Genomic DNA, 53,023 nt, shown 5'->3' on the forward strand with positions numbered 1-53,023 from the left:
GACTGAGCCCGCGCGGCGCCGCGGGCCGTCAGGCGGCGGCCGCCGCGGCGGCGCGCCGCTCGCTCAGCCGCTTGGCCAGGCGCGGCAGGATCATCACGGCCAGCACGATGATCACCAGCACGATCGACATCGGGCGCTGGAAGAACACCGCCGCGCTGCCTTCGCCGATCGACATCGCGTTGCGCAGCTGGGCCTCGGCCAGCGGCCCGAGGATCATGCCGACCACCACCGGTGCGGTCGGGAAGTCGAAGCGCCGCATGACGACGCCCAGCAAGCCGATGGCATAGAGCAGCACCAGGTCGAAGGCGCTCTGGCGCATGCCGTAGGCACCGACCGTGGCGAAGATCAGGATGCCCGCATAGAGCTGCGGCTTCGGGATCTTGAGCAGTTTGACCCACAAGCCGACCATCGGCAGGTTCAGCACCAGCAGCATCACGTTGCCGATGTAGAGCGAGGCGATCAGCGCCCAGACCAGCGCGGCCGAGGTCGTGAACAATTGCGGGCCCGGCTGGATGCCGTAGTTCTGGAACGCACCGAGCAGGATCGCCGTGGTGTTCGAGGTCGGGATGCCCAGCGTCAGCAGCGGAATCAGCGCGGCGGTCACGGTGGCATTGTTGGCGGCTTCGGGTCCGGCCACGCCTTCGATGGCGCCCGTGGTGCCGAACTCGGCCTTGGCGTCCGCATCCTTGGCCAGCTTCTTCTCGGTCGCATAGCTCAGGAAGGTCGGGATCTCGGTGCCGCCGGCCGGGATGCAGCCGAAGGGCGTCCCGATGGCGGTGCCGCGCAGCCAGGCGGGGATCGAACGCTTCCAGTCGCGCGGCGTCATGTGCACGCGGCTCAGCTTGTTCTGGGCTTCGACCACCTTGCCCTCGTAGAGCACGGCATACAGCACCTCGGCCACCGCGAACAAGCCGACCGCCACCAGCACGATCTCGATGCCGTCGAGCAGTTCGGGAATGCCGCCGGTGTAGCGGCCCTGGCCCGAGATCTGGTCGAGCCCGATGCAGCCGGCCGCGAGCCCGATGAACAGCGCCGTCATGCCGCGCAGCGTGCTCTTGCCGAGCACCGCGCTGACCGTGGTGAAGGCCAGCAGCATCAGCAGGAAGTACTCGGGCGGGCCGAGCTTGACCGCGAAGTCGGCGACGAAGGGCGCGAACAGCGTGACGATGACGGTCGCGATCGTGCCGGCCACGAAGGAGCCGATCGCGGCGGTCGCGAGCGCGGCGCCCGCGCGCCCGCTCTTGGCCATCTTGTTGCCCTCCATCGCGGTCACCATGCTGGCCGTCTCGCCCGGCGTATTCAGCAGGATCGAGGTGGTCGAGCCGCCGTACATGGCGCCGTAGTAGATCCCCGAGAAGAAGATCATCGAGGCCGTGATGTCGACCTTGCCGGTGATCGGCAGCAGCATCGCCACCGCCACCGCCGGCCCGATCCCGGGCAGCACGCCGACCGCCGTGCCCAGGGCGCAGCCGATCAGGCACCAGAGAAGGTTCGCGGGCGTGATCGCCAGCGCGAAACCATGCATCAATGCGTTGAAGATTTCCATGTCAGGCCTCCCGCCGGGCCGCCCCAAGGGAGGCCTGTGCCCCCTCGGGGGGCAGCGAATACACGAAGTGATGAGCGTGGGGGTTTCTCATGTTCAGATCCAGCCCGTGGCCGTCAGGCCCGGCAGGTTGATCGCCAGGAACTTGGTGAACATCCAGAACACCGGCGCCGCGATCAGCAGGCCGGTCACGAAGTCGGTGAGCCAGGTGCGCGGCGAGTTCACGCCGCCCTGCCCGCTGGCGCGCCGCAGGCCCTGCACCGCGAGCAGGTAGCACAGCGTGCAGCTCAGGATGAATCCGATGCTGGTGATCAGCGCCGCGTTCAGCAGGAGCCCGGCCGACACCCAGACGAAGCCGGCCCAGTACGGCTGGCTGGCGCCCGAGGGTTCTTCCATGTCGCGAAAGCCGCCGGTGCGCGATTCCCAGAGGATCCAGGCCCCGCAGACGGTGAGCGCGACCGACACCAGCCAGGGCAGGAAGTTGGGCCCGACGCCGCCGTAGCCGGCCTCGGAGGAGATGTCGATGGCGCCGAAGGCCAACGCCAGCCCGGTGATGAGCACGCCGAGGCCGACCAGGGTCTGGGGCCAGATCGGGGGCGGAAGGAATGAAAGTGAGTCGTTGTTGGACATTGTTCTTGACCTCGGCGAGGGAGGAAGGATTTCGCTTCCGGCACATCAGGCCGGCGCCGGGCCGCCCCAAGGCGGCCGCGGCCCCCTCGGGGGGCAGCGAGTACACGAAGTGACGGAGCGTGGGGGCAAGCCCGTCACACCATCCCGGACTTCACCATGGTCGCGCGCAGGCTCGCGAACTCGTCGTCGACGAACTTGGCGAAGGCCTCGCCGGACAGCACCGCGGGCGTCCAGTCGTTCTTCTTCAAGGCTTCGCCCCACGAGGGCGCCTTGAGCGCCGCCAGCACCATGTCGGTCAGCGCCTTGCGCTGCTCGGGCGTGATGCCGGGCGCACCGTAGACGCCGCGCCAGTTGCCGATCTCGACATCGATGCCCTGCTCCTTGAGCGTTGGCACGTTGACGCCCGGCAGCCGCTGCGCCGAGGTGACGGCAATGGCCTTCATCTTGCCGGCGTTGATGTACTCGGCGAATTCGCTGAAGCCGCTGCCGCCCACCGTGACGTTGCCGCCCAGGATGGCCGCCGTGGCCTCGCCGCCGCCCCGGAAGGCGACGTAGTTGATCTTCGACGGATCGACGCCGACCTTCTGCGCGATCATGGCCGCCGCGATGTGCTCGGTGGAACCGCGCGAGCCGCCGCCCCACTTGACGCTGCCCGGGTCCTTCTTGAGCTGTTCGACCACGTCCTTCATGGACTTCAGCGGCGAACTGGCCGGCAGCACGAAGACGTTGTATTCGCTCGTGATGCGCGCGATCGGCGTGGCCTGCGACAGGCTCACCGGCGGCTTGCCGGTGATGATGCCGCCGAGCATCACGGCGCCCATGATCATCATGGCGTTCGGGTCACCCTTGGAGCCGTTGACGAACTGCGCCAGGCCCAGCGCACCGGCTGCGCCGCCCTTGTTGTCGAAGGTCACGGTGTCGGCCAGCTTGGCATCGGTCAGCGCCTTGCCCAGCGCCCGTCCGGTGGTGTCCCAGCCGCCGCCCGGATTGGCCGGGATCATCATCTTGACATTGGGGGCGGCCCAGGCCGACAACGGCAGGGCTCCGGTGGCGGCCAGGGCGGCCAGTGATTTCAAAAAGGTATCGCGACGCATGCATGTCTCCTTGGATTTGGGCAAGCTGAGTGGAAGCTGACGCCGCTATGATGCGCCGCCCCGCTGTCAGTTGGCTGTCCGCTGCACTGGGGTATACACCGAAAATCGCGCCATGAAGCTGCTGCTAGTCGAAGACGATCCCTCGATGCAAACCACCTTGCAGCGCACGCTCGGGCGGCGCCAGATCGATGTCCGCATCTGCGGCGACGGCGCCCAGGCGCTGGCGCAGTGGCAGGCGCTGGAGCCCGACGTGGTCGCGCTCGACCTCAGCCTCCCCGGGCTCGACGGCCTGCAGGTGCTGGCCCAGGCCCGCGCGGCCGGGCTGCGCACGCCGGTGCTGCTGCTGACCGCCCGCGGCACCGTCGGCGACCGCATCGTCGGCCTGAACGCCGGCGCCGACGACTACCTGCCCAAGCCCTTCGACCTGGACGAACTCGAGGCCCGCATCCGGGCACTCAAGCGGCGCCACCAGGGCGCCGGCGCCGATGTCCTGGCACGGCTGCCGGAGGTCGGCGGCCTGCGCTACGACCCCGACAGCGGCGCCATCTACCACCGCGCCGAGGTGCTCGAACTGACGCCGCGCGAACTGGCCCTGCTGAAGGCGCTGATGGTCAAGCCCGGCCACGCGGTCAGCAAGGAGCGCCTGTTCGAGCTGGTGTTCCCGGGCGAGGCCGACGTGCAGTACGAGGCCATCGAGGTGGTCGTCTACCGGCTGCGCAAGAAGCTCGCCGCCACCGGCGTCACGCTGATGACGCTGCGCGGCCTCGGCTACCTGCTGCGCGAAGAGGCGTGATGCGGGCGGCCTCGCTGCGCGCCCGGCTGCTGCTCGGCATCCTCGGGCCGATCGCGCTGTTCGTCGTCATCAACAGCGTCAGCCTCTACCGCCAGAGCCTGGCCGCCGCCACCACCGCCTACGACCGCACCCTGCTGGCCTCGGCCAAGACCATCGGCGAGCAGCTCGACGTCGAGGGCTACGACGACGCGGCCTCGCTGCGCGCCATCGTCCCCTACTCCGCGCTCGAGGCCTTCGAGGCCGACAACCAGAGCCGGATGTACTACCGGGTCTCGGCGCTCGACGGCCAGATGGTGTCGGGCTTCGAGGAACTTCCCTTCTGGCGCGGCAAGCTGCCGAACCGTCCGCCCTATGCGGCGTTGGTCGACTTCTACGACGCCGAGTTCCGGGAGATGCCGGTGCGCGTCGCGGTGCTGCTGCAGCCGGTCGCCAGCGCCAACGGCCGCGGCATGGCCGTGGTGCAGGTGGCCGAGACGCTCGAGCTGCGCGAGACGCTGGCGCGCAAGCTGCTCGTCGACACGCTGTGGCGCCAGTTGGTGCTGATGGGCGTGATCGCCGCGGTCACCGTGGTCGTGGTGCAGCGCGCCACCCGCCCGGTGCGCGCCCTCGGCGAGGCGATCCAGGCCCGCGCCGCCGACGACCTGTCGCCGATCGACGCGCCCCATGCGCCGCGCGAGCTGCGCCCCCTGATCGACGCCACGACCCAGGTGATGGGCCGCCTGCGGCGCCTGCTGGACCACCAGAAGCGCTTCGTGCGCGACAGCGCCCACCAGCTGCGCACGCCGCTCGCGGTGCTCAAGGCGCAGGTGCAGTCGGCGCGCCGCGGCGACGTGCCGCCCGACCAGGCGCTGGGCGAGATCAGCGAGACCGTCGAACGGGCCACCGCGCTCGCCAACCAGATGCTGTCGCTGGCCAAGGTCGAGCAGCTGCGCCAGCAGCCGGAGTCGATCACCCTGGACCTGGCCGAGGCGGTGCGCGCCGTGGCGCTCGACCTGTCGCCGCTGGTCGCCGACAAGGCACTCGATTTCGAGCTCTCCACCGGCCCGGCGCCGGTCCCGGTGCGCGCCCATCTCTGGATGCTGCAGGAGCTCGCGCGCAACCTGCTGCACAACGCGATCAAGCACAGTCCGCGCGAGGCGATGCTCACGGTCCAGGTGCGAGCCGAGGGCGGCGAGGCGCTGCTGCGGATCAGCGACCAGGGCCGCGGCATCTCCGACGAACTGCGGCAACGGCTGTTCGCGCCCTTCGCGGCCGGCGACGTCGCCAGCGGCTCCGGCCTGGGGCTGGCGATCTGCCATGAGATCGTGCTGGCGCTGGGCGGCAGCATCGCGCTTCGGAACCGGGAAGCCGGCGGACAGACCGTCGGCCTCGATGCTGTCGTGCGAATTCCGCTGGCGCGCGACAATGGCTGAACTCATGGACCGTCTCCGCATCGACAAATGGCTCTGGGCCGCGCGCTTCTTCAAGACGCGGTCGCTGGCCGCCGACGAGATCGGCAAGAACCGCGTGCAGGTCAACGGCGATGTCGCCAAGGCTTCGCGCGAGGTCAAGGTGGGCGACACCGTGACGATGCGGCTCGGCAGCGTGTCGCGCGTGGTGCGGGTGCGCGGCATCAGCGGCCAGCGCGGCCCGGCCCCGGTGGCGCAGCAGCTCTACGAAGAAACGCCCGAGAGCCTGGCGGCCCTGGCCGCGGCCCGCGAACAGCGCCGGCTCGGCAGCGAGCCGGCACTGAGCATCGCGCAGGGCCGCCCGACCAAGCGCGACCGGCGCGAGCTCGACGGCGCCCGGCGCGCCGACTGGGACAGCCGCTGGAGCGCCTCCATCGCACCCGACGACGACGAATAAGAGAACCCTCGCCCATGGCCAGCTTCAGAACATACCGTGTCGGCAGCAAGTTCAGGCTGGCCGCCATCGATCCCGCCGCCACGCCCTTTCTCGACGGCAACGAGGCCGCCCAGCGCGAGCAGCTCGACACGCTGGCGATCGAGCTCGACCGGCTGCAGAACCTGCTGCACGCCGAAGGCCGGCGCAAGCTGCTGCTGGTGCTGCAGGGCCTGGACACCAGCGGCAAGGACGGCACCATCCGGTGGGTGTTCGCGCGCACCTCGCCCCTGGGCGTCAAGGTGACCGCCTTCAAGGCCCCGACAGAGAACGAAAGCGCACACGACTTCCTCTGGCGCTGCCATGCGGTGGTGCCGCGCGCCGGCGAGATCACCGTCTGGAACCGCAGCCACTACGAGGACGTGCTGGTGCCGGTGGTCGGCGGCAGCATCGACCGCGACGAGACCCGGCGGCGCTATGCGCGGATCAATGATTTCGAACGGCTCCTCACGGAAACCGGCACCGTGGTCGTGAAGTGCATGCTGCACATCAGCAAGGACGAGCAGCGCTTGCGCCTGCAGGCCCGGGTCGACGACCTCGACAAGCAATGGAAGTTCTCGCTCGGCGATCTCGAGGTCCGCAAGCAGTGGGATGCCTACCAGGCCGCCTACGAGAAAGCGCTGGTCGCCACGTCGACCGACGACGCGCCCTGGCATGTCATCCCGGCCGACAACAAGCATCACCGCAACCTGATGATCGCCAAGCTGCTGGTCAAGACGCTCAAGGGCATGAAGCTGCGGGTGCCGGCCGCCGATCCGGCCCTGAAGGGGCTGGTCGTCGAATAGCGGGCTGGGTGAGTCGGGGCGCGGGCCACCCGGTGTCCTCGGCACGCGTCCCGCGCGCGATCTGAGCCAGGCCTTGATTCAGAACTTCGGCACGATGCCGTAGGCGATGATCGCCAGGAAGCCGACGATGCCGACCATCATCAGCACCGGGCCCCATTTGCGCTCCCGCCAGGCAAAGCCGACGGTCATGATGGCGGCGAAGGTGACGGCGACGACGGAAGCGAGTTCCAGGGTGAGTTCGGGCATGGCGGAATGTTACCCGGGCGTCTCGCCGCCGACCGCGCCGAATGGCGCAGAGACGGGGCAGTACGTCGCCGCGCTTGATCTGGATCATGTTCCCCGCCCCGCCGAGCCCGGGACGCCTGATGAACGAGAAAAAAAGCCCGGCAGATCAATGATCTATCGGGCTTTTTTGGAGGCTCCAGAAGAATCTGGAGCCTGTATTGGCGGAACCGGAGTCCTCCAGATAGCGAGCATTGACGGGCGTTTCCGGGCGATCGTCAGCTTCTATGGGCCATCCCATAGGCCAACGACCCCTCCTCCCGCACCAGGCTTAGCTCGCCGGGCCGTGGGTCTTGCCATGAATCGGCTGCAGCCACTCGACCGCTGCCTGCGCCGGCGGCAAGCCTCGAAGGCGGTCGTCCTTCCACAGATCGGCCGCGACCTCCTCGAGCTGCTCGGGGTCCACCGTCCGCCACTGGCGCTGCAGCTGGTGGGCACAGGCTGCAATCCAGGTTTGTGCGCTGATTGGGTCCATGCCAATACTGTACGCCCATCCAGTATTTTTTGCAGATGTTTGCAATCGTCTACCGATGTCGACGCGAGGGCCACTTGCTCGATGCGGAGGCGGCCAAGGCTCAGCCGGCCCGAGGCGAACTGCGCGTCGAACGCAAGGGCATGCGGCGCGTCGCCGTGCTGCTCGCTGCGGATCGCGAGAGCTACGTCATTCCGCTCCTCGACAAAGCGCGGCTCCTGAGGATCACTGAGCGCGGCCTGCTGCTCACCGGCGTCGAGATCCTGCCGCCCAGTGGCAACGAGGGCACTGGCCCTGCGTACGCCCAGACCTGGTGGTGCTTGCAGCGCGAGCTGGTGACTCGCACCGAGATCTCTCCAGCCGAGGCGCGCGCGCTCGAGCGGCGGTGCCAGGCCGAACAGATCGGCAAATCGATGGTCAGCCACTACAGCCGGCGCGGCAAGTTCAGCCCCTGAAGTCGCGCTGGATCTGGCCAATCAGGCCGCCTTTGCCGCGGACCTGAATCCTTGGTTGCAGGAACTTCGAGAGGAGCCGAACCGCCTCTTTTTGGCCCCGCCCAGAATTCCAGGGAGGGTTCGGGAGAAACCTAATTTTCCTGATCAGGATGGCGAACCGCCCGCAAAGCCTTTATCCATGCGGGTTTCGGCCAAACTGGCAACCCTGATTTTTTCCTAATCTGAACCTAACCAGATCAGGGTCGTTGAGGCTGATCCCGAGAAAAATGAGACCCTATATAAATCAACAACTTAGCTTTCGATTAGGTTTCAGGTTAGGTCTGATCAGGGTTGAACCCTAACCACCCATCGCTAGGCGCCATGCGGGTTTGCGGGCGATTTTGGGTGTCGATTAGGAAGATTAGGTTTCTCCCGAACCCTTGCTGGATTTCGTCCCGAGGTGCCCTCGTGTGGCACTGCCCGTCGAGCCATCGTTCCCAGGATCAGGGTTCGTCGAAACACGTCGCTGAGGGACGGGCGATCGGACGACTCCAAGGCACGATTGGCGTGGCGCGAGCGCCTTCCGACACCGCCGTCGAAAGCGCCCTATTTAGATCGGGGGCGGGGCGGGGTCTCGAGCGCGCGCTCCAAGCGTCGCGCACTGCGGTGATGGGGTGCCTGCTCAACCACGGCGCAACGAGCTCGCCGCGCGTGATCTCTGTGAAACGCTACTTTCTCCCACTGGCCTTCGCTTCGGCCGTCTCAAGCACGGTCTGCAACTGCTCGCGCGGCAAGTTGACGACCCGCCTCCTCCGCGAAAGGGATTGCGTAACCAAGTCAATGATGTTTAATGCTTCCACAATTCTCATCCGCGTTACGGGGGACACGCAACGTGACATCCCTGCAGGAGGGCCCATGAAGCTCGGCAGTCTCTGTATTGCGATCCACGGCACGGATAAGGGAATCTGGACAGCCGTGCGCGCCGCAGCCGTCGCGACGGCGTCTTGGGCGTTTGCATCGTATGGAATCGCGGCGGACTTGGCGGGCACGTCCCGGGATCCGAGCGGTCATATTCGAGCAGGCGTACCCGTCCAGCTCTCGGATGCCCAGGATCGCGTGCTGCGCACTACTACGACGACGGGCGCAGGAGAGTTTGCGTTCGTCGGAATTGAGCCCGGTCAGTACAAGCTGAAATGTCGCGATAGCGACAACACCGAAAACAAGGTCCCAGTTGATGTGGCTCCTGGAATGAACCGCGCCGATTGCCGGAGGCGGCCATGAACAAGCCCAAGTTGGGGCCATTGGAAAGAAAGGTTCTGTGGGAAATCCTCGAAAAGGAAGTGGACGTCCTCTACAAGATCCTGATCTTGATCATTGGTGGCATTGTTGCAGGAGGATTCCTGGTATTGCAGAACAAGCAAAACGAGAGTCACTATTACGCCGACCTGATGGCTCAACGGGAGAAATCCGATTCCGATCTTCGATCTGCGATGTTCAAGGTTCTTTTCGATGCATATTTCGGAAACAAGATTCGGATTGAAGATAAGAATCCGAACCCCTCGCATCCATCGAGATCTAGCGGCGACCCGGTTCAGGCAGCTTCGAAGGTGATTGCCGACTCGGATAAGGACGCAGTACTTGATGGGTTGCGTCAGGAGAGAATGCTCGCGGATCTACTTGCACGAAACTTCGACAGCATTGATATACGCCCTCTTTTGGAAGACCTTGAAGCCCGGCTCGCCCGCTATATCGACGATCCGAACGAGCATAAAGCCTCCGACAAGCGCCGACATCAGGCATTCGAGGAACGGGAGCAATTGCGACGCGTGGCCGTTGGCGCAATCGGGCGGCAAGTGGCTGCGCTCGAGGGACTCGGGAGCGGCCAAGTTCGCGTCAGCCATCACGGCATCAACACATGCAGGTCGAGCGATGAGCATCAGGGCGACGCAAAGGTAGAAAGCCTCAACGACCGAGTCAGCCCGCCACTCCCACCCGACGTGGCGACCGGGGTAGGGGCGATTGAATTCATTCGCTTGAGGGACGGCGCAATCGACCTGCGTATCAGCAAGCTTCCCAATAAGGACGCGGGACCCGAGAAAGCAGATCTTGGAGCAGGCGAGCTGAACCTGACCATAACGTTTTTCGACATGCCCACTCTCGAGAACATTCGCCTAAAAGATGGAGAGCGCGTTTCTTTCTCCATGTCCAAGTACCTTTCGAAGACGAGATGTAGCCGCTTCAAGGCAGACCTAGATGAGAGCCTACGTATCGACTGCGCCTACTTGGAGAGTAGAAAAGAGAACTGCGAGATCGCTAATTTCAGAGTTGTCATTTTGCCGAAAAACTACCTTGGAGTTCGAGATCGTCCTTATGTCAACGACCTGGCGTCCGGACGCTATAGCACGGCGTGGTGGCGATTCTGGTAGAAGTCGATGTGTATTAAAAGGCTGATGGGCGCCTGCTTTGCAACTCTGTTCGACAACTGCACGTAGCAAAAGCCAATGACGATGGATGGTTGGAGGCGCTGGGAAGGTCTCCGCCCCATCCCGTGCCGTGCATCGACGTTCGCGACAGCGATTCATCGAGGGCGAAGCCTGGCGTCAATTCACGCTGCTGCCCGAGTGCCTAGTGCCCGAGCCGACCTTCGACCCGAATTGCTTCCTTGAGCATCAGCCTTGATGGCCGTCGTCGGCATCCGGCGCACGGACCTCATACGCCTCGAATTGCACGACCTCCTGTCCCACCCATGCATTGATCTCCCTGAATCGCTCCTGCAGCGGCCGGATCTCGTTGCGCGCGAACACTTGGGCGGCCGGCAGCACGGCGCCAAAGCCGCCCGTATTGCCCGGCACGATGCCCAACAGCTGCGGCGGAATGCGATGCGCAGCGAGCACGTCATCGCGGCTCACGTTCTTGATGTTGAAGAACTCGTCCCGGGCTGCGACCTCGCTCACCGGAATAAGCTGGACCCCATCCTTCTTTCCATTCGGCGAATAGAGGAACAGGTTGCGGAAGTTCCCCGGCCCCTTGCTCTCCTTCAACGCGGTCCGCATCGCGTCGATGTCCTCCTGTTGCTGCGCCGGATCGCTGACGTAGAGGATGAAGCCGGCGTGGCTGCCGTTGTTGTAGTAGCGGCGGCGGAACAGCGTGGCGCTCTCGTTGAGCCAGGCCGACTGCAGCGCACTCAGGTACTCGGGCAGGCCGTACACCTCCTGGTTGATGTCGGCCTCGCGCATGTGGTGAACAGTGCCCGGCTGAAACTCGTGCTCGTCCTTCCACCCTCGCACGAAGAAATAGCTCTCCAGGTCGGCACCGCGGCGCATGTACTTCGACAGCGCATGCTTCAACGCCACCGGCCGCTTCGTCCGCGAGCGCCGGGTCTCCAGGTAGGCATTGCCGAAGATGAGGAAATCCAGCACCCAGGCGCCGAAGGTCGCGCGATCGAGCATCGGGTGCGGGATGAAGGTGCTCAGCAGGATGTTGCGCTTGAAATAGATCGAGCTGCTGTGGTGCGTGCTCGCGCGAAAGGACTTGGCCAGGCCGTCCCACGACACCGGCGGCTCGAACCACCGCCCGTTCGACCAGCATTCGATGTAGTCCAGCAGGTCGCGCCGATCCATCACCGGCGTCGGATCGCCAAAGGTGAAAGCCTCCATGCGTGCCGCCCGATCGGCATGCGCTTGTGTGTTCATCAGGAAATCTCCATGAAGCCGCTGTTCGCGGCGGTGTGGCCCTCGAGGGGCTCGTTGTCGAGGGCGTGCATGCAGGCCCAAGCCAGGTCGGCATGGCCGGTCTCCTCGTTGCGGCCGGCTTCGAAGGTGACGTTGCGGCCGCTGGCCGTGAGCGTCTTGCGAATGGCGAGAAAGGCATGCGCCAGGTCGACCCAGCCGGCGTCGAACTCGAGCCGACCGCGGCTGATCACGTTCTTGGCCTTCAGCACCAGCCGCGTCTTCACCTCGACCGAGTAGTTGATGGCCTTGGCCGCCGGGAAGAACTTGGCGACGAGCTGATAGACGCCCTGCCCCAGCCCCGTCGTGTCGATGCCGATGAACGTGACGTTGTAGCGCAGCGTGATCTGGCGGATCGCCTCGGCCTGGGCCTCGAAGTCCAGGCCGCGCCACTGGTGGCGCTCGAGCACGCGGAACTTTCCGCCGGGCTTGCCGGGCGGCGCCAGGACGACGCAGCCGGCCGTGTCGCCGGTGTGCGAGGGGTCGTAGCCCACCCACACCGGCCGGTGCCCGTAAGGCCGCAGCGTGAAGGGCTTGTAGAACTCGGCCCACTCCACCCACGAGTCGACCATGCAGCCCTGCAGCTCCGACATCGGGAACACCGACTGCGTGTCGTCGATGAACTCGCACATCAGCAGGTTGGCGAACTCCTCGGCGTTGTACTCGAGGCGCAGCTCGTCGATGTCGAACAGGTCGCAGCCGCCGGCCTCGGCGTCGAGGATGGTGACGATGTGGCGCCAGACCTTGTCCTCGCCCGTGAAGCCGTCAGCCAGGCGCGCATGCGAAAGGTCGAGCGAGATCCGCTGGTCCTTCGGCCGGCGCTTGTTGAAGCGGTCGCCGCTCCAGTAGGCGAAGGCCTCGTGCTGGATCGAGCTCGGCGTGCTGAAGTAGGTCTTGCGCCACTGCTTGTGCATCGCCATGCCGCTGGCGACCTTGTTGAGCTCCTCGAAGCGATGGGTCCAGAAGAACTCGTCGAAGTAGAAGTTGCCGTGGTAGCCCTGCGCGGTGCGCGCGTTGGTGCCGAGGAAGTAGATGTGCGCGCCGTTGGCCAGGATGATCGGATCGCCGGCCAGGTCGACGCCGCAGGCCTCCTGCGCGAACTGCACGATGTACTGCTTGAAGATGTGCGCCTGCGACTTGCTCGCGCTCAGGAAGATCTGGTTGCGCCCGGTCTGGATCGCATCGGCCAGCGCCTCCCGCGCGAAGTACCAGGTCGCGCCGACCTGGCGGCTCTTGAGCACCATGCGCGTGCGCTCGTGGCCGTTGCGCATCCAGATCTTCTGGTGGCCGAAGAGCGACTCGCGAAAGGCCTCGAGCAGCTGGTCGCCCTGCTCCTCGCTGAAGCTGTTGCGCACCGTCTTCTTCCTCGGCGCATCATTGCGGCGCTCGATGTTTGGGTTGAGGTCGACCTCCTTGCCTGTCTTCTCGTACTTGCGCACCCGCGCCAGGCGCTCGACCTGGCGGCCCAGCAGATCGATCTCCTTGAAGTCGCCGCCGGTCTTCGGGTCCTTGGCGATCAGCTGCACCAGACGCGTCTCGAGCGCACCCTCGACACGCTCGATGGGTTGCGCCGCGTCCCATTGCTCGGCATCCTTCCAGCCGTGCACCGTCGTCCGCGGTTCTCCGAGGAACTCCGCGATCGACGAAATGCGCCATCCCTGCCAATAGAGATGGCGCGCGGTCCGGCGCCGCTCGGCGACCGGCACCTCGGGCGTTTGCGCCACTTCACTGTTTGAAGACATGGCGCAAGGCTATGGCTGCGGCACGACGACCGCATCGCTGCCACGCCGCTTTTGCTTCTGGATCCACGATCTAGAAGGCGAAGGCGTTGAGCCGCGCGAAGCCTGGGCCGACCATCGGTCCACCGCTTCACGAAGCACGACTCAACCTCCCCGCACAGCACCACCATGGCCCAGAAATCCAAGATGTTCCGCGTCGCCACCGAAGGCGCCACCACCGACGGCCGCCGCATCGAGCGCACATGGATCGAACAGATGGCGAAGAACTTCGACCCGAAGAAGTACGGCGCCCGTGTCTGGCTCGAGCACATGCGCGGCATGTACCCCGACAGCTCGTTCCGCGCCTACGGCGACGTGGTCGCGGTCGAGGCGCGTGAAGTCGAAGGCGGCAAGCTGGCCCTCTTCACCGAGATCGCGCCCCTGCCCGACCTGGTCGCGATGACCACCCGGGACAAGCAGAAGATCTACACCTCGATCGAGGTCAACCCCAAGTTCGCCGACACCAACGAGGCCTACCTGGTCGGCCTGGCCGTGACCGACAGCCCTGCGAGCCTCGGCACCGAGGTGCTGAGCTTCGCGGCGCAGAACCCGAAGGCCAATCCCTTCGCCGGCCGCAAGACCTCGCCGGACTGCCTGTTCTCCGAGGCGGTCGAGGCCACGCTCGAATTCGAGGAGGAACCCGACGACACCACGATGCGCGACCAGATCCGGGAGATCGGCGTGGCCCTCAAGAAGAAGTTCGCCAGCTTCACGCGCAAAAGCAACGACACCGTGAGCGACCTGCTCGGCGTGGTCGAGCAAATGGGCTCCGTGCTGGCCGACGTGGCCGAGCAGCAGGACGCCGGCGCCGGCGCGCTGGTCGAGCTGCAACAACGCTTCGCCACGCTGCAGACCGAGCACCAGGCGCTGCAGGCCAAGTTCGAAACCATCGACACCACCGACGCCGGCAGGCACGCCCAGCGCCCTGCTGCCACCGGCGGCAACCCCAGGCTGCAGGCCACCGACTGCTGAGCCCGGCCGGCACGCACCAGAACACGAATCACCCGGAGCCCCTCATGCAAAACGCCACCCGCATCGTCTACAACCAGCTGCTGGACCGCCTCAGCGACATCAACCACGTGCCCAGCGCGCGCGAGCAGTTCGCGGTCGAGCCCAGCGTGCAGCAGACGCTCGAGACCAAGATCCAGGAATCGAGCGAGTTCCTCGGCAAGGTCAACATCATCGGCGTCACCGAGTTGAAGGGCGACAAGCTCGGCCTCGGCATCAGTGGCCCGATCGCCAGCCGCACCAACACCGACGCCGCCGACCGCCAGCCGCGTTCCGTCGAGACGCTGGACGAGCGCGGCTACGAGTGCCGCAAGACCAACTACGACACCTTCATCAAGTACGCCACGCTCGACGCCTGGGCCAAGTTCGCGGACTTCCAGACCCGGGTGCGCGACCTCATCGTGAAGCGCCAGGCGCTCGACCGGATGATGATCGGCTTCAACGGCCTGCGCGCCGCCGCCAACACCGACCTGGCCGCCAACCCGCTGCTGCAGGACGTGAACATCGGCTGGCTCGAGCACATCCGCAGCGAGGCGCCGGCGCGCGTGCTCGATTCGGGCGCCGCGGGCGACCGCGTCGTGATCGGCGCCACGGGCGACTACAAGAACCTCGACGCCCTGGTCTACGACGCCTACCAGACGCTGCTCGATCCGTGGTTCCGCAACGATGGCGCCCTGGTGGCCGTCGTCGGCCGCAACCTGCTGCACGACAAGCTCTTCCCGCTGGTCAACGACCCGACCGCGCCCACCGAAGTGCTCGCCGCCGACATCGTGCGCAGCCAGCGCCGCCTGGGCGGCCTGCCGGCCGTCACCGTGCCCTACTTCCCCGAGAACAAGGTGCTCATCACCCGGCTCGACAACCTCTCGATCTACTGGCAACTCTCCGCCCGCCGCCGCAGCCTGGTCGACAACGCCAAGCGCGACCGCATCGAGAACTACGAGTCGAGCAACGACGCCTATGTGGTCGAGGACTACGGCCTGGCCGCGCTGGTCGAGAACATCGAGATCGCCGCCTGACCGCCATGCGCCAGACCCCCGCCCAGCGCCACCTGCAGCGCAAGCTCGCCGTCATCGCGGTCGCCGCGGCGCCGGCGGGCGGCGAGCTGCAGGGCAGCGCCTATGAACTCATGCTCGTGCAGCTCGCCGAGCACCGGCGCCGCCTCAAAGACATCCAGTCGGTCGAGCGCAAGATCGAAGCCAAGCGACAGTTCCTGCCCGACTACGACGCCTGGGTGGACAGCGCTCTCTCGGCCGGCCAGGGCGCGCGCGACCTGATCCTGACCACCGTGCTGGTGTGGCACATCGACGCCGGCAACTACAGGCGCGCGCTGCAGATCGCGCCCTACGCCGTGCAGCACGAGCTGCCGCTGCCCGACCAGTACGAGCGCAACCTCGGCACCGTGCTCATCGACGAGTTCGGCGCCGCCGCGCTCGCCGGCAAGATGACCAACGCCGAGGCGCGCGAGCACCTGCCGCAGGTGCTCGCGCTGACCGAGGAGCTGGACGCGCCCGACCAGGCGCGCGCCAAGCTGCACAAGGCGATGGGCTTCGCGCTGATCGGCAAGACCGGTCCGGCCGACGTGGACTTCGACGCCGTGCCCGTGAAGGACGCGCGCCCTGCGCTCGACCACCTGCAGCGCGCCCTTGCGCTGTTCGACCAGGTCGGCGTGAAGAAAGACATCGAGCGCCTGGAGCGCCGGCTGAAGAGGCCCGACGCCCTGCCCTCGTAACGATTCCGGACCCCGGAACCCCGGCGGCTCGGGCTGATTCCTGAAGGCCACAAGCCCCACGGATGACGCCCGACCACCGCCGACCTGTTCAACCCTCGCCCGCAAAACGCTGCATGAGCTTCCTCGCCAACCCTCCCGCACCGGCACCGGCCGCCGAGAAGCCGCTGGCGAACGACGGCTGGTTCCCGAACATCGACCTGGTCGAACTACGCGCCACGGCGCGGCTCGACGGCACCGTCACGGCCGATCGCCTGCGCTACAGCGCACTCGCGGCGATCACGAGCATCAACGGCGAGCTGGCCGGCTACAAGGCTGCGCAGCTCACCCTCGGCCACGCCAGGCTGGAGGACGTGCCATGCACCCGCATCGCGGATCTGCCGATCCAGGTCGTGCGCTACCTGCGTGCCGTCTACAGCTATGTGCAGGCCGACCTGGTCGAGCGCTACCGCGACTTCGACACCACCGGCGCCGGCGACAAGGCCGCCGACAAGCTCGAGGCCCGCGCCAACGACCTGCGCCGCGACGTGCGCTGGGCGATCTCCGACCTGCTCGGCATCCGCCGCACCACCGTGGAGCTGATCTGATGCAGGCCCGCGCGATGCAAGGCGACACGCTCGATCTGCTGTGCTGGCGCACGCTCGCCCGCACCGACATCGTCGAAGCCACCCTCGCCCTGAACCCCGGCCTGGCCGACCACGGCACGGTGCTGCCCACCGGCCTGCTGGTGGAACTGGCCCCACCCGCCACCACCCACACCCGATCCACCGTGAGCCTCTGGGACTGATGACATGCAAGACTGGGTCAAGAAACTCTTCGCCGAGCCTTCGACGCTCGGAATCATCGTGTCGAGCGCCGCGGTCGGCGTGGTCGCCGGCATTGCGCAGGGCGTGGTCGAGAAGCGGCACGGCGGCTGGGGCGGCTTCGCCCGCGCCGTGCTGACCGGCACCGCGGTCGCGGTCATCGTCGGCCTGGGCATCGAAGACTTCATCGCCTCCGAGACCGCCCGCCTCGCGATCGTCGGCGCCTGCGCCGTGATCAGCGAAGACATCTGGGCCGGCCTGAAGGCGCTGGGCAGCGCGATGCGCCGTGATCCGCTGGGCTTCGTGGCACGGGTGATCGATGCGGTGCGCGGGCGCGCCCAGGCGGCGCGCAAGCCTGGCGACGCCGAGCCACCGGCCAACGACGATCGAGGCCGGCCGTGATGAAGACGCTGGTCGAGCTCGACTTCCAGAACGCGGCGCGCGCGCTGCGTTGCGCCGTCGCCGCGGTCAAGGCGGTGTGCGAGGTTGAGGCGCCCGAGGGCGGATTCGACGCCGACGGGCGCCCGCGCATCCTCTTCGAGGGCCACAAGTTCAGCGCCGCCACGGGCGGCCGCTACGACCGCTCGCATCCCACGCTGAGCTACCCAACCTGGACCCGGGCGCACTACGCTCGCGGCCCCACCGCGGATGCCCGCAACGCCGGCGAGCACCAGCGCCTGCAGGCCGCCGCCCTCCTCGACCGCCCCGCGGCCCTGGCCTCGGCGAGCTGGGGCAAGTTCCAGATCCTCGGCGCCAACTTCAAGGCCTGCGGCTTCGCGACACTGCAGGCATTCATCAACGCGATGTATGCCAGCGAAAGTACGCAGCTCGACGCCTTCATTCGCTTCGTGAAGCACGAGCAGCTCGACGACGAAATGCGCGAGCTGCGCTGGGCGGACTTCGCGCGCCGCTACAACGGGCCGCGCTATGCCGAGAACAACTACCACGGCAAGCTCGCGGCGGCCTACCGGAGGCATGCGTGAGCTGGGCCGCCATCGGCAAGCGCAGCTTGCCCGCGCTGCTCTGGGTTGCGCTCGCCATCGGCTGGACCGCGGCCACGTACCGCTTCGGCAGCCAGGCCGGCCGCGCCGAGGTGCGGGCCGCCTGGCAGACCGAGCGCACCGACAACGCCCGCGCGCTCGCCAATGCGATCGAACGCCAGCTCGACGCCGAGCACGCACTGGACGATGCGCTCGGCACCCGGGATCTTCAGCACCGAAAGGAACTCGCCGATGTGCAAAGGAAGCACGATGATTTTGTGGATGGCGTGCGCCGTGGCGCTGTCCGGGTGTCAATCCCTGCCCGCGCCCCCGCCTGCCGCTCCGCGGGCGATGCAGCTGCCGCCGCTGCCGGCCCAGTTGCACAAGCGCGAGCCGAACTTGAGCCAGCGGCTGCAGCAGCTCTTGCAGCCATCGCCCGCGACGGAGACGGCGCCATCATCGACCTCAACGCCTGCATCGACCGCTACAACCAGGTACGCGGCGCCGCCCGCGCCCTGAGCGATGCGCAAACCCCTTAGCCTGCGCGCGCACCTGACAGCCGCCTCGCCCGAGCTGCAGCGCGACCCCGACACGCTCGCCATCTATGTGCGCGAGGGCCGCCTGGTCGCCGCCGGCGCCGCGACGCTTTCCTTCGAGTACCGCTACACGCTCACCGCCGTGCTGCTGGACTACGCGGGCCCGGCCGACGCGATCATGGTGCCGCTGCTCGCCTGGTTGCGCGCCAACCAGGTCGAGATCCTGGAGAACCCGGCGCTGCGCGACAAGAGCGTGCGCTTCGAGGTCGAGTACCTGAACAAGGAGACCGTCGATATCCAGATCGAGATCGACCTGACGGAAGCGGTCACCGTGGCGCCAGGCGCCGAACCGACCGCGCCCAGCGCTGCGCGCCGCTACGACGTCGCCTACCCCGACGAGCCCGCGCGCGAAGGCGCCCTCCAGGCGGCGGAACGCTGGGAAGCGTGGAGCGACGGCAAGCTGCTCGCCGCATGGCAGTTCGAGGCCACCGAGCCATGAGCGCCAGCGATCCGCTGATCACGCTCGAGGACTGGGTCGCGCCCTTGATCGCCCGGCTCGCGCCGGCCGAGCGCCGCGCGCTCGCCCGCAAGGTCGGGCAGGACCTCCGACGCAGCCAGGCCGCGCGCATCGCCAGCCAGCGGAACCCGGACGGGAGCACCTACGCGCCGCGCAAGGCCGGCAAGGCGCGGCAGCAGCAGGGGCGCATTCGGCGTGGGATGTTCGCCAGGATGAGGACCGCGAAGCATCTGCGGCTGCAGGCGGATGAGCAGGCCGCGAGTGTCGGATTTATTGGCCGCACGGCGCGCATTGCGCGGGTGCACCAGGAAGGCCTGCGCGACCAGGTCCAGGCCGGCGGGGCGACCTACGAGTACCCGGTCCGCGCGCTGCTAGGCCTCTCGGAGGGAGATCGGGAGCGGATCAAGGATCTGTTGCTGGACCACCTGGCGGACCGGCGATAGGGTCGGTCGGCCAAGCGCCGTTGCGACGGTCACCAATAGACCACGCCGTCCTCTCGGGGCCTTGTCCGCGGGCTGGCGTCCGCGCACACTTGCGGCAGACCTCAGGCTTGGAGGATTTGCAAGATGAAGCAGCACCCAGTCACGGATGGAGCGGTGAGCCATCCCTCCCCGGCGAAGATCAGACCCCGCATCAAGCTGTCGCGCAATGGGCCCTATCTGGTCACCGTCGATGACCTGACAAACTCGAAAGGGGAGCGGCTCGATGGGTCTCACGGCATCGCGTTGTGTCGTTGCGGCGCGTCGAAGCGGAAGCCGTTTTGTGACAGCTCTCATATCCGCATCGGGTTTTCGGACGAGCGGCGCCCGGACCACACGCCTGATGGCGTCGTGGACTACCCAGGCGCCGCCATCGTCGTGCGTTTCAACCGTCTTCAGTGCTCGGCGTCGGAGCGGTGTGCGAAAGCCCTGCCGCTGGTCTTCCGCGAAGGCCAAACGCCCTGGATCCAACCGGATCAGGGGGACGCGGACACCATCGTCGAGGTCGTTCGACGCTGCCCATCGGGCGCGCTTCGATACACACGGCATGGCCAACCCGGACCCAGTGACGTGAATGCCCCGAGCATTCGTATCGCACGAAACGGCCCCTATGAAGTGCAGGGCTTTGATCTTGACACCGAGGCTTGGAGCGAAGGCGCCTCGCGTGAGCGCTACACCTTGTGTCGCTGCGGCGGATCGAAGAACAAGCCATTTTGCGACGGTACGCACCGGAGCATCAGATTTCAGGACGACAACAACTGAATGATGGACGGCTTGCCATCGTCTGCTGGCGTGCCCGAAGCCGAAGTTCCCGCGACGACGCCCGCTGCTGGTCTGCCACTGCAGGCCCCATCGTTTGTAGATCGCCGATCTAGAAGCCGAATCGCGTGCATCACGCGACCCCGCCCGGCACCATCCCTGCATGGTCGAACAAGGCGCAAGCAACGCAGAACTCATCCGCTGCATCGAGAACATCGTACGTGCAGGCACGGTCGCGCAGGTTGACCACGGCACCGCGCGCTGCCGCGTCCAGTCCGGTGGCGTCACCACCAACTGGCTCCCCTGGATCACGCTTCGCGCCGGTGATATCCGCCGCTGGTCGCCGCCCTCGGTCGGCGAGCAGTGCATCGTCCTCTCGCCCGGCGGCAACATGGCCTCGGCCTTCGTCCTGGTCGGCGTCTTCAGCGATGCGGTGCCCGCCAACGGTGCCGCCGGCGACGTAGAGCGCATCACCTACCCCGACGGCGCCGTCGTCGAGTACGACCACGCCAGGCACGCCCTGCTGGCCACCCTGCCCGCCGGCGGCACCGCCGACATCACGGTGCCCGACTCCGTCACGGTCCGCTGCAAGAGCGCCGAGGTGACCGCCAGCGACAGCGCCACGGTGCATTCGCAGCAGATCACACTCGACGCCCCCAAGACCGTCGCCACCGGCGAGCTGCTCGTGCAAGGCCTGCTGACCTACGCCGCCGGCATGGTCGGCGGCGGCGCTGGCCCTGGCGGCGCGGTCGCCGTCATCAACGGCCCGGTCGAAGTCCGCAACGGCGACATCACGCTGCCCGGCAACGACGTGGTCGCCCAGGGCATCAGCCTGGCCGGCCACGCGCACGAGAAGGTCGTCAAGGGCGGCGACCTCAGCGGAGGCCCGGTATGAGCGGCATGGACCGCCTCACCGGCCGCGCCCTCGACGGCGTCGAGCACCTGCGCCAGAGCATTGCCGACATCCTCGGCACGCCCATCGGCAGCCGCATCATGCGGCGCAGCTACGGCAGCCAGCTGCCCGAGCTGGTCGATCAGCCCGACAACGGCACGACCCGCGTGCGCGCCTATTCCGCCGTCGCCGGTGCGCTGATGAAGTGGGAGCCGCGCCTGCGCCTCTCGCGCGTGCAGCTCTTCAGCGGCACCCGGCCCGGCCAGGTGGTGATCGAGATCGACGGCATCTACGCGCCGCCCGGCATCGCGGCCAGCGTGCTGGCCCTGCGCGTGCCCATGCAGATGAGGGCCGCGGCATGAGCATGGACCTCACGCTGCTGCCCGCGCCCCAGGTCATCGAGCCGCTGGACTACGAGGCCATCCTGCAGAAGCTGCTCGCGCGCTTCCGCCAGCTGCACCCCGAGTTCACGCTGCTGCTCGAGTCCGACCCCGCCATGAAGCTGCTCGAGGTCATGGCCTGGCAGGAGCTGCTGATGCGCCAGCGCATCAACGACGCCGCGCGCGCCAGCATGCTGGCCTATGCCGTGGGCAGCGACCTCGACCAGCTCGCGGCCAACCTCGGCGTGCAGCGCCTGGTCGTCACGCCGGCCAACCCGAACGCCGTGCCGCCGGTCGCGGCCGTTCTCGAGGCCGACGACCGCCTGCGCGAGCGCACGCAGGCCGCGCTCGAGGGCATCACCACCGCCGGCTCGCGCGAGAGCTACCGCTTCCACGCGATGACGGCCGACGCCCACGTGGCCGATGCTGGCGTCGACAGCCCGGAGGCGGGCACCGGCAAGGTTCGCGTCACCATCCTCGCGGCCACCGCCAGCGGCATCGCCGACGAGGGCCTGCTCGACACCGTGCGCAACGCCCTGAGCGCCGAGCACATCCGCCCGCTGTGCGACCTGGTCACCGTCCAGCCCGCCGAACTGATCGACGCCGAGATCGTCGCGGTGCTGCACCGCAAGACCGGCCCGGCCGGCGAAGTCGCCGCGGCGACCGCCCGCGCCGCGCTCGACGCCTGGTTGCCGAAGGTGCGCCGCCTCGCTGCGGGCCTGCCGCGCTCGGGCATCGACGCCGCGCTGCACCAGCCCGGCATCGATCGAGTCGAACTGCTCTCGCCGGCTGCCGACATCCTGTGCGATACGACGCAGTGCGTGCGCGTCGTCCGCATCGCGATCACCGAGGTGGTGACCAATGACTGACGCGCGCCTTCTGCCGCCAAACCGGACCGCGCTGGAGTCGGCCATCGCCGCAGTCTCCAGGCTCGCGCTGGACACCTCCGGCCTGCGCCACCTGTGGAGCGCCCGACACTGCCCGCCCGAGGCGCTGCCATGGCTCTCGTGGACGCTCACGGTCGAAGGCTGGAGCGATGCCCGCAGCGACGATGCGCGCCGCGCCGTCATCCTCGACAGCATCAACATCCACCGCCGCAAGGGCACGCCCTGGGCGATCCGTGCGCTGCTGCGCGCGCTCGGCTTCGGCGAGGTCACCCTCATCGAGCGGGTCGGCGGCAACAAGCACGACGGCGCGATCTCGCGCAACGGCGAATACGCCCGCGCCCCGCTCTCGTCCACCTGGGCCACCTACCGCGTCGTGCTCGAGCGGCCCATCACCAACGCGCAGGCCGCGCGCATCCGCGCCCTGCTCCCTTCCGTCGCGCCGGCGCGCTGTCTCTGCGTGGGCCTGCGCTACGCGGCCGTCGCCGGCAGCCACAACGGCGCCATGCGCCGCGACGGCTCGTTCAACCGCGGAAGCGCATAGACCTCATGGCAAACCTCATCGAAACCGACGCCTGGGAAGACGGCATCTACCAGTGGGAAGAAGACGACCCCGTGCTCGGCGGCCCGAGCGGCATCGACAACGTGCCGCCGCGCCAGCTGGCCAACCGCACGCGCTATCTGCGCGTGCGCAACATCACGGCCTGGGTGCCGGGCTTCGACTATCCGGCCGAGGCCTATGTCGCGCATGCGGGCACGACCTGGAAGAGCCTTGTGCAAAGCCGTGGCATCGAGCCCGGCAGCGACTCCACGAGGTGGACGCGCTGGGCCCACACCGCGAAGGAGATCGCGGCCCTGCTGAGCGACTCCACCGCCGCGCACGAGGCCAAGGCCGACCCGCACCCGGTCTACGCATTTCGCGACGGATTCGATGCGGTCCCTGTGAAATTCGCCGGCCAGGTCATCACGATCGTCGCGCCGCATCTGCGGCAAATGGTCTGGAACGGCGCGCGCTATACCCGCGCGCCATGGCACCAGCCCGGCATGGTGCAGTACAGCTACGACAACCCGGCAAGCATCCCCGGCTACCTGCCGATCCGCGGCGACGTGAGCTACAACCAGGCCAACTATCCCGACCTGGTCGCACGGCTCGGCCTGTCCGGCACCGGCACCTTCTCGCTGATCGAACTGCGCGGCGAGTTCATCCGCTGCCTGGACAACGGCCGCGGGGTCGAGGCTGGCCGTGCGCTGCGCTCCTGGCAGGACGGTGACAACCGGAGCCACGGCCACGCCTTGTCGGACCCCACCCACGGGCATTACGTCAACGATCCAAGCCACGCACACCCGGCTTGGACCGACGCCCAAGGGCACCACGCCCACCTGAACGGCATCCACGCGAGTTGGAGCGAGAAGGCCGGCGGCATTCCGCCGCTGGTTCCCAACGGCGAGTTCAACAACCGCATCGCAATCGAGGGCTTCGATGAGCGCTGGGGCACGGATGCGAGGGGCTCACACGCCCACAACGTCGGCATCGGCGCGGCTGTCACTGGCATCTGGTTGAGTGCGAGCGCCACCGGTATCGGCATCCACGACAGCGGCTCCGAAGCGCGCCCGCGCAACGTCGCCTTGCCGGCCTGGATCAGCTATTGACGTCCCATGACCAAGACCATCTATCTCATCGACCCCGAGACCCATGTGTTGATCGGCAGCTCGCCGCACCCACTCGACCCGGTCGAGACCGAGCGCACCGGCAAGCCCGTTTATGCATTGCTCAACTCTGCTGTCGCGACCGAAGCCGTGCCGCCACGCGTGCCGGTCGGCATGCGCGCCGTGTTGGTGGACCGCGACTGGGTGCTCGAGCCGATCCCTGCGCCAGCGCCGCCGCCCGCGCCCGCAGCGGCGCCAAAGCCCGCGCCAACACCCGAACCCGTCGAACCCAGCTTCGATGAACGCCTCGCGGCACTGCGCGCCCACGTGCAGGACTACATGGATGCCATCGCCCGTTCCTACGGCTACGACGACATACGAACCGCCGTCACCTATGCCGAGGAGCCGTCGGTGCCCAAGTTCCAGGCCGAAGGCCGCGCACTGCGCGCGTGGCGGTCCGCCGTCTGGCAGGCCTGCTACGAGCTGCTGGAGCGCGTTCAGGCCGGCGCGGCCCCGGAGCCCGGGCTAGAGCACCTCGCCGACCTGTTGCCGCGCTTCGCCATGCCCGAGCCCGTCCCCGCCCCCGTGCTTGAGCCAGAGCCCAAGTCCGAGCCGATAGCCGAGCCCAGCTGAGCACCGCGACATCCACAGAACCCCAGGAGAACCCATGTCCCTCACCGACTACCACCACGGCGTCCGCGTCCTCGAGCTCACCGAGGGCACGCGCCCCATCCGCACCATCCAGACTTCGGTCATCGGCCTGGTCGCGACCGCGCCCGATGCCGACGCATCGGTGTTCCCGCTCAACACCCCGGTGCTCATCACCAACGTCTACGCCGCCCTCGCCAAGGCCGGCACCGGCGGCACGCTGGCGCGCACGCTGCAGGCCATCGCCGACCAGGCGCGGCCCATCACCGTCGTCGTGCGCGTCGAGCCGGGCTCGGACGAAGCCGCGACCACCTCCAACGTCATCGGCAGCGTCACGCCGCAGGGCAAGTACACCGGCATGAAGGCGCTGCTCGCCGCGCAGGCCATGCTCGGCATCAAGCCCCGCATCCTCGGCGCGCCGGGCCTCGACACGCAACCGGTCGCGGCCGGCCTGGCCAGCATCGCCCAGCAGCTGCGCGCCTTCGCCTACGTGGGCGCCTGGGGCTGCGAGACCGTGCCCGACGCCACCGCCTACCGCAAGGAATTCGGCTCGCGCGAGCTGATGGTCATCTACCCCGACTTCCAGAACTGGGACACCGTCGCGAATGCCCGCGCCAACGCCCCGGCCGCCGCCTACGCGCTCGGCCTGCGCGCGAAGATCGACAACGACACCGGCTGGCACAAGACGCTCTCCAACGTCGCGGTCAATGGCGTGCTCGGCATCTCCAAGGACATCTACTGGGACCTGCAGAACCCCGCCACCGACGCCGGCGTGCTCAACGCCGCCGACGTCACAACCCTCATCAACAGCAGCGGCTACCGCTTCTGGGGCTCGCGCACCTGCAGCGACGAGCCGCTGTTCGCCTTCGAGTCGGCCACGCGCACCGCCCAGGTGCTGGCCGACAGCATCGCCGAGGCGCACCTGTGGGCCGTCGACAAGCCCATGCACCCGAGCATCGTCAAGGACATCATCGAAGGCGTGAACGCCAAGTTCCGCGAGCTCAAGGCCGGCGGCTACATCCTCGACGGCTCGGCCTGGTACGACGAAGAGATCAACCAGAAAGAGACGCTCAAGAGCGGCAAGCTGGTGATCGACTACGACTACACGCCGATCCCGCCGATCGAGGACCTGAGCTTCCGCCAGCGCATCACCGACCGCTACTTCGCCGACTTCGCCGCGCGCGTCGCCGCCGCGTGATCGCCGCCATCCCCTGAATCCACGAGGAAGACACCATGTCCCTACCCCGCAAGCTCAAGAACTTCACCTTGTTCAACGACGGCCGCGCCTACCTGGGCGAAGTGCCCGAAGTCACGCTGCCCAAGCTGACCCGCAAGACCGAGGACTACCGCGCCGGCGGCATGAACGGCCCCATCAAGGAAGATCTCGGCATGGAGGGCCTCGAGCTGCAATGGACCGCGGCCGGCTACCTGCGCGAGCTGTTCGCGCAATGGGGCGCTGCCAAGCACGACGCCAATCTGCTGCGCTTCGCGGGCGCCCTGCAGGACGCCAGCACCGGCAACGTCGGCGCGCTCGAGATCGTCGTGCGCGGCCGCCACACCGAGATCGACCCCGGCACCAGCAAGGCCGGCGACCTCACCGAGATCAAGGTGACCACCGCGCTCAGCTACTACAAGCTCAGCATCGACGGCACCACCGTGATCGAGATCGACCTGGTCAACATGGTCGAGTACGTCAACGGCAACGACCTGATGGCCGAGATCCGTGCGGCCATCGGCCTGTGAACCCCAACCACCTCAGCGAGACACCCATGGACGAACGGAACGACACCACCACCAACACCAACACCATCACCCTCGACACGCCGATCCGCCGCGGCGACACCACCATCGAGCGCATCACCCTGCGCAAGCCGAAGTCCGGCGAGCTGCGCGGCATCTCGCTCACCGACCTGCTGCAGATGGACGTGAACGCCCTGTGCACCGTGCTGCCGCGCATCAGCACGCCCATGATCCTCAAGCAGGAGGTTGGCGACATGGACCCGGCCGACCTGGTGCAGATCGGCACGATGGTGTCGGGTTTTTTGCTGCCGAGGGCGGCGCTGGCGGCCGTCTCCCCGAGCGCGTAGAGGACGCGATGGCTGATCTGGCGGTGATTTTTCATTGGGCGCCATCGGAAATGTCCGAGTTTTCGGTTGAAGAGCTGATGGCCTGGCGAGAGCGCGCCCGGGAGCGCCACGAACCGCAGGACTGACCCTACGATGGCCCCCCATGCTCTTCAACATCCTCCTCGTCATCGTGGCCGCCATTGGCATCCTGGCGATGCTGGGCGCGGCGCTGTTCCCTTTTGCCATGCTGACGGGCGTCTGGGCCCACTACAGCGCCAAGGAAGACCGCGCCCGGGCCGCCGAGATCGAAGCGCTGCTCGCCGAAGACTGACCCGCAGCGGAGGCACCCTTGGCCTCCAATGACCTGCGGCTGCAGGTCATCCTGCAAGCCATCGACAAGGCGACCGCGCCGCTGCGTCGGATCAAGGGCGCGAGCGGCGACACGGCACGTGCCCTGAAAGAGTCGCGCGACAAGCTCAAGGAGCTTGACCGGGCGCAGTCTGAAATGCGTGGCTTCCGCGTCGCAGCCGTCGAACTCAAGCGAAATGAACGGTCGCTGCGAGATCTGAAGACGAAGGCCGCTGACTACAGAGCCGAGCTGGAGCGGCATCGCCAGACGCACGGCGCTGTCATGGCCAAGGTCAAAGTCGCCGTCTCGGAGCACGGAAAATTGGCTCGAGCCCTTCTTGCAGGCAAGACGAGCGGCGAACAATTCAACCAGGCATTCAACGCCAGCCGCATCCGGCTGGAAGCTGCGCAGCGCGCGGCCGGCCGCTCATCCAGCAGTCTCAAGTTCCTGAGCGATCGGGCGCGCAACGCCGAAACATCCATTGCTGCGTTGAGCGCGCGACAAGCAGCCGCCCAGCAGCGGTTGAGCGGCTACAAGGAACGGCTCGACGCCGCAGGCATCGGCACCGACAACCTCAACCGCAAGACGCGGAATCTTCGCACCAGCCAGGAGCAGTTGAAGTCGGCGCTCGAAGCGCAACGCGCGCAACTCTCAGCATTGCACGCCAGCGAAAAGCGCCTCGCCGATCTGCGCCAACGTCACGGCAAGGCCATGCTCCACACCGGCATGGCCGCCGGCGCCGGCTACGGCGCCTACGCGGCCGGCTCGCGCGGCGTGCAGGCGGTGCTGGGCCCGGTGCAAAGCTTCGCCGCGCATGAGGACGCCATGCTCGGCATCGCCCGCCAGGTGCCCGGCGCACGCGACGAGCTGGGCCAACTCACGCCGGTGTACCGCGCCATCGAGGAACAGGTGCGCGCGCTGAGCCACGAGTTCCCGATCGCCACCACCCAGATCGCCGAGATGGTGACCGCGGCCGCGCGCATGGAGGTGCCGACCGACGAGCTGCAGAGCTTCACCCGCACCGCCGCGATGATGGCGACCGCCTTCGACGCCGTGCCCGGCGAGATCACCGAGGCCATGGGCAAGGTGGCGAAGAACTTCAAGATCCAGCTCACCGAGATTGAGGGCCTGGCCGACTCGATCAACTTCCTGGACGACAACGCCATCAGCAAGGGCGCAGACATCATCGGCTTCCTGAACAGGACGTCGGGCGTGATCTCGACCGTGGCGATGTCCCCGCGCGACGCCGCGGCGCTCGGCTCCACGCTGCTGACGCTCGGCGAGCGCGAGGAAACGGCCGGCACCGCGGCCAACGCGATGGTGCAGAAGTTCGCCGCGGCCACCAAGGGCACGAAGAAGTTCCAGTCCGCCATGGCGGAGATCGGGCTGAAGTCGGCCGACGTGCAAACCGGCATGTCCAAGGACGCGACCGCCACCCTGCTCGAGGTGATCGGCGCCATCCGCGCGCTGCCGCGGGAGAAGCAGATCGGCGTGATGGTCGAGCTGGTGGGCGTGGAGCATTCCGACACGCTGGCCAAGCTGGTCGACAAGCCCGAGGAGCTGCAGCGGCAACTGGAGCTTGCCCGGGGCCCGCAGGCGCAGGGCTCGATGCGCCGGGAGGCCTCGGCCCGCAACGACACGATCTCTGCCCGGTGGCAGATGACGAAGAACCGGCTTTTCAACGCGAATACGGAGTTGGGCAAATCTCTCAAGCCCGCGCTGATCGAACTGCTGAACCTGGTCAACCCGCTGCTGGAACGCTTCACGCAATGGGTCGCCGTCAACCCCGGCCTGGTCGGCGGCGTGCTGAAGGTGGCGGCGGCCATCTCGGCGCTGATCGCGCTGGCTGGTGCGCTGCTGGTGCCGCTGGCACTGGTGGCGGGCAAGATTTTGCTGATGCGGTTCCTGTTCGCGCAGGTGACCAGCGTCATGGGTCCGCTCGCCGCGGTGGTGGGCGGCCCGCTGATCGTCGCGCTCAAGGCGGCCGGCAACGCGCTGCTGGTGGTGGGCCGGGCCATGCTGCTGTCTCCATTCGGACTCGTCTTGGCGGCGGTCATGGCGCTTGCCCTCGCCGGGCTTCTCATCGTCAAGTACTGGGAGCCGATCAAGGCGTTCCTGGGCGGGATGTGGGCCGGCTTCCTTGCTGGAATCTCGCCCCTGTTGCCTGCTCTCGAGGGGCTGTTCGGTGCACTGGCCGAGATCTTTGCGCCGCTCAAACCTGTATGGGACTGGTTCACTGGGAAGCTGCAGGAGGCGCGAGATCTGATTTCTCAACTTCTGGCGCCCTTCCAGGCCACGCAAGACCAACTCAACGGCGCCGCCAGCGCCGGACAGGTTTTCGGGAAGATGCTCGGGAGCCTCGTCTCACTGGCAGCCGCCTTGCCAATCCGCTTCTGGACGCTCGGCGCGGACATCATCGGCGGCCTCGTGGGAGGCATCATGTCTATGTGGGGCGGTCTGAGAAACGTCGTCAACAGCGTGGCGGACGCCACCATCGGCTGGTTCAAGGAAAAGCTCGGCATCAAGAGCCCGAGCCGCGTTTTCATGTTGGCGGGCAACGAGATCAGCAACGGCGCCGCCGAGGGCATCAGCGAGCGCCAGAGCCGCGTGCGGCAGGCGGCGCTGGGGATGGCCGCGGCGGCGGCTGTCGCGCTGCCTATGGCCGCTGGAGCGGCCGGCGCGGGCACCGAAGCCGGTGCCCTGCAGTTCGACCGCCGCCCGCCCCTCGGCGCCACAGCAACGCAGCGCCCGCTGTCGATCGGCGGCGACACCATCCACATCACCATCCAGGCCGCGCCCGGCATGGACGCGCAGGCCCTGGCCCGCGCCGTCAGCGCCGAGCTGGACCGCCGCCAGCGCAGCAAGCGCGCCACCATGCTCTCGTCCCTCTCGGACATCGACTGAGCAAAAAGGAAAGGCCCGACCCCATGATGATGGCCTTCGGCCAGTTCGTGTTCAGCCTCGACACGCTGGCCTACCAGGACCTGCAGCGCCAGACCAGCTGGCGGCACCCGAGCAACAGCCGCGTGGGCGCCAGGCCGGCGCGGCAGTTCGTCGGGCCCGGCGAAGAGACCATGAACCTCAACGGCCTGCTGCTGCCCGGCTTTGCCGGCGACACCGGCTCGCTCGACGAGCTGCGCGCCATGGGCGCCGCCGGCGCGGCCTGGCCGCTGGTGGACGGCACCGGCATCGTCTACGGCCAGTTTGTGATCGAGTCGCTGAACGAGACGCGCAGCCTCTTCCACCGCGACGGCCAGGCCCGGCGCATCGAGTTCCAGCTGCAGCTGGCCCGCGTGGACGACGACCGTATCGACGCGATCGGCGACAGCGACCAGGCCGCCGAGGCGCAGGGCTGAGCATGGCCGAGCACGCCCCGCGCCACCCGCAACCCAGCTACCGCATCAAGCTCGGCAACCGCGACATCACGCCCACCGTCGATGCGCGCCTGATCAGCCTGACACTGACCGAGTGCCGCGGCGACGAGGCCGACCAGCTCGACCTGTGCCTGGACGACAGCGACGGCGCGCTGGAGATCCCGCGCAAGGGCGTGACGCTGTCGCTAGCCATCGGCTGGGCCGGCCAGCCGCTGGTGGACAAGGGCAGCTTCGTGGTCGACGAGGCGGAGCACAGCGGCGCGCCAGACCAGGTCACGCTGCGCGCGCGCAGCGCCGACCTGGGGCAGCAGCTGCGCGAGCGCAAGGAACAGAGCTGGCACCGGACCACGCTGGGCGAGATCCTCGAGGCCATTGCGCAGCGCAACCAGCTCAAGACGCGGATCGATGACGCGCTGGCGGCGCGGGACGTGGCGCACATCGACCAGACGAATGAGAGCGATCTGAACTTTGTGACCCGGCTGGCGAAGCGTTACGACGCAGTCGCCACGGTCAAACAGGGACTGCTGCTGTTCCTGCCGATCACGGGTACGACCACCAGCAAGGGCGAATCACTGCCCACCATCGAGATCACGCGCGCCGATGGCGACAGCCACCGGTATCACACCAGCGATCGCGAGGCCTACAGCGGCGTGCGGGCGTACTGGCATGACCCGGGAAAAGCCAAGCGGCAATCTGTGCTGGTAGGCCTGAGCGGCAATGCGAAGCGGTTGAAGGAAGGGCATGCCAGCGAGGCGGATGCGCGAGCTGCGGCCCTTGCCGAATGGCAGAGGATCCAGCGCGGGGCCGCGACGTTCGAGTTGACCTTGGCGATCGGGCAGCCGCTCCTGGCACCCCAGACACCCGCCCGCTTGCGCGGCTTCAAGCCGCTAATCGACGAGACCGAATGGCTAACGGTCAAGACGAGTCACGCCTTCGGTGATGGCGGCTATGCGACCAGGGCGGAGTTCGAGACTGTTGGCGCCGAGCCGAAGGGTGGTTCCGTCGCTGCAGGCGGCACTTGACTCAACATGTCAAACCGGTTTGCTGGGAGGTCGCCAGCGCTCATACCCCTGCGGTCGAGTCGTGAGGGCCATCCGACGGCGACAGACGACCTCGCATTTATGTTTTCTTTTGTATTACATTTCACGCTGAGCTGATCTTCCTTCTTACGACGACTTTCGGGGGTCCCATGAGAATTCAATCGAACTCAAGCTCGTCGGGGGTCGAGCAAGCCCCCGGTGAGAACCAAGAAGCCGTCCGGGACCGATACGACTGGACACTGAGCTCCTTGGAGCGTGAGTATCCGGTCATCGATCCTGACTCGAGCGAATACAACGAAGACCTGATGTTTGAGGTCTATCGCCGATTGAAGGCGCTCGTCAGCGAAGGCTTGCCGCCAGCGCGAGCGTTGGACACGGCCGCCTTACAGGTGCTTCGTCCCTACAGCATGCATTGATCGGGCCACGCTCGAGCCTTACCGCGGCACCTCCGCGCCGAGGGCGCGTTTGACAAGCGCCTTCTTGAAGGCCCTCGAGACGGCCTGCACCACCTTTTGGGGTTGTGGAGGGGCCCTAGGCGTTTCGCTCCCCGGCACTGCTGGGCACGCCGGGCGACCCGACCAATCGGGTCAAGTGGTCGAGCACCGCAAAGAGTGCGTCGATGCCGTAGCCCGCGACGAAGGCCACGGCAAATGGAAGGGACAACCCGCTGACGCCATGGAGCGCCGACGTGCCATTGGCCAGCCTTTGAGCAAACTTCTCTATGAACGGTCGGTTCGCCGGGAGCGGGCTCCGGGCGAGCGAGCGACACACACCTGTGACGGCTGACTAAAATCCGCAGTCAACAGGAGGACACCATGGCCGAATCGAGCATCGAGTGGACCGAGCACACATGGAACCCGGTCACCGGGTGCACCAAGATCTCCCCCGGCTGCAAGCACTGCTACGCCGAGACGATGACGCGCCGGCTGACGGCCATGGGCACCAAGGGCTACGAGAACGGCTTCGCGCTCACCGTCCACCCCGAGCGGCTGCAGCAGCCGAAGGCGCGCAAGTCGCCCACCACCTACTTTGTCAACTCAATGTCCGACCTCTTCCACGAGGACGTGCCGGACGCGTACATCGAGCAGGTGCTGCAGGTCTGCAAGGAGACGCCGCACCACACCTACCAGGTGTTGACCAAGCGCGCCGAGAGGCTGCCGGAGTTTTTCGCCACGCGCGACTGCCCGAGCAACGTGTGGCTCGGCGTGTCGGTGGAAGACAAGAAGTACGGCGTGCCGCGCATCGCGCAGCTGCGGAAGGTGAAAGCGGCGGTGCGCTTTCTGTCGGTCGAGCCGCTGCTGGAAGACGTCGGTACCCTGAACCTGAAGGGCATCCACTGGGTCATCGTCGGCGGCGAGAGCGGCGCCAAGGCCCGGCCGATGAAGCCTGAATGGGCCGAGAACGTGCGCCGCCAGTCCATCGCGCAGGGCGTGGCCTTCTTCTTCAAGCAATGGGGCGCGTGGGGCGCGGACGGCGTTCGGCGCGACAAGAAGAGCAATGGGCGCGAGCTCGCGGGAAGAAGGTGGAGTGACTTCCCGGTGAAGGTCGTCAGCGCAACTTCGCCATGATTTCTTTCGAGACCTTGGTTGCCAGAGCAATGGCGTGCTTGCCCGGGTTGCTCACAGCAAAGAAAAGCGCGTAGAGCGGCGCACCACGACGTCCCTGACCGTCGACGTGGTAGAGGACGGTCGGGTCTACCACCTTCGGAAAGATCGTCTCCAGGCGCTTCTTGACGTACTGGGTAACACCCGCCGGGTTTGCGTGACGGTGGTGGGAGTCTTCTCCGAACAGCCCACCTTGTGCCTGGTAGAGCTCTGTTTGCCAGTCCGGAGTTCCGAGGAAGCGATTGAGCGACTCGATCTTGTCTTTGTCGGCGTCCCGCAGGTCGTTCATTGCCTGTCGATAGATCCCTGAGAGGCTGACGAGAAAGAACACGTCGAGAGCCTTGGTGCCAGCGATCAATTTGACCGTCTCCCAGTCACACTGAAGGCCGTAAGGGTCCAGGAACAAGACACCCCGCGTCTCCCTCCAGTTCTGAGAAGCGAGCACGCCGCGCAACTCTTCATCGGCACTGCCTTGGACGATGCGCGAACGCACGCCAACCTGATGGGTATCGAGCAGCGCCTGCAACTGCTTGACGTGCTTGGGCTTCTTCTCGATGAAAATGAGTTCGCGAAAGGCTGGCTCTATGTCGAGCGCGATCTGCGCCGAGCCTGCGATGGTCCGCTTTGTGCCCCTATCCTTGATGATGCATCGTCCGGTACCGGCGAACGCATCGATGTACACGAGCTTGAACGGCGCGGCCTTGAGGGCAACGACATAGAACTGGAGATAACTCTTCAGGATCTCGAGTTTCTTGCCCGTCCAAACGCCGCCAAACGCATGCTCCTTCATCGTTTCCCTTTTGTTCGTTCGAAGCCGCTCGGATGGCTCCGCGCGGATTTCAGCCCTTGTTCCTTGACCCTAGCATTCATTGTTGCCATCGACGCTCTAAAGCTTGGTCGTTCATTGCCGCGCATTTTTGGCCCCTGCGGAACAAACTCACACTGTTCGCAGCGAAGATCGCGTTAAGTGGATGAATCGACGAGCCCGACAGCTACTTCCGCCAAACTTTCGGACGTGGCGCACGGCGGCCGACCCGCCTCATCAGCCTGACGCTGACCGAATGCCGCGGCGACGAGGCCGACCAGCTCGACCTGTGCCTGGACGACAGCGACGGCGCGCTGGAGATCCCGCGCAAGGGCGTGACCCTGTCGCTCGCCATCGGCTGGGCCGGACAGCCCCTGGTCGACAAGGGCACTTTCACCGTCGACGAGGCGGAGCACAGCGGCGCGCCCGACCAGGTCACGATCCGCGCGCGAAGTGCGGACCTGGGCAAGGAACTGCGCGACCGCAGGGAACAGAGCTGGCACCGGACCACGCTGGGCGAGATCCTCGGCGCGATCGCACAGCGCAACGGACTCGAGCCGCGTATCGATGCCACGCTGGCCGGCCTGGCCGTCGCGCACATCGACCAGACGAACGAGAGCGACCTCAACTTCGTCACGCGGCTGGCGAAGCGCTACGACGCGGTCGCCACGGTCAAGAAGGGCCTGCTGCTGTTCCTGCCCATCATCGGCACGACCACCAGCCAGGGCGAATCACTGCCCGTCATCGATATCTCGCGCCGCGATGGCGACAGCCACAGATATCACACCAGCGACCGCGAGGCCTACAGCGGTGTGCGGGCGTACTGGCACGACGCTGCGAGGGCCAAGCGACGATCCGTGCTGGTGGGGCTCAGTGGGAATGCGAAGCGGTTGAAGGAAGGGCATGCGACGGAGGCGGACGCACGGGCTGCTGCGATGGCAGAGTGGAAACGAATTCAGCGCGGTGCCGCAACATTCGAGCTCAGTCTGGCCCTTGGCGAACCGCTGCTTGCACCACAGACGCCGGTGCAGGTGCATGGGTTCAAGCCGCAAATCGACGAGACTCAATGGCTGACCGTCAAGGTGTGCCACAACATTGGTGATGGTGGCTTCGCGAGCAGAGTCGAACTGGAAACGACGGGCGCCGAAGCGGACCAAGTCGAGTCGACCGAAAATGAGGCCGAAGGCTAGATTCCGAACCCCGTGAGCAGGGCCGGCAGCAGTTGCGCAAGCAAGACCGCGCTCACGACCGTCGTTTTTTGCGAAGCGTGAGTCCAAGTCGCCCGTTGTCCGGGCCAGGCAGTCCCGCTGAAATTTCGCTGAATCGCCCCGAAGTAGTCGATGCATCGCAGATTCCCAACGACTCACGGGGTTTGACTTCAGCGCCCGGTTTGGGCTACCTGTATCCTTCGGCCATGCAGCGTAAAGCCTTCAATCCCAAGCGCAGACTCGAGCCCCCGCCGGTGGGCGCTCAGGCCGTGGAATCCTTGGAAGCCTTAGCAGAGCGCTTACGATATGTCGGCAGTCCCCTGCACAAGAGGGGCCCCGGCGATTTTGGTCTCGACCCACCGGCCGCGCTTCGGCAAGGCAAATCCATCTGCGATGATGTGGTCGATTGCAAGGCCGATGCTCAGGCGCTGCTCAAAGATGGCGCCAAGAAAGGGCTGGTCAGTACACAAAACAGCGGCGGATTTCCGCAGAACGTGTGGGCGGTTGCGGCCACGGGTGTTGCGCTGGAAGCCATGTTGGACAATGCCGAAAGTGGCACCTATCACGGGTACCCGATGCCTGAATCGGACCCGTTGCGTACATTTGTGATTGAACGTTGGCGGATCGCCAAAACAAAGAAATGACAGGCCGTTTGCACATTGACTGCGAGTGGTCGACCCCCTCGGGCGAGCCGCCAGAGGTGGCGCAAACCTGCGGCTTCGTCGAACTCAAGGTCGGTGAAGAGTGGGCGACCCGATGCGACAACGAATTCTCGGGGTCGGTGAGCAATCGCGCGCTGTTGTCGGCCTACCCGCTCGCGCTTTGGCTGGCGTCCTCCTGGTGGCGCTTGCGATGGGAGGCCGCACAGCAGCGCGTCGAGCCGAGTCTGGACTGGAAGATGTCACACGCCCTGCCCGCCGCCGGTGGTGGCTTCGTCTGGCCTGCCCTGGCGATCGAGTCGGATGGCGAATCGATAGAAATGACGATGCATCCGTCCGGCCATGCTCCCTACGAGCCGCTCAAGTATCTCGGGCAGTTCAGGGCCTGGGTCCGTGCCAACGAGTTCGAAGTCGCCGTCTCACGATTCGTGGAGAAGGTTCTCGCGCGTTTGCATGACAGGCAAGTCTTTCAGACCCAGTTGCACGAGCAGTGGGAAGAGCTGTCTTCAGAGCGCGCCAACAAGGAAATTTCTGAATACCGGCGTCTCGAAGCCATTCTTGGCTTTGACCCCGGCGAAGCAAGCGACGGGGTTGTCCAACGATTTCGCGAACTGCAATCGAGCGCTGGCGCCGCAGCGGCCGAAGAGATTGCATATGCAAGCGCAGGGGCGTCGAAATCGGACCAGTTGACGTCGTCGATCGTCGAAAGTGCTGGCAAAGCGGCACCGAAAGGACGATTTCAGATCCATCCGGAAGACTTGCCCGTGAGCGCCGTGATGGCACGGACCCACCCATGGCATCGTGGTTATGCGCTGGCAGACAAATTGCGAACTCACTGCGGATGGGAAGAAACGATCGTCACCGACGAACGCATCTCCCAACTGCTCGGAATCAACGCATCTGCCCTCGAAGCAACCGCTGGTGGCGTTTCTTCTGCACTGCCGTTCGGGATTGCCCTTCGTTCGCTCGACGAAAGCGGTGACGCCCGCTTTATCTTCCGCAGTCACGCCCACGTCAGACGGCGATTTGACGCCGCTCGCATGCTGGCCGACCACCTCTTGGCCCCCCCATCTGACGCTTGGTTGCCGACCACGGCAACGCACACAGCACGCCAGAAGACGCAACGCGCCTTCGCGGCGGAATTGCTTTGTCCCAACCGGGAGCTACGGGAATTCGTGGGTGCGGACACCTCTGACTATCGGATGGAAGACGCGGCGAGGCACTTCGGCGTCGCGGTCGAAACGGTCAAACACCAGATCGTCAATCACTGGCGGTAGAAACACTGCGCCCCAGCCGCTGGCGCGAGTGGAGCCCTTCTGGAGATCATCTCAAGCGCATTTCTCGGGATCACACGGGCGCGCTGCGGCTGCGTGTCAAAGATAGCGATATACGAAGGCGAGCGGTCCAGCACAAACCCCAAGCCGACCGTTTCGCCGCCCTTCTTCAGCTCGACGCACGGCTGCTTGGATTTCTCGCAGCCCTTCTTGAACTCGGCGGCCTCGCGCTCGGCATGCGCCTTGCCACTGGCTGCGCCCAACGCATCGGGAATGACCATCACTGCCGTCCACGCGATGAGCACGAACGGGATGATCACGGCGACCAGGAGGGTGCCCGCCAGGATCCGCGCAAGGCGCTGTGCCCAGGCAGTACGCTCGGACAGCCACTTCGACACTGCACCGGACCCGGCATCCCATGGCGACAGCAGAATGAAAAGATAGAACGCCACTCCAACGGCGACAACGGCCCACCACGAAGTTGGCAAGTATCCCGAGAAGGCAAGAGCCGACCGATTCACCAGCCAGTAGTAGCCGTTATTTCGATGAAGGGATTAATTTTCACCTTCGTCCTCGACTACCGATTTCGATCCGAGTTTTTTCTCCAGTGCCCTAACGAGTGCATCTATCGAATTTCTCTTGTGCGCATTGAGTGCATCTGCCGGTTGTTTCGCAATAGCATGGGCAACAACTGCCTTCAGTTGAGCTTTCACTCCGTCGTTCCAAGGTTTTCCTTGCTTTTCAAAGCACGCCTTGGCCCGGTCGGACCATTTGGCGCTACCGCGGAATGCCGAATCGTGGAGGTCCACATCAAACTCATCAAGCACCGCGCCTTCATAGACGCCTTTTTCGAAGGTATCCTCAAGCTCCGAAGTCGGCATGCCCTTGCAATTGACCAGTGTCGTATCTGCTAGCCGCAGGGTTTTGTCAAGGACTGCTTTTTCGTATGCTTTTTTCCCGGCTTCGTCGTTGTCCAACAGAACGTGCGCCACACACAGAGCGTTTGCGAGCGTGCTTAGCTTGTATGAGAGATTGCCGGCGCCACCAATTGGTTCTAAAACGAGGTGATGTTGTTTTAGCGCCCTGCCAACAGTCGTACTCAGGTGTGGCAGGAGAGCAGAAAGCGCGACAACATCTTCATCACCCTCCACAACGAGGACATGACTCGCATTGACGAGATTGTCTGAGGCGCGGATCCCCAGGAGCCTCCGAATTGCAGCGATGTCTTGTGCGGGCTTTGCTGTGTTTCCATCAATGAGAATGTTGCGCGCTATCGACGTTCGATCCACGAAAAGCGGGCAGTGTGTCGTAATTACGACTTGGTTGTTTGCTGTGAGAGTCTCGATCACTTCGCGAAGGCTGTGCATGGCACCTGGGTGGAGATGCGACTCAGGCTCCTCAATTGCGACGATGGATGCGCCATCCGGCTTCTTCTTATCCTTCAGAAGTCCTAGTGCAGCGAGACTCTTTACCCCATCGCCTTTGTACTCAAGAAGTGTCCGCGAGCCATCATCGATTTCGATCTTGCATTGACTTCGAAGCGCGACTCGTCTGGCCGATTGAGGCACACGAACCGTTACGCTCTTAATGCCTGGAAGAAACTGTCTGAGTGATGTTCGAATCGACTCAGAGACCTTGTCAAGAATCGGTTGTTGCAGTTCTGTAATCTTTTGAAGCGCCGCAATGTAGTCGACATCTCTTTCCAGGTGAGCCAGCTCGGTTGAAAGCATTTCTTGAACGACAGTGAGGGCTTCATCTTCCGTTCGGACTGCCGGAATGTATATGAATTCAATGCGCGCAGCGACGTATTTGGCAATCCGGGGAGATTTTGCGGATAGTGACAATCCACCAGGGCCCTGCTTGCGAACATGAATGTCCGCGACGTTGTTTCGGCCAAACTTTATTTCAATCGGCAGCGTTCCATTCAGATTGCTCTTGATTTCGGCTCGAAATTCTTCGATCTCATGTTCGCTAAGGGCGAATTCAAGACGGAAAATTGATTCAAGTCCCCTTGATCTAGATTGAAGGGAAATTGGAAAGTCTCGACGCCAGGAGTAGCGCTGCGTGTCCCTTGCTTCGTAGATGCCCAGCGCATCGTCAGCGGCATGCGCCGTAAGGGCCTTCATGGCAATGCTAAGAGCGCGAAGGACATTTGACTTGCCCTCGTTGTTCTTGCCGATCAGGACCGTTGAGTCACCTATGGGAATCTTGTGCGCGTCCGTGATGCTTCGGAAGTTAGTTACTGAAAAGGATAGGAGGCGCACGTGTGCTTTCGTGAAATCTAACGCTGATATTCAGCGGCGGCCGAAGACGGTCCGCTGGAGTGATAGCTGAAAGTGGGCGGCGTTGCCGTGTTGTAATCCGGTGGATTCAATGAGCCGACATTGATGCGGGCGTCCTCTGATGCGTCAGAGGACGGTCTTCCCAAAGCAGATATTGGTGCAGGGCGGCCTTTGGCCGATAGTCGATGAAGGCGCTCAGACGCGGGCGACAACACACAACACTCTGCGAACCATCCGCACAATTTCATCGACGAGTTCTGCGTGCGGCAACTTGCCGTGCATCGCCCAGTGCGACAGCCAAGCGAGCGGGCGTACCCAAGGCGGAAGCTCACGTGGATTTCGCCTGCGCAAGCGAAGAAAGGATCAGCCGGGCAGCAACCCTTCCCTCTTCGTTCGTGCGTTTGTAGTTGTCGAGCAGCGTCAACTCGTCGGGAGAAAGCCTGCTCTCGACGGCGGCCAAGCGCTGACCCGTGAGGATGTACAGAACGTCCACGCCGTGGGTTACCGCAACCGCCAGGAAGTCAGCTTTCGGCGCCGACACACCCCGCTCCCAGTCTTGCTCTGCACGAAGGGATACATGGCCAAGGTCAGCGAAAGCGGATTGGGAAAACCCGAGGCGCTCGCGCTCCTCGCGCATGCGGGCGCCCAGCAATAAGCGGATTTCTTCGGCCATTTATGGTTGATATAAGCAGTTATCTGCTCTATAGTTGCCTTCCCTGAGCAATTTTCTGTGTGTCGAGCATACACAGCCGCGATTAATCACGTCTATGAAGTACTCAACGAATTCGTCGCGCCGAGTTCCAGACGGCGCTGTAAGCAACAAGCCGATTGCTCTTCGCCTGCTCCCCGCCGAGCTCGACAAGGTCAAGCAGGTCGCTGCGCGCGAGCAGCGTTCGATGGCATCGGTGGCCCGGCTCGCGTTGCTACGCGGTCTGGCCGACTGCGAACGCACCAAGACCTTGCTGGTCACTTGATTCATTTCGCCAAGAAAGGAAACCATGTCTCATGCCATTCTGACGTTCGAGAACATCGAATTCGAGGTCGTCGATATCCACAACGTGCCCTGGCTAAGGTCCTTCCAGATTGGAAGTGCCTTGGGCTACCAAAACCCCAGCTCGGATATGTCGAAGCTGTTCGATCGCAACACCGACGAGTTCACCGAAGAGATGACCCAGCTCCTCGACCTCCCCACCGCCGGCGGCGTCCAGCCCGTTCGCATCTTCAGCCCCCGCGGCTGCTACCTGCTCGGCATGCTGGCCCGCACGGAGCGGGCCAAGGCCTTCCGCCAGTGGGTGCTCGATGTGCTGGAGGGCCGGGCCCTGCCGCAGGAGGCGCGCCCCACCACGGTGGGCCAGCAGATCTCTCTGCACAAGCTGCGCTCGTCGCTGCTGCGCGATCTGCAGCAGGCCACGGCCGCAGGGCTTCGGCAAGCGGTTCACCAACAGCTTCGACATGTCTCCCGTCTGCTGGCACTGCCCTGCCCCGCCATCGACGCGATAGGCCGCACGGTCGAGCAGCCGGAGCTGCCTGGAATCTGACGACGACGCTGCTGCTGGACATCTTCTTTTTCCTCCCTGGAAGTTGACGACGACATGTACCCCGACCCCAAACGCGTGCGCGACAACCGCATCACCCTGTGCCTGGACGACTACGAGCACGCCCTGCTGGTGGCGCTGGCCAACTACCAGGGCGAGCAGCTCAGCAAGCTGCTGCGCACGCTGGCGATGCGGCAGGCGCAGCAGCTGCTGGACGTGGGCAGCAGTGTCGAACCGATGGCGGCGTAGAGCCATGTGCTTTTGCGCAGACTAAAAACTCACCCGACATGCCGGAGCACCAGTTGACCCTGACGGATGCCGAGCGCGAGGTTTTCGAGCGGGTGCGCGTGCAGCAGGGGCTCGACTCGCTCGACCAGGTGGTCGAGTGGCTGGCCAAGAGCCGGCTGCGGCAGCTGGTGCGCCAGGGCACCGGGGCGCCACGTTCACTGGTTCTGGTCGGCAAGCGGCAGGGGGACGAGGCATGAGGCTGCGTTGCCCCCACTGCGACACGGTCAGCACCATCCTGACCTCCGAGGCGATCTCGTCGACCGTCACGCGGCACTACGTGGTGTGCGGCAACGAGGAATGCGGCCACTCGTGGCGCGCGACGACCGAGGCCGACATCACGCTGTCGCTGTCGGCCATCCCCAAGACATCGGTGCTGCTGCCGCTGTCGGCCCACATCCGCCGCGACGTGATCCTGCGGCAGCTGCACGGCCCCATCACCGACGAATACCAGCCGCGCCGCCCGCAGGCGTACCAGCTCGACATGTTCGCGACCGACGGGCCTTCCTAGCCACCAGGGCGACCGCTCCCCTTCCCCCTTTTTTGTCCGCCCCTGCGGTGCCTGTTCGGAGGCGCTGCGGGATGTGCTCACCCCGGAGGTTCCTGAAATGAAAAAGCCCACTCTCCCACCCGCCACGCTGCACGAGGCCGCCATGCGACTCGAGCAAGTGCGCCACGCCGACCGTCTTGCCGCGCTCAAGCGCATGGAGGCACGGCTGGCCTTGTTGGACGCCTATGTGCCGGCCTTGAAGGCCGCAGGCCTGTCACTGCTGATCAGCGAAATCAACGACTGGGGCGGCAAGGAGCTCTACATCCGCTCGACCTATTTCACGTCGCCCGCGGAGACACAGCGCCTGCTCGACGTGCTGCTGTCCGAGGGGATGAAGGAGGTCGAACGGCGGCACTACGGTCCGACCGACACGGTCATCGTCGCCAAGGGCCGCCTGCGCCTGGTGCTGAGCGTGGACCTGCCCCGCGCGGCGAGCTTCCCGGACCCCGGCTCACTGGCCGCAGCCAACTGAGGGGACGGATGAGCCGAGATCTCCTCGAGGACATCGCCGCCCGCCTGGCGCAGGACTACGCGTTCAAACTGAAGGCCGACGGCAAGTACCTGCAGCAGGGCGTGTGCCCGGCCTGCGGGCACAAGTCCATGTGGACCTACGCCGCCAGCCCGTGGGTGGTGCGCTGCGAGCGGGCCAACCACTGCGGCTACGAGGCCCACGCGAAGGAGCTGTACCCGGATCTGTTCGAGAGCTGGACGGAGCGTTTTCAGAAGCCCGAGGAGGCCAAGCCGCCCGAGCAGCGCAACCCCAGCGCGGCGGCCGACGCCTACCTACGGCTGGGCCGCGGCTTCGACCTGGCACTGGTGCGGGGCGCCTACACGCAGGAGACCTATGCCGACCCGCGCGCCGACCAGGGGCGCGGCGCCAGCAGCAGCACGGTGCGGTTTCAGGTGGGCGAGACCTGGTGGGAGCGCCTCATCGACCGGCCGCAGCGCTTCGGGAAGAAGAAGGCCAACTTCAAGAGTGGCGCGAGCTATGCGGGCACCTGGTGGGCGATGCCGGGGCTGAGTTTCATCGCGCCGGCGGCGCCGGGGCCTGCCGGGCCCGAGAAGGCGTTTGCGCTGGCACTCAACCAGGCGCTGAAGGCCGCCAGCGCCGATGGCCCTGCCCCACCGCCCGCCTCACCGCCCGCGCTGCCGCCGGCGGAGTTGTGGCTGGTGGAGGGCATCTTCGACGCCATCGCGCTCGCGCACCACGGCATCGCGGCGGTGGCGCTGCTGAGCTGCAACAACTACCCCGAGAAGGCGCTTTCCGACCTGCAGGCGGTCATCAGCGGGCAAGGCGGCGCGGTGGTCATGCCCACGCTGGTCTGGGCGCTGGATGGCGACAAGGCCGGGCAGGACTTCACGCTGAAGCACGTGGCGCGGGCGCGCGAGGCCGGGTGGGCCTGCGCCGCGGCGCAGATCCCGCAGCGCGGCACGCGCAAGGCCGACTGGAACGACCTGCACCAGCGCGGCCGGCTGGCCGAGGCCGACCTCAAGCGCTACCGGCACCAGGGCGCCCTGCTGCTGGCCGCCACGCCGCAGGAGAAGGCGCTGCTGATCTACGGCCACAGCGGGCGGGCCGAGTTCGACTTCGACCACGGGCGGCGGCTGTGGTGGTTCAAGCTCGACGTCGACCGCTACGGCAAGGCCCGCGATGCGCTGCGCGACGCGATCAAGGAGGGCCGCGAGCGCGAGATGGACGAAGACGCCCAGCGCGACCGCGCGCTGCTCGAATCGCACACGCTGCAGCAGATTGCCAACTGCCTGCCCCAGGCGCTGTACTACCAGCGCAACGAGGTGACGGACGAGGCCTGGTACTACTTCCGGATCTCCTTCCCGCACGATGGCGCGACGGTCAAGGGCACCTTCACCTCGGGCCAGCTCACCAGCTCGAGCGAGTTCGAAAAGCGCCTGCTGCACATGGCGCCGGGCGCGATGTACAGCGGCAGCACGCTGCAGCTCAAGAAGATCCTGCAGTGGCAGCTGGAGAACCCGAAGGTGGTGCAGACGGTGGATTTCGTCGGCTACAGCGCCCGGCACAAGGCCTACCTGCTGGGCAAGGTGGCGGTGCGCGAGGGGCAGATCCACCCGGTGAATGCCGAGGACTACTTCGACGTCGACCAGCTGTCGATCAAGTCGCTGCAGAAGTCGATACAGCTGCACATCAACGCCGAGCGCGAGGCGTACGACCGCGGCTGGCAGCAGCATCTGTGGAAGGCGTTCGGGGCCAAGGGCTACATCGCCCTCGCCTACTGGTTCGGGAGCCTGTTCGCCGAGCAGGTGCGGGCGGACCAGCAGAGTTTTCCGTTTCTGGAGATCGTGGGCGAGCCGGGGTCGGGCAAGACGACGCTGATCCAGTTTCTGTGGAAGCTGTTCGGACGCGATTACGAGGGCTTCGATCCGTCGAAGTCGACGCCGGCCGGGCGGCTGCGCACCTTCACGCAGGTGAGCAACCTGCCGATCGTGCTGATCGAGTCGGACCGCGAGACCAAGAGCGGCGGGCAGGCGCATGTGAAGTCGTTCGACTGGGACGAGCTCAAGGACGCCTACAACGGCAACAGCATCCGCACCACGGGCGTGAAGACGGGCGGCAACGAGACGTATGACCCGCCGTTCCGCGCCTCGATCGTGATCAGCCAGAACAACCAGGTGATGGCCTCGCAGGCGATCATGGAGCGGATCTGCCACATGACTTTCGACACGCGCGGCTTCACGCCGGCGAGCTACGAGAGCGCCAAGGCGCTGGAGAAGGTCGAGATCGAGCAGGCGAGCGGCTTCATCCTGGCGGCGCTGCGGCGCGAGGCGGAGGTGATGGCGAGCGTCACCGGGTCGCATGACGAGACGATTCGCTTTCTGCTGGACCAGGAAGGTATTCACAAGCCTCGCATCGCGAAGAACCACGCGCAGCTGCTGGCGATGGCGAGCGCCATGCGCGGTGTGGTGAAGCTCAGCGACGAGCAGTTCGACCAGGTGCGCAGCCAGGTGGTGGCGATGGCGCGCGAGCGGCAGGCGGCGATCAACGCCGATCACCCGCTGGTGCATGAGTTCTGGGAGGCCTTCGACTACCTCGACGGCCTGGGCGTGACCACGCTCAAGGGCGAGCACTTCGACCGGCCGCTGCTCAACCACAGCCGCGACGAGCAGCAGATCGCGGTGAACCTGAACGAGTTCGTCGAGAAGGCGAGCACGCACCGGCAGCAGATACCGCTGCTGGGCGATCTGAAGAAGGTGCTTCGCACCAGCAAGAAGCGGCGCTTCGTCGACATCAAGTCGGTGAACAGCGCCATCCGCGTGCGCAGCGACGACAGCCAGGAGGTGCCGAAGACGGTGCACTGCTGGGTGTTCGAGCGCGGCGCGCGGGCGCAGTGATTTCGTCAACCACAGGAAAGGGAGGACTGCCCATGAGAGCGTTTTTCGTGAAGGTGATCGATGCGGATGGGGTGTTCCACCGCTACACGCAGCTGGCGCTGTCGTGCGCGGCGGCGGAGGGCATGGCCTTCGACCGCTTCGGCGGCGTGCGGCTGCTGAGCGTGCGGAGGGTGCCGTGAGCCCGCCGCGGCTGACCATGCCCTCGCTGGGCGTGAGGGACAAGGGCTTCCGGTACCGGAGTTCGGTGGATACCGACATCCGCCGGACCTTCGCCAAGGCCCGGCGCGAGCGCGCAGAGGCGCTGCGCGACGCCGAGACAGGGCAAGGCCGCCTGGACCTCGGAACGGTGCTTCTGATGCCCTCCAGGGCCTCCAAATGAGCGGGGCCGTGTCACCGGCCTGATTGATTTCTTGAACTGCAGGGAGAGACAAAGTGGAAACATTGCTTCAACAAGCCGAGCTGCGCGGGCGGCTCATCACGCGCGGGCCCTTGATCCTGGCGCTGACGGGGCATGCCGATGTCGGCAAGGACACGGTGGCGCAGGTGCTGGCGCCGCGCCACGGCTTCATCAGCATCGCGTTTGCCGACGCGCTGCGGCGCGAGGTGTCGCAGGCCTGGCGCATCGACGCCCGCATGCTGACGCACCGGCCGACCAAGGAGCTGCCCATCCCGGCCCTGGCGGCGGGCATGTGCAACGAGCCGGGGTTTGTGCACTGGTGCGTGTGCTGCGGCGAGAGCCTGGCCGAGCCGCGCAGTCCGCGCTGGGTGCTGCAGCGCTGGGCGACGTACCAGCGGCGGTTCGATGCGAGCTACTACGCGGACATCGTGGCTCGCTGGATCGGGCGGCAGATCGGGAGCGGATGGAATCGCATCGTGGTCACCGATCTGCGCGACCCGGTCGAGGAACGGGTGCTGCGCGGGCTCGGGGCGCATGTGGTTCGGGTGCACCGGCCGGATGCGCGGCCGCTGGCCGTCGACACGGCGGCGCATGCGAGCGAGCAGCATCTGCGTATCAAGGCCGATGCGGACATCGTGAACGATGGGAGCATGGAGGCGCTGGCAGAGGCGACGCTGGCGTGCGTGGCCGGACTGCAGGCGAATGTGGGCGCCGCCGGCGCGGGAGCGCTGGCATGAAGGCGGCTGCCGTTCGCCAGGTGCCTCGCGCGGTCACGACGGCGCCTTTGATCTACCGGAAGAAGACGGTGCTCGAGAAGTTCGGGATCTCTGAAACCACGCTTCGCCGCTGGATGGTCGAGGAAGGCTTTCCCCGGCCTCGGCAGCTCGGCCCGCGCGCGGTCGGGTGGGTGTCGATCGAGGTCGACGGATGGCTCGAGCAGCGCCCGATCGCCAGCTCGGGCGTGGCGATCTGCGGAGACTGACGCGGCATGCCCAGACTTCCACGAGAAATGTCCGCCCTCGAGGTGGGCCGGCTTCGCCAGGAAGGGGCGCACGCCGTCGGGGGCGTGCCTGGCCTCTACCTTCAGATCGTCGGTGGCTCTCGGGCCTGGGTGCTGCGCTACGTGCTCGGCGGCGCCCGGCCGCGCATGGGCCTGGGCAGCTTCCCTGGGGTGACGCTCGCGCAGGCCCGCGACAGGGCCCGTGCGGCGCGCGAGCTGATCGAGCGCGGGGTAGACCCCATCCAGGAGCGAAAGGCGCAGCTGAGGCTGGCCGAGCAATCCCGCGCCCGTGCACTGACCTTCAAGAAGGCCAGCGCGCGTTTCATCGCGGCACGCGAGGCGGAGTGGCGCAACTCGAAGCACCGTCAGCAGTGGGAGAACACGCTCACGACCTATGCCGATCCGGTGCTCGGGCAGCTCGATGTCGCGACGATCGGCCAGGACGAGGTCCTGCGCGTGCTGGACCCCATCTGGCGGACCAAGACCGAGACCGCCAAGCGGGTGCGCGGGCGGATCGAGCAGGTGCTGGACTGGGCCACCACGCGCGGCCATCGTCAGGGCGAGAACCCGGCGCGCTGGCGCGGCCACCTCGACAAGCTGCTGCCCAAGCCCGGGAAGATCTCGCGCGTCGCGCACCACCGGGCCGTGCCGGTGTCCGAGGCGCCGGCCGCGGTCGGGCGCATCGCCGCCAGTGCCAGCACCGGTGCCCAGGCGCTGCTGTTCCAGATACTGACAGCGGCGCGATCGGGCGAGGTGCGCGGCGTGCTGTGGTCGGAGCTGGATCTGGAGGCCGCGCAGTGGAATGTTCCGGCGGAACGCATGAAGGGCAACAAAGCGCATCGCGTGCCGCTTTCGCGCCAGGCTGTCGCCCTGCTCGAGGCGCAGCCGCGATTCGAGGAGAGCGACCTGGTCTTCCCGTCGATCCGGATGAACCAGATGTCGGACATGTCGCTCACGGCGGTGATGCGTAGGCTGAAGCTGGACGCGGTGCCACATGGCTTCCGGTCCACCTTCCGCGACTGGGCGGCGGAGCGCACCGCCTACCCGCACGACCTGGCGGAAATGGCCCTGGCGCATGCGCTCGAGAACAAGGTGGAAGCAGCCTACCGCCGAGGCGACATGCTGGCCAAGCGGATCGCGATGATGCAGGACTGGGCGGACTACTGCCTGCCCACCCCACCCCGAAACCTATAGGCCATCCCATAGGCCATCCGGGGCGGTTTTGCTCGTTTCGCTACGGGCGCTTATGGAGGGGCTCAGTTGGGCGTTTCCCAATGAAAAACGCCCCTTGCGGGGCGTTTTAAAGCGTTTTGCACGCTTGGTCTGGCGGAACCGGAGGGATTCGAACCCTCGATGAGGCTCTACACCCCATACTCCCTTAGCAGGGGAGCACCTTCGGCCACTCGGTCACAGTTCCTGAGCCGTCGATTATGCCATCTTCAAGCGGTCGGTTGGTCCAGATCGAAGGCTTTATGCAACGCGCGGACCGCGAGTTCCATGTATTTTTCGTCGATCACGACCGAGGTCTTGATCTCGCTGGTCGAGATCATCTGGATGTTGATGCCCTCCTCGCTCAGCACGCGGAACATCTTGCTGGCCACGCCAACGTGGCTGCGCATGCCGATGCCGACGATGCTGACCTTGCAGATCTTGGTGTCGCCGACGATGTCGGCCGCGCCCAGCGTCGGCAGCACCTTGGCCTTGAGCAGGTCGACCGCGCGGGCGTAGTCGTTGCGGTGCACCGTGAAGCTGAAATCGGTGCGGCCGTCCTTGCTCAGGTTCTGGATGATCACATCGACTTCGATGTTGGCGTCGGCGATGGCGCCGAGGATGTGATACGCGATGCCCGGCTTGTCGGGCACGCCCAGCACGGAAATCTTGGCTTCGTCGCGGTTGAACGCAATGCCGGATACGACGGCTTGTTCCATGTTTTCGTCTTCCTCGAAAGTGATCAGCGTGCCTGACTTGGCTTCTTCATTGATGTCGATGTCCCACGGCGTGAAGCTCGAGAGCACACGCAGCGGCACCTTGTACTTGCCGGCGAACTCGACCGAGCGGATCTGCAGCACCTTGGAGCCCAGGCTCGCCATCTCGAGCATCTCCTCGAAGCTCACGGTCGCCAGGCGGCGCGCATCGGGCTCGACGCGCGGATCGGTGGTGTAGACGCCGTCGACGTCGGTGTAGATGAGGCATTCATGCGCCTTCATCGCAGCGGCGATGGCCACTGCCGAAGTGTCACTGCCGCCGCGGCCGAGCGTGGTGATGTTGCCGGCGTCGTCGACACCCTGGAAGCCGGTGATCACGACCACACGGCCGGCATCGAGGTCGGCGCGCACGCGCTCGTCGTCGATGCTCTCGATGCGCGCCTTGGTGAAGGCGCTGTCGGTCTTGACCTGAACCTGCCAGCCCGCATAGCTCACGGCCTGCAGGCCCTCGGCCTGCAGCGCGATGGCCAGCAGTGCCGACGAAGCCTGCTCGCCGGTCGAGGCCAGCATGTCGAGTTCGCGGTTGTGGTCGTCGTCGGGCGTGCCGGGGGCGAGTTCCTTGGCAAGCCCGAGCAAGCGGTTGGTCTCGCCGCTCATGGCGCTCGGGACCACGACCATCTGATGGCCGGCGCGTGCCCACTTGGCAACGCGTTTGGCGACATTCCGGATGCGCTCGGTCGAGCCCATCGACGTGCCGCCGTATTTATGAACGATCAATGCCATGGGTGAAAGTCAAAGAGAAAATTTCGGATGCCGCACGGCCGGCCGTTGCGGGTCAATGCTGATATTCGCGCGCCCGCCGGGCCGAAATCAGCGCGAGGGCTGCGGGCTACGACAAGGGCGAAGCATTGTACCAACGCAGCACCGGCCCCTCGCGCTCGACCCGCCCGGCCGCGATCTTGAGGCGGATATGGTGGCCGCGCGTGCTGCAGGCCGCGATCTGGGCCAGCAGTTCCTGCAGCTGCGCTTCGCTCGGCACCGCGCCATGGTCGCGCTTCAGCCAATGGCGCAAGGCGTTCGCGAGCCGCTCCGGCGACAGCGCGCGCAGGACCGCCAGCGCCGGTGGCGAACCCGCGGCCGAAAGATCCTCGGCGGCGAGCTCGGCCAGCAAGGCCGAGGCCCTGGCCGCGTTGCGCGCCGAACGGGCGAAGGTCTCACGAAACTGCGGCAGCGCCAGCCCGAGCGCCGGCAGCACCTGCCGACGGATGCGGTTGCGCGCATAGCGCAACTCGGCGTTGGTCGGATCGTCGACGTACGCCACGCCGCTCGCGGCCAGCCATTCGCGCAGCGCTTCGGCATGCACCTCCAGCAGCGGCCGATGGAAACACACGCCGTGGCGCGCGATCTGCCGCGGCATCCCGGCCAGCCCGTCGAGGCCGGCGCCACGGCCGAGCGCGATCAGCATCGTCTCCACCTGGTCGTCGGCATGCTGGGCCAGCGCGATGTGATGCATCCCGTGAGCCAGCGCCAGCGCCGCCAAGGACGCGTAGCGGGCGCGGCGGGCAACGTCCTCGGGGCTCTCGCCCGGCGCATGGCGGGCATCGACACGGCCCGAATGCAGGGGCACGCCGAGCGCAGCGCAGGCGGCGGCACAGTGGGATTCGAAGTCATCGGCCGCCTGCTGCAGGCCGTGGTGCACGTGCAGCGCATGCACCCGCCCCGGCCAGCGGGCAGCGGCGGCGTGCAACAACGCGGTGGAATCGGCGCCGCCGCTGAAGGCGATACCCAGCGGCAAGGGAGCCGCAGCCCAGGATGCGAGTGCTTGGGCTGCCGGGTTTTCCATTGAAGCTGAGCGAGCGCGGGACCGGGAGCTCCGGCCGCCCCGCACCCTACTTGCCGCTGTCGGCCTTGGTGTCGGCGAAGCGGCCGTAGCTCTGCAGCCGCTCGTAGCGGCGGTTCAGCAGGTCCTTGGTCGACAGGTCGCCGACCTGGCGGAAGGCATCGTTGAGCGCCCGCTTGAGGAAGGCAGCCATCTGGCGGTGGTCGCGGTGGGCGCCGCCGACCGGCTCGTTGACGATCTTGTCGACCAGGCCGAGCGCCTTGAGGCGGTGCGCCGTGATGCCCAGCGCATCGGCCGCTTCCTGGGCCTTGTCGCCGGTCTTCCAGAGGATCGAGGCGCAGCCTTCGGGGCTGATCACCGAGTAGATCGAGTACTGCAGCATCACCAGCTGGTCGCCGACCGAGATCGCCAGCGCGCCGCCGGAGCCGCCTTCGCCGATGATGGTGACGATGATCGGCACTTCGAGCTGCGCCATCTCGAAGATGTTGCGGCCGATGGCCTCCGACTGGCCGCGCTCCTCGGCGTCGATGCCCGGATAGGCGCCCGGCGTGTCGACGAAGGTGAAGACCGGCAGCTTGAACTTCTCGGCCGTCTTCATGAGGCGCAGCGCCTTGCGGTAGCCCTCGGGCTTGCTCATGCCGAAGTTGCGCGCCGTGCGCTCCTTGGTGTCGCGGCCCTTCTGGTGGCCCAGCACCATGCAGGGCGTGCCGTTGAAGCGCGCCAGGCCGCCGACGATCGACAGGTCGTCCGAGAAATGGCGGTCGCCGTGCAGTTCGACGAAATCGGTGAAGATCTCGTTCACGTAGTCGAGCGTGTAGGGGCGCTCCGGATGGCGGGCGATCTTGGTGATCTGCCAGGGCGTCAGATCGCTGTAGATGTCCTTGGTGAGCTGCAGGCTCTTCTTGCCCAGCTGATCGATTTCTTCCGAGATGTCGACCGCCGATTCGGTCTGCACATAGCGCAGTTCTTCGATCTTGCTTTCGAGCTCGGCCACGGGCTGCTCGAAGTCGAGAAAGGTTCGTTTCGCCAACGTCTTCTCCTGTTTTTCAATATGCGACCGGTAGCGGGTCGAGCGATCGCCAAATATACCAAGTCGCGACGCTGCAATACGGCGCCCAGGCGACCGCCACCTCGCGGGCGTCGCTGCGGCTGACCGGATCGCCGGAAAAATAGTTCTGGCTGATACCGGTGATCAGGCCCGGATCGTCCAGCGGCAGCACGTTGGGCCGCATCAGGTGGAAGATCAGGAACATCTCGGCGGTCCAGCGTGAGATACCGCGGATTGCGACCAGTTCCGCGATGATCATCTCGTCGGACATGTTCTCCCAGGCGTTGACATGCACCGCGCCCGAGTCGAAATGGATCGCCAGGTCGACCAGGTATTCGACCTTGCGCACCGACAGGCCGGCGGCGCGCATGTCGTCGACCTTGAGCTTCAGCACGCTGGCCGGCGTCAGCTTGCGCGGCAGCTCGAGGAAGCGGCTCCACACCGTCTGCGCCGCCTTCACCGAGATCTGCTGGCCGACGATGCTGCGGGCGAGCGTCGTGAAGGCGTCGCCACGGGACTCCAGGCGAACGTCGCCGAAGCGCGGAATCAGCCGCTTCATCACGCGGTCCTTTTTCGCGAGATGCCGGCAGGCCTCCTCCCAGTAGTCGGGCGTGAAGACCTGGACGATCGGCTCCTTGGCGGCGGACATGGGTCGGGCGGCGGCGCTCACTGCGCCGAGGTCCAGGTGGTGCCGCTCGCCGAGTCCTTCAGCACGATGCCCTGGGCCAGGAGTTCGCTGCGGATGCGGTCGGCCTCGGCGAAATCCTTCGCCGCCTTGGCCTCGGCGCGCTGCTGGATCAGGGCCTGGATGGTCGCGTCGTCAAGCGTGCTGCCGGCCTGCAGGAAGGCCTGCGGCTCGGATTGCAGCAGGTTGAGGCAACCGGCCAGGGCCTTCAGCAGGCCCGCGGACTCGCGCGACTGCGTGCGGTTGACTTCACCGGCCAGGTCGAACAGCACGGCCACCGCCTCGGGAGTGCCGAAGTCTTCGTCCATGGCCGCCTTGAAACGTGCGGCATGGGCGTTGTTCCAGTCGATCGCCACCGGCGCCGGCGGCACCAGGGCGAGCGCGTTGTAGAGCCGGCGCAGCGAATTGCGCGCGTCGTTCAGGTGCACGTCGCTGTAGTTGAGCGGGCTGCGATAGTGCGCCCGGACGACGAAGAAGCGGATGGTCTCGGCATCGAACTGCTTCAGCACGTCGCGGATCAGGAAGAAGTTGCCCAGGCTCTTGGACATCTTCTCGTCGTCGATGTTGATGAAGCCGTTGTGCATCCAGGTACGGGCCAGCGGCTTGCCATTGGCACCTTCGCTCTGGGCGATCTCGTTCTCGTGGTGCGGGAACTGCAGGTCGGCGCCGCCGCCATGGATGTCCAGCGTCGCGCCGAGCAACTGGCAGGCCATCGCCGAGCACTCGATGTGCCAGCCGGGCCGGCCCGGGCCGAATTCGCTCGCCCACTTCACCTCCTCGGGCTCGCTGGCCTTGGCGCTCTTCCAGAGCACCGGATCGAGCGGGTCGTCCTTGCCGTCGAGCACGGCCACGCGCTCGCCGGCATGCAGCTCGTCGAGCGACTTGCCGCTCAACTTGCCGTAGCCCGGGAACTTGCGCACCGCGAAATTGACATCGCCGTTGGGCGAGCGGTAGGCCAGGCCCTTGTGCTCGAGCGTGGAGATCATCGACAGCATCTGCGGAATGAACTCCGTGGCCCGCGGTTCGTGCGTAGGCCGTTCGATCCCGAGCGC

66 protein-coding genes and 1 tRNA gene (1 of these 67 cut by a window edge) are annotated in these 53,023 nt (G+C 66.1%); 49 read left to right on the plus strand and 18 right to left on the minus strand.

Annotated features, from left to right (window positions below; translation table 11 throughout):
* Positions 1–28: 28 nt before the first annotated feature.
* From AC1DYD_RS18615 to AC1DYD_RS18625, 3 genes are all read right to left on the minus strand, one after another.
* Positions 29–1,546, minus strand: a complete 1,518-nt coding sequence (locus tag AC1DYD_RS18615) for a tripartite tricarboxylate transporter permease (protein ID WP_478174227.1) — start codon at positions 1,544–1,546, stop codon at positions 29–31.
* Between the two features lie 93 nt (positions 1,547–1,639).
* Positions 1,640–2,173, minus strand: coding sequence for a tripartite tricarboxylate transporter TctB family protein (locus AC1DYD_RS18620; RefSeq protein WP_478174228.1), 534 nt, complete (start codon positions 2,171–2,173; stop codon positions 1,640–1,642).
* A 134-nt stretch (positions 2,174–2,307) separates the two neighbouring features.
* Positions 2,308–3,267, minus strand: a complete 960-nt coding sequence (locus AC1DYD_RS18625) for a Bug family tripartite tricarboxylate transporter substrate binding protein (protein WP_478174229.1) — start codon at positions 3,265–3,267, stop codon at positions 2,308–2,310.
* Between the two features lie 112 nt (positions 3,268–3,379).
* Between AC1DYD_RS18625 and AC1DYD_RS18630 the strand changes: the two genes are divergently transcribed.
* The 4 genes from AC1DYD_RS18630 to AC1DYD_RS18645 are packed head-to-tail and all read left to right on the plus strand — an operon-like array spanning position 3,380 to position 6,726.
* A complete protein-coding gene (locus AC1DYD_RS18630) occupies positions 3,380–4,060 on the plus strand; it encodes a response regulator (RefSeq protein WP_478174230.1) in 681 nt (226 codons plus the stop codon).
* Positions 4,057–5,472, plus strand: coding sequence for a sensor histidine kinase N-terminal domain-containing protein (locus AC1DYD_RS18635; protein ID WP_478174231.1), 1,416 nt, complete (start codon positions 4,057–4,059; stop codon positions 5,470–5,472). The genes AC1DYD_RS18630 and AC1DYD_RS18635 overlap by 4 nt, the downstream gene beginning before the upstream one ends.
* A 4-nt stretch (positions 5,473–5,476) precedes the next feature.
* Positions 5,477–5,905, plus strand: coding sequence for an RNA-binding S4 domain-containing protein (locus tag AC1DYD_RS18640; protein WP_478174232.1), 429 nt, complete (start codon positions 5,477–5,479; stop codon positions 5,903–5,905).
* Positions 5,906–5,919: 14 nt separating this feature from the next.
* Positions 5,920–6,726 (plus strand): PPK2 family polyphosphate kinase, encoded by an 807-nt coding sequence (locus AC1DYD_RS18645; RefSeq protein WP_478174233.1) that lies wholly within the window; start codon positions 5,920–5,922, stop codon positions 6,724–6,726.
* Between the two features lie 78 nt (positions 6,727–6,804).
* On the opposite strand, the gene AC1DYD_RS18650 is transcribed toward AC1DYD_RS18645, so the two are convergent.
* Positions 6,805–6,972: a hypothetical protein gene (locus AC1DYD_RS18650; RefSeq protein WP_478174234.1), complete on the minus strand. Its 168-nt coding sequence runs from the start codon at positions 6,970–6,972 to the stop codon at positions 6,805–6,807.
* 307 nt (positions 6,973–7,279) lie between these two features.
* A complete protein-coding gene (locus tag AC1DYD_RS18655; protein ID WP_478174235.1) occupies positions 7,280–7,483 on the minus strand; it encodes a hypothetical protein in 204 nt (67 codons plus the stop codon).
* Positions 7,484–7,557: 74 nt separating this feature from the next.
* On the opposite strand from AC1DYD_RS18655, the gene AC1DYD_RS18660 reads away from it, so the two are divergent.
* The 3 genes from AC1DYD_RS18660 to AC1DYD_RS18670 all read left to right on the plus strand — a co-directional run bounded on the left by AC1DYD_RS18660 (position 7,558) and on the right by AC1DYD_RS18670 (position 10,340).
* Complete coding sequence (locus tag AC1DYD_RS18660; RefSeq protein ID WP_478174236.1) at positions 7,558–7,935, plus strand: hypothetical protein; 378 nt, start codon at positions 7,558–7,560, stop codon at positions 7,933–7,935.
* 894 nt (positions 7,936–8,829) lie between these two features.
* The gene (locus AC1DYD_RS18665) at positions 8,830–9,195 is read left to right on the plus strand and encodes a carboxypeptidase-like regulatory domain-containing protein (protein ID WP_478174237.1); all 366 of its coding nucleotides are present in this window, start codon (positions 8,830–8,832) and stop codon (positions 9,193–9,195) included.
* On the plus strand, positions 9,192–10,340 hold the full coding sequence (locus AC1DYD_RS18670; protein ID WP_478174238.1) for a hypothetical protein: 1,149 nt from the start codon (positions 9,192–9,194) through the stop codon (positions 10,338–10,340). The genes AC1DYD_RS18665 and AC1DYD_RS18670 overlap by 4 nt, the downstream gene beginning before the upstream one ends.
* Positions 10,341–10,583: 243 nt before the next feature.
* On the opposite strand, the gene AC1DYD_RS18675 is transcribed toward AC1DYD_RS18670, so the two are convergent.
* Positions 10,584–11,606 (minus strand): phage portal protein, encoded by a 1,023-nt coding sequence (locus AC1DYD_RS18675; protein ID WP_478174239.1) that lies wholly within the window; start codon positions 11,604–11,606, stop codon positions 10,584–10,586.
* Positions 11,606–13,384: a terminase ATPase subunit family protein gene (locus AC1DYD_RS18680; RefSeq protein ID WP_478174240.1), complete on the minus strand. Its 1,779-nt coding sequence runs from the start codon at positions 13,382–13,384 to the stop codon at positions 11,606–11,608. The genes AC1DYD_RS18675 and AC1DYD_RS18680 overlap by 1 nt, the downstream gene beginning before the upstream one ends.
* A gap of 165 nt (positions 13,385–13,549) precedes the next feature.
* On the opposite strand from AC1DYD_RS18680, the gene AC1DYD_RS18685 reads away from it, so the two are divergent.
* The 26 genes from AC1DYD_RS18685 to AC1DYD_RS18810 all read left to right on the plus strand — a co-directional run bounded on the left by AC1DYD_RS18685 (position 13,550) and on the right by AC1DYD_RS18810 (position 31,924).
* On the plus strand, positions 13,550–14,392 hold the full coding sequence (locus AC1DYD_RS18685; RefSeq protein ID WP_478174241.1) for a GPO family capsid scaffolding protein: 843 nt from the start codon (positions 13,550–13,552) through the stop codon (positions 14,390–14,392).
* 44 nt (positions 14,393–14,436) lie between these two features.
* Positions 14,437–15,444 (plus strand): phage major capsid protein, P2 family, encoded by a 1,008-nt coding sequence (locus AC1DYD_RS18690; RefSeq protein ID WP_478174242.1) that lies wholly within the window; start codon positions 14,437–14,439, stop codon positions 15,442–15,444.
* Positions 15,445–15,449: 5 nt separating this feature from the next.
* Positions 15,450–16,157 (plus strand): phage terminase small subunit, encoded by a 708-nt coding sequence (gene gpM, locus AC1DYD_RS18695; protein ID WP_478174243.1) that lies wholly within the window; start codon positions 15,450–15,452, stop codon positions 16,155–16,157.
* Positions 16,158–16,270: 113 nt separating this feature from the next.
* The gene (locus AC1DYD_RS18700) at positions 16,271–16,741 is read left to right on the plus strand and encodes a head completion/stabilization protein (protein ID WP_478174244.1); all 471 of its coding nucleotides are present in this window, start codon (positions 16,271–16,273) and stop codon (positions 16,739–16,741) included.
* Positions 16,741–16,941, plus strand: coding sequence for a tail protein X (locus AC1DYD_RS18705; protein WP_478174245.1), 201 nt, complete (start codon positions 16,741–16,743; stop codon positions 16,939–16,941). The genes AC1DYD_RS18700 and AC1DYD_RS18705 overlap by 1 nt, the downstream gene beginning before the upstream one ends.
* A 4-nt stretch (positions 16,942–16,945) precedes the next feature.
* Positions 16,946–17,359 (plus strand): hypothetical protein, encoded by a 414-nt coding sequence (locus AC1DYD_RS18710; RefSeq protein ID WP_478174246.1) that lies wholly within the window; start codon positions 16,946–16,948, stop codon positions 17,357–17,359.
* Positions 17,359–17,940: an N-acetylmuramidase family protein gene (locus AC1DYD_RS18715; RefSeq protein WP_478174350.1), complete on the plus strand. Its 582-nt coding sequence runs from the start codon at positions 17,359–17,361 to the stop codon at positions 17,938–17,940. Before AC1DYD_RS18710 ends, AC1DYD_RS18715 begins: the two co-directional genes overlap by 1 nt.
* Positions 17,937–18,476, plus strand: coding sequence for a lysis system i-spanin subunit Rz (locus AC1DYD_RS18720; protein WP_478174247.1), 540 nt, complete (start codon positions 17,937–17,939; stop codon positions 18,474–18,476). The genes AC1DYD_RS18715 and AC1DYD_RS18720 overlap by 4 nt, the downstream gene beginning before the upstream one ends.
* Entirely contained in the window at positions 18,460–18,972 is a 513-nt protein-coding gene (locus AC1DYD_RS18725; protein WP_478174248.1) for a phage tail protein, read from the plus strand. The genes AC1DYD_RS18720 and AC1DYD_RS18725 overlap by 17 nt, the downstream gene beginning before the upstream one ends.
* On the plus strand, positions 18,969–19,433 hold the full coding sequence (locus tag AC1DYD_RS18730; RefSeq protein ID WP_478174249.1) for a phage virion morphogenesis protein: 465 nt from the start codon (positions 18,969–18,971) through the stop codon (positions 19,431–19,433). Before AC1DYD_RS18725 ends, AC1DYD_RS18730 begins: the two co-directional genes overlap by 4 nt.
* A 123-nt stretch (positions 19,434–19,556) precedes the next feature.
* Positions 19,557–20,231, plus strand: coding sequence for a CDGSH iron-sulfur domain-containing protein (locus AC1DYD_RS18735; protein ID WP_478174250.1), 675 nt, complete (start codon positions 19,557–19,559; stop codon positions 20,229–20,231).
* Positions 20,232–20,391: 160 nt separating this feature from the next.
* Positions 20,392–21,123, plus strand: a complete 732-nt coding sequence (locus tag AC1DYD_RS18740) for a phage baseplate assembly protein V (RefSeq protein ID WP_478174251.1) — start codon at positions 20,392–20,394, stop codon at positions 21,121–21,123.
* Complete coding sequence (locus AC1DYD_RS18745) at positions 21,120–21,482, plus strand: GPW/gp25 family protein (RefSeq protein WP_478174252.1); 363 nt, start codon at positions 21,120–21,122, stop codon at positions 21,480–21,482. The genes AC1DYD_RS18740 and AC1DYD_RS18745 overlap by 4 nt, the downstream gene beginning before the upstream one ends.
* Positions 21,479–22,369, plus strand: coding sequence for a baseplate assembly protein (locus AC1DYD_RS18750; protein ID WP_478174253.1), 891 nt, complete (start codon positions 21,479–21,481; stop codon positions 22,367–22,369). Before AC1DYD_RS18745 ends, AC1DYD_RS18750 begins: the two co-directional genes overlap by 4 nt.
* Positions 22,362–22,928, plus strand: coding sequence for a phage tail protein I (locus tag AC1DYD_RS18755; protein ID WP_478174254.1), 567 nt, complete (start codon positions 22,362–22,364; stop codon positions 22,926–22,928). Before AC1DYD_RS18750 ends, AC1DYD_RS18755 begins: the two co-directional genes overlap by 8 nt.
* Before the next feature lie 5 nt (positions 22,929–22,933).
* A complete protein-coding gene (locus AC1DYD_RS18760; protein ID WP_478174255.1) occupies positions 22,934–24,034 on the plus strand; it encodes a hypothetical protein in 1,101 nt (366 codons plus the stop codon).
* 6 nt (positions 24,035–24,040) lie between these two features.
* Positions 24,041–24,664 (plus strand): hypothetical protein, encoded by a 624-nt coding sequence (locus AC1DYD_RS18765; protein ID WP_478174256.1) that lies wholly within the window; start codon positions 24,041–24,043, stop codon positions 24,662–24,664.
* A 34-nt stretch (positions 24,665–24,698) separates the two neighbouring features.
* The gene (locus AC1DYD_RS18770) at positions 24,699–25,877 is read left to right on the plus strand and encodes a phage tail sheath protein (RefSeq protein ID WP_478174257.1); all 1,179 of its coding nucleotides are present in this window, start codon (positions 24,699–24,701) and stop codon (positions 25,875–25,877) included.
* A 35-nt stretch (positions 25,878–25,912) separates the two neighbouring features.
* Positions 25,913–26,422, plus strand: coding sequence for a phage major tail tube protein (locus tag AC1DYD_RS18775; protein ID WP_478174258.1), 510 nt, complete (start codon positions 25,913–25,915; stop codon positions 26,420–26,422).
* 26 nt (positions 26,423–26,448) lie between these two features.
* Positions 26,449–26,766: a phage tail assembly protein gene (locus tag AC1DYD_RS18780; protein WP_478174259.1), complete on the plus strand. Its 318-nt coding sequence runs from the start codon at positions 26,449–26,451 to the stop codon at positions 26,764–26,766.
* Positions 26,767–26,774: 8 nt separating this feature from the next.
* A complete protein-coding gene (locus AC1DYD_RS18785) occupies positions 26,775–26,891 on the plus strand; it encodes a GpE family phage tail protein (RefSeq protein WP_478174260.1) in 117 nt (38 codons plus the stop codon).
* Positions 26,892–26,908: 17 nt separating this feature from the next.
* Positions 26,909–27,076: a hypothetical protein gene (locus AC1DYD_RS18790; protein WP_478174261.1), complete on the plus strand. Its 168-nt coding sequence runs from the start codon at positions 26,909–26,911 to the stop codon at positions 27,074–27,076.
* A gap of 18 nt (positions 27,077–27,094) precedes the next feature.
* The gene (locus AC1DYD_RS18795; RefSeq protein WP_478174262.1) at positions 27,095–29,998 is read left to right on the plus strand and encodes a phage tail tape measure protein; all 2,904 of its coding nucleotides are present in this window, start codon (positions 27,095–27,097) and stop codon (positions 29,996–29,998) included.
* A gap of 23 nt (positions 29,999–30,021) precedes the next feature.
* Entirely contained in the window at positions 30,022–30,450 is a 429-nt protein-coding gene (locus tag AC1DYD_RS18800; RefSeq protein WP_478174263.1) for a phage tail protein, read from the plus strand.
* 2 nt (positions 30,451–30,452) lie between these two features.
* Positions 30,453–31,490: a phage late control D family protein gene (locus AC1DYD_RS18805; RefSeq protein ID WP_478174264.1), complete on the plus strand. Its 1,038-nt coding sequence runs from the start codon at positions 30,453–30,455 to the stop codon at positions 31,488–31,490.
* Between the two features lie 167 nt (positions 31,491–31,657).
* Positions 31,658–31,924, plus strand: a complete 267-nt coding sequence (locus AC1DYD_RS18810; protein ID WP_478174265.1) for a hypothetical protein — start codon at positions 31,658–31,660, stop codon at positions 31,922–31,924.
* 115 nt (positions 31,925–32,039) lie between these two features.
* On the opposite strand, the gene AC1DYD_RS18815 is transcribed toward AC1DYD_RS18810, so the two are convergent.
* Complete coding sequence (locus AC1DYD_RS18815; protein WP_478174266.1) at positions 32,040–32,171, minus strand: hypothetical protein; 132 nt, start codon at positions 32,169–32,171, stop codon at positions 32,040–32,042.
* A 152-nt stretch (positions 32,172–32,323) separates the two neighbouring features.
* On the opposite strand from AC1DYD_RS18815, the gene AC1DYD_RS18820 reads away from it, so the two are divergent.
* Complete coding sequence (locus AC1DYD_RS18820) at positions 32,324–33,076, plus strand: phage Gp37/Gp68 family protein (protein ID WP_478174267.1); 753 nt, start codon at positions 32,324–32,326, stop codon at positions 33,074–33,076.
* Here the strand turns inward: AC1DYD_RS18820 and AC1DYD_RS18825 are convergent.
* Positions 33,057–33,902, minus strand: coding sequence for a three-Cys-motif partner protein TcmP (locus AC1DYD_RS18825; protein ID WP_478174268.1), 846 nt, complete (start codon positions 33,900–33,902; stop codon positions 33,057–33,059). The genes AC1DYD_RS18820 and AC1DYD_RS18825 overlap by 20 nt on opposite strands.
* A gap of 350 nt (positions 33,903–34,252) precedes the next feature.
* On the opposite strand from AC1DYD_RS18825, the gene AC1DYD_RS18830 reads away from it, so the two are divergent.
* The 3 genes from AC1DYD_RS18830 to AC1DYD_RS18840 all read left to right on the plus strand — a co-directional run bounded on the left by AC1DYD_RS18830 (position 34,253) and on the right by AC1DYD_RS18840 (position 37,061).
* Positions 34,253–35,107 (plus strand): contractile injection system protein, VgrG/Pvc8 family, encoded by an 855-nt coding sequence (locus AC1DYD_RS18830; protein WP_478174269.1) that lies wholly within the window; start codon positions 34,253–34,255, stop codon positions 35,105–35,107.
* A gap of 182 nt (positions 35,108–35,289) precedes the next feature.
* Positions 35,290–35,769, plus strand: coding sequence for a hypothetical protein (locus tag AC1DYD_RS18835; protein WP_478174270.1), 480 nt, complete (start codon positions 35,290–35,292; stop codon positions 35,767–35,769).
* Positions 35,766–37,061 carry a M78 family metallopeptidase domain-containing protein gene (locus tag AC1DYD_RS18840; protein ID WP_478174271.1) on the plus strand — a complete coding sequence of 432 codons (1,296 nt, stop codon included), beginning with the start codon at positions 35,766–35,768 and terminating at the stop codon, positions 37,059–37,061. The genes AC1DYD_RS18835 and AC1DYD_RS18840 overlap by 4 nt, the downstream gene beginning before the upstream one ends.
* On the opposite strand, the gene AC1DYD_RS18845 is transcribed toward AC1DYD_RS18840, so the two are convergent.
* The 3 genes from AC1DYD_RS18845 to AC1DYD_RS18855 all read right to left on the minus strand — a co-directional run bounded on the left by AC1DYD_RS18845 (position 37,049) and on the right by AC1DYD_RS18855 (position 40,013).
* Entirely contained in the window at positions 37,049–37,510 is a 462-nt protein-coding gene (locus AC1DYD_RS18845) for a hypothetical protein (RefSeq protein ID WP_478174272.1), read from the minus strand. The two genes, AC1DYD_RS18840 and AC1DYD_RS18845, sit on opposite strands and share 13 nt — an antisense overlap.
* 102 nt (positions 37,511–37,612) lie before the next feature.
* Positions 37,613–39,322: an ATP-dependent nuclease gene (locus tag AC1DYD_RS18850; protein ID WP_478174273.1), complete on the minus strand. Its 1,710-nt coding sequence runs from the start codon at positions 39,320–39,322 to the stop codon at positions 37,613–37,615.
* A gap of 346 nt (positions 39,323–39,668) precedes the next feature.
* Entirely contained in the window at positions 39,669–40,013 is a 345-nt protein-coding gene (locus AC1DYD_RS18855; RefSeq protein ID WP_478174274.1) for a helix-turn-helix domain-containing protein, read from the minus strand.
* Positions 40,014–40,107: 94 nt separating this feature from the next.
* Between AC1DYD_RS18855 and AC1DYD_RS18860 the strand changes: the two genes are divergently transcribed.
* The 12 genes from AC1DYD_RS18860 (at position 40,108) to AC1DYD_RS18915 (ending at position 47,667) form a co-directional block, all read left to right on the plus strand.
* The gene (locus AC1DYD_RS18860) at positions 40,108–40,314 is read left to right on the plus strand and encodes a hypothetical protein (RefSeq protein ID WP_478174275.1); all 207 of its coding nucleotides are present in this window, start codon (positions 40,108–40,110) and stop codon (positions 40,312–40,314) included.
* A 24-nt stretch (positions 40,315–40,338) separates the two neighbouring features.
* Positions 40,339–40,878, plus strand: coding sequence for a BRO-N domain-containing protein (locus AC1DYD_RS18865; RefSeq protein WP_478174276.1), 540 nt, complete (start codon positions 40,339–40,341; stop codon positions 40,876–40,878).
* Positions 40,879–40,932: 54 nt separating this feature from the next.
* Entirely contained in the window at positions 40,933–41,124 is a 192-nt protein-coding gene (locus AC1DYD_RS18870) for a hypothetical protein (protein WP_478174277.1), read from the plus strand.
* A gap of 53 nt (positions 41,125–41,177) precedes the next feature.
* Positions 41,178–41,360: a hypothetical protein gene (locus tag AC1DYD_RS18875; RefSeq protein ID WP_478174278.1), complete on the plus strand. Its 183-nt coding sequence runs from the start codon at positions 41,178–41,180 to the stop codon at positions 41,358–41,360.
* Complete coding sequence (locus tag AC1DYD_RS18880) at positions 41,357–41,671, plus strand: ogr/Delta-like zinc finger family protein (RefSeq protein WP_478174279.1); 315 nt, start codon at positions 41,357–41,359, stop codon at positions 41,669–41,671. The genes AC1DYD_RS18875 and AC1DYD_RS18880 overlap by 4 nt, the downstream gene beginning before the upstream one ends.
* A gap of 97 nt (positions 41,672–41,768) precedes the next feature.
* Positions 41,769–42,182 carry a hypothetical protein gene (locus tag AC1DYD_RS18885; RefSeq protein ID WP_478174280.1) on the plus strand — a complete coding sequence of 138 codons (414 nt, stop codon included), beginning with the start codon at positions 41,769–41,771 and terminating at the stop codon, positions 42,180–42,182.
* 8 nt (positions 42,183–42,190) lie between these two features.
* On the plus strand, positions 42,191–45,076 hold the full coding sequence (locus tag AC1DYD_RS18890) for a toprim domain-containing protein (protein ID WP_478174281.1): 2,886 nt from the start codon (positions 42,191–42,193) through the stop codon (positions 45,074–45,076).
* Positions 45,077–45,108: 32 nt separating this feature from the next.
* Entirely contained in the window at positions 45,109–45,255 is a 147-nt protein-coding gene (locus AC1DYD_RS18895) for a hypothetical protein (protein WP_478174282.1), read from the plus strand.
* Positions 45,252–45,455, plus strand: coding sequence for a hypothetical protein (locus AC1DYD_RS18900; protein WP_478174283.1), 204 nt, complete (start codon positions 45,252–45,254; stop codon positions 45,453–45,455). Before AC1DYD_RS18895 ends, AC1DYD_RS18900 begins: the two co-directional genes overlap by 4 nt.
* A gap of 53 nt (positions 45,456–45,508) precedes the next feature.
* On the plus strand, positions 45,509–46,210 hold the full coding sequence (locus AC1DYD_RS18905; RefSeq protein ID WP_478174284.1) for a deoxynucleotide monophosphate kinase family protein: 702 nt from the start codon (positions 45,509–45,511) through the stop codon (positions 46,208–46,210).
* Positions 46,207–46,455, plus strand: coding sequence for a helix-turn-helix transcriptional regulator (locus tag AC1DYD_RS18910; RefSeq protein ID WP_478174285.1), 249 nt, complete (start codon positions 46,207–46,209; stop codon positions 46,453–46,455). Before AC1DYD_RS18905 ends, AC1DYD_RS18910 begins: the two co-directional genes overlap by 4 nt.
* 27 nt (positions 46,456–46,482) lie before the next feature.
* A complete protein-coding gene (locus AC1DYD_RS18915) occupies positions 46,483–47,667 on the plus strand; it encodes a tyrosine-type recombinase/integrase (RefSeq protein ID WP_478174286.1) in 1,185 nt (394 codons plus the stop codon).
* Between the two features lie 130 nt (positions 47,668–47,797).
* On the opposite strand, the gene AC1DYD_RS18920 is transcribed toward AC1DYD_RS18915, so the two are convergent.
* The 6 genes from AC1DYD_RS18920 to cysS all read right to left on the minus strand — a co-directional run.
* A tRNA-Ser gene (locus AC1DYD_RS18920) sits at positions 47,798–47,890 on the minus strand.
* Positions 47,891–47,912: 22 nt separating this feature from the next.
* Positions 47,913–49,181 (minus strand): aspartate kinase, encoded by a 1,269-nt coding sequence (locus tag AC1DYD_RS18925; RefSeq protein ID WP_478174287.1) that lies wholly within the window; start codon positions 49,179–49,181, stop codon positions 47,913–47,915.
* 106 nt (positions 49,182–49,287) lie between these two features.
* Positions 49,288–50,241 carry a tRNA lysidine(34) synthetase TilS gene (gene tilS, locus AC1DYD_RS18930; protein ID WP_478174288.1) on the minus strand — a complete coding sequence of 318 codons (954 nt, stop codon included), beginning with the start codon at positions 50,239–50,241 and terminating at the stop codon, positions 49,288–49,290.
* Between the two features lie 46 nt (positions 50,242–50,287).
* Positions 50,288–51,268 (minus strand): acetyl-CoA carboxylase carboxyltransferase subunit alpha, encoded by a 981-nt coding sequence (locus AC1DYD_RS18935; protein WP_478174289.1) that lies wholly within the window; start codon positions 51,266–51,268, stop codon positions 50,288–50,290.
* A 16-nt stretch (positions 51,269–51,284) separates the two neighbouring features.
* On the minus strand, positions 51,285–51,935 hold the full coding sequence (locus AC1DYD_RS18940) for a DNA-3-methyladenine glycosylase family protein (RefSeq protein ID WP_478174290.1): 651 nt from the start codon (positions 51,933–51,935) through the stop codon (positions 51,285–51,287).
* Between the two features lie 17 nt (positions 51,936–51,952).
* Positions 51,953–53,023, minus strand: the 3' portion of a protein-coding gene (cysS, locus tag AC1DYD_RS18945; protein WP_478174291.1) for a cysteine--tRNA ligase. The gene runs 306 nt beyond the window's last position; 1,071 of the gene's 1,377 nt are visible here — the last part of the coding sequence; the start codon falls outside the window, past its right edge; it ends in the stop codon at positions 51,953–51,955.

The organism is Variovorax sp. P4_B11, from assembly GCF_056402355.1.

Bases quoted from the DNA above. Each gene is read 5' to 3' on its own strand.
- AC1DYD_RS18880 (WP_478174279.1), top strand. From the start codon at position 41,357: ATGAGGCTGCGTTGCCCCCACTGCGACACGGTCAGCACCATCCTGACC.
- AC1DYD_RS18890 (WP_478174281.1), top strand. From the start codon at position 42,191: ATGAGCCGAGATCTCCTCGAGGACATCGCCGCCCGCCTGGCGCAGGAC.
- AC1DYD_RS18645 (WP_478174233.1), top strand. From the start codon at position 5,920: ATGGCCAGCTTCAGAACATACCGTGTCGGCAGCAAGTTCAGGCTGGCC.
- AC1DYD_RS18670 (WP_478174238.1), top strand. From the start codon at position 9,192: ATGAACAAGCCCAAGTTGGGGCCATTGGAAAGAAAGGTTCTGTGGGAA.
- AC1DYD_RS18915 (WP_478174286.1), top strand. From the start codon at position 46,483: ATGTCCGCCCTCGAGGTGGGCCGGCTTCGCCAGGAAGGGGCGCACGCC.
- AC1DYD_RS18625 (WP_478174229.1), bottom strand. From the start codon at position 3,267: ATGCGTCGCGATACCTTTTTGAAATCACTGGCCGCCCTGGCCGCCACC.
- AC1DYD_RS18885 (WP_478174280.1), top strand. From the start codon at position 41,769: ATGAAAAAGCCCACTCTCCCACCCGCCACGCTGCACGAGGCCGCCATG.
- AC1DYD_RS18650 (WP_478174234.1), bottom strand. From the start codon at position 6,972: ATGCCCGAACTCACCCTGGAACTCGCTTCCGTCGTCGCCGTCACCTTC.
- AC1DYD_RS18710 (WP_478174246.1), top strand. From the start codon at position 16,946: ATGCAAGACTGGGTCAAGAAACTCTTCGCCGAGCCTTCGACGCTCGGA.
- gpM (WP_478174243.1), top strand. From the start codon at position 15,450: ATGCGCCAGACCCCCGCCCAGCGCCACCTGCAGCGCAAGCTCGCCGTC.
- AC1DYD_RS18615 (WP_478174227.1), bottom strand. From the start codon at position 1,546: ATGGAAATCTTCAACGCATTGATGCATGGTTTCGCGCTGGCGATCACG.
- AC1DYD_RS18685 (WP_478174241.1), top strand. From the start codon at position 13,550: ATGGCCCAGAAATCCAAGATGTTCCGCGTCGCCACCGAAGGCGCCACC.
- AC1DYD_RS18840 (WP_478174271.1), top strand. From the start codon at position 35,766: ATGACAGGCCGTTTGCACATTGACTGCGAGTGGTCGACCCCCTCGGGC.
- AC1DYD_RS18780 (WP_478174259.1), top strand. From the start codon at position 26,449: ATGGACGAACGGAACGACACCACCACCAACACCAACACCATCACCCTC.
- AC1DYD_RS18800 (WP_478174263.1), top strand. From the start codon at position 30,022: ATGATGATGGCCTTCGGCCAGTTCGTGTTCAGCCTCGACACGCTGGCC.
- AC1DYD_RS18775 (WP_478174258.1), top strand. From the start codon at position 25,913: ATGTCCCTACCCCGCAAGCTCAAGAACTTCACCTTGTTCAACGACGGC.
- AC1DYD_RS18690 (WP_478174242.1), top strand. From the start codon at position 14,437: ATGCAAAACGCCACCCGCATCGTCTACAACCAGCTGCTGGACCGCCTC.
- AC1DYD_RS18865 (WP_478174276.1), top strand. From the start codon at position 40,339: ATGTCTCATGCCATTCTGACGTTCGAGAACATCGAATTCGAGGTCGTC.
- AC1DYD_RS18740 (WP_478174251.1), top strand. From the start codon at position 20,392: ATGGTCGAACAAGGCGCAAGCAACGCAGAACTCATCCGCTGCATCGAG.
- AC1DYD_RS18825 (WP_478174268.1), bottom strand. From the start codon at position 33,902: ATGAAGGAGCATGCGTTTGGCGGCGTTTGGACGGGCAAGAAACTCGAG.
- AC1DYD_RS18700 (WP_478174244.1), top strand. From the start codon at position 16,271: ATGAGCTTCCTCGCCAACCCTCCCGCACCGGCACCGGCCGCCGAGAAG.
- AC1DYD_RS18910 (WP_478174285.1), top strand. From the start codon at position 46,207: ATGAAGGCGGCTGCCGTTCGCCAGGTGCCTCGCGCGGTCACGACGGCG.
- AC1DYD_RS18680 (WP_478174240.1), bottom strand. From the start codon at position 13,384: ATGTCTTCAAACAGTGAAGTGGCGCAAACGCCCGAGGTGCCGGTCGCC.
- AC1DYD_RS18640 (WP_478174232.1), top strand. From the start codon at position 5,477: ATGGACCGTCTCCGCATCGACAAATGGCTCTGGGCCGCGCGCTTCTTC.
- AC1DYD_RS18730 (WP_478174249.1), top strand. From the start codon at position 18,969: ATGAGCGCCAGCGATCCGCTGATCACGCTCGAGGACTGGGTCGCGCCC.
- AC1DYD_RS18760 (WP_478174255.1), top strand. From the start codon at position 22,934: ATGGCAAACCTCATCGAAACCGACGCCTGGGAAGACGGCATCTACCAG.
- AC1DYD_RS18870 (WP_478174277.1), top strand. From the start codon at position 40,933: ATGTACCCCGACCCCAAACGCGTGCGCGACAACCGCATCACCCTGTGC.
- AC1DYD_RS18860 (WP_478174275.1), top strand. From the start codon at position 40,108: ATGAAGTACTCAACGAATTCGTCGCGCCGAGTTCCAGACGGCGCTGTA.
- AC1DYD_RS18855 (WP_478174274.1), bottom strand. From the start codon at position 40,013: ATGGCCGAAGAAATCCGCTTATTGCTGGGCGCCCGCATGCGCGAGGAG.
- AC1DYD_RS18755 (WP_478174254.1), top strand. From the start codon at position 22,362: ATGACTGACGCGCGCCTTCTGCCGCCAAACCGGACCGCGCTGGAGTCG.
- AC1DYD_RS18810 (WP_478174265.1), top strand. From the start codon at position 31,658: ATGAGAATTCAATCGAACTCAAGCTCGTCGGGGGTCGAGCAAGCCCCC.
- AC1DYD_RS18785 (WP_478174260.1), top strand. From the start codon at position 26,775: ATGGCTGATCTGGCGGTGATTTTTCATTGGGCGCCATCGGAAATGTCC.
- AC1DYD_RS18735 (WP_478174250.1), top strand. From the start codon at position 19,557: ATGAAGCAGCACCCAGTCACGGATGGAGCGGTGAGCCATCCCTCCCCG.
- AC1DYD_RS18675 (WP_478174239.1), bottom strand. From the start codon at position 11,606: ATGAACACACAAGCGCATGCCGATCGGGCGGCACGCATGGAGGCTTTC.
- AC1DYD_RS18725 (WP_478174248.1), top strand. From the start codon at position 18,460: ATGCGCAAACCCCTTAGCCTGCGCGCGCACCTGACAGCCGCCTCGCCC.
- AC1DYD_RS18745 (WP_478174252.1), top strand. From the start codon at position 21,120: ATGAGCGGCATGGACCGCCTCACCGGCCGCGCCCTCGACGGCGTCGAG.
- AC1DYD_RS18770 (WP_478174257.1), top strand. From the start codon at position 24,699: ATGTCCCTCACCGACTACCACCACGGCGTCCGCGTCCTCGAGCTCACC.
- AC1DYD_RS18620 (WP_478174228.1), bottom strand. From the start codon at position 2,173: ATGTCCAACAACGACTCACTTTCATTCCTTCCGCCCCCGATCTGGCCC.
- AC1DYD_RS18940 (WP_478174290.1), bottom strand. From the start codon at position 51,935: ATGTCCGCCGCCAAGGAGCCGATCGTCCAGGTCTTCACGCCCGACTAC.
- AC1DYD_RS18715 (WP_478174350.1), top strand. From the start codon at position 17,359: ATGAAGACGCTGGTCGAGCTCGACTTCCAGAACGCGGCGCGCGCGCTG.
- AC1DYD_RS18655 (WP_478174235.1), bottom strand. From the start codon at position 7,483: ATGGACCCAATCAGCGCACAAACCTGGATTGCAGCCTGTGCCCACCAG.
- AC1DYD_RS18705 (WP_478174245.1), top strand. From the start codon at position 16,741: ATGCAGGCCCGCGCGATGCAAGGCGACACGCTCGATCTGCTGTGCTGG.
- AC1DYD_RS18820 (WP_478174267.1), top strand. From the start codon at position 32,324: ATGGCCGAATCGAGCATCGAGTGGACCGAGCACACATGGAACCCGGTC.
- AC1DYD_RS18765 (WP_478174256.1), top strand. From the start codon at position 24,041: ATGACCAAGACCATCTATCTCATCGACCCCGAGACCCATGTGTTGATC.
- AC1DYD_RS18805 (WP_478174264.1), top strand. From the start codon at position 30,453: ATGGCCGAGCACGCCCCGCGCCACCCGCAACCCAGCTACCGCATCAAG.
- AC1DYD_RS18750 (WP_478174253.1), top strand. From the start codon at position 21,479: ATGAGCATGGACCTCACGCTGCTGCCCGCGCCCCAGGTCATCGAGCCG.
- AC1DYD_RS18790 (WP_478174261.1), top strand. From the start codon at position 26,909: ATGCTCTTCAACATCCTCCTCGTCATCGTGGCCGCCATTGGCATCCTG.
- tilS (WP_478174288.1), bottom strand. From the start codon at position 50,241: ATGGAAAACCCGGCAGCCCAAGCACTCGCATCCTGGGCTGCGGCTCCC.
- AC1DYD_RS18925 (WP_478174287.1), bottom strand. From the start codon at position 49,181: ATGGCATTGATCGTTCATAAATACGGCGGCACGTCGATGGGCTCGACC.
- AC1DYD_RS18665 (WP_478174237.1), top strand. From the start codon at position 8,830: ATGAAGCTCGGCAGTCTCTGTATTGCGATCCACGGCACGGATAAGGGA.
- AC1DYD_RS18895 (WP_478174282.1), top strand. From the start codon at position 45,109: ATGAGAGCGTTTTTCGTGAAGGTGATCGATGCGGATGGGGTGTTCCAC.
- AC1DYD_RS18630 (WP_478174230.1), top strand. From the start codon at position 3,380: ATGAAGCTGCTGCTAGTCGAAGACGATCCCTCGATGCAAACCACCTTG.